The sequence below is a fragment of the Demequina sediminicola genome (assembly GCF_000975055.1).
In the GTDB taxonomy this organism is placed as follows: Bacteria; Actinomycetota; Actinomycetes; order Actinomycetales; family Demequinaceae; genus Demequina; species Demequina sediminicola.
Map to the genome: position 1 here is coordinate 57,672 of NZ_BBRB01000001.1, position 56,410 is coordinate 114,081.

The window sequence follows — 56,410 nt, forward strand, 5'->3', positions numbered from 1 at the left end:
GCATCCCTCCCCACAGGCCGGCAATGATCATGGGGATCAACGCAATGCCTCCCACCAATCCCACGGCAAACGTGGAGTTGGTGATCGCGTAGATCTGGAGGCCGACGGCAACGATAGACATTTGGGAGCCGATGCCCGCGATCGCGCCGCCAATCCACAGTCGCGCAAATGCGGGGCTGGCTTTGAGTGGTGCGAGGTCAACGAGACGACGTTGGCGAGGTGCCGCGGTGTCTGTTTCTGTCACCGCACAAGTGTACGAGGCGCGCGGCGGCACCGCCGTCGCGAGTCCCCGGCGAAGTTTCGCTCACAGCGGGATTGCTTATCGCATCGTCCCGGCTTCCGCGTGAAAGAATCACCCCATGCCAGGTACCAATCTCACCCGCGCTGAGGCAGAAGCCCGCGCCGCCATCGTCTCTACCGAGACGTACTCCGTCGAGCTTGACCTCACCACCTCTGAGGACACCTTCCGCTCGATCTCTACCGTTCGCTTCTCTGCGACGCCAGGCGAGTCGACCTTCATCGACCTGATCGCGCCAACCGTTCACCGCATCGTGCTCAACGGCACCGAGCTGGACCCCGCGACTCACTTTGTCGACAGCCGCATCTCGCTACCGGACTTGCAGGGCACGAACGAGCTCGTTGTCGACGCGACCTGTGAGTACATGAACACAGGTGAAGGCCTCCACCGTTTTGTGGATCCCGAGGATGGAGAGGTGTACCTCTACAGCCAGTTCGAGGTGGCTGACACACGCCGTGTGTTTGCCGTGTTCGAGCAGCCCGACCTCAAGGCGCAGTTCACCTTCTCCGCGGTCGCGCCACAGCACTGGCACGTCTTGAGCAACAACCCCGGCTCCGTCACTCCGGTCGATGGCACTGTCTCGATCGCCGGCAAAGACCACCAGAAGGTGCGCTGGGACTTCACGGAAACTACTCGCCTCCCCTGCTACGTCACCGCCCTCGTGGCCGGCCCGTACCACGAGGTCGAAGGCACCGTCGAGTCGCGCAAGGGCACGTTGCGTGCCAACGTGTACTGCCGCGCGGCCCTGGCGCCGTACCTCGATGCAGACGTGATTCTGGACGACACTCAGAACGGCTTCACGTTCTACGAGGACAAGTTCGAATGCGACTACCCGTTCGAGAAGTACGATCAGATCTTTGTCCCCGAGTTCAACGCGGGGGCCATGGAGAATGCTGGCTGCGTCACGTTCTTGGAGGACTACGTCTTCCGCTCCAAGCCACCTCAGGCCCGTGTGGAACGCCGCACCGTCACCGTGCTGCACGAGCTCGCGCACATGTGGTTCGGCGACCTCGTCACCATGAAGTGGTGGAACGACCTGTGGCTCAACGAATCCTTCGCTGAGTACGCCTCGACCGTCGCCACGGTGGAGACCACCAAGTGGAAGAACAACTGGGTCACCTTTAACTCGCTTGAGAAGACGTGGGCAGCACGTCAGGACCAGCTCCCCAGCACGCACCCGATCATGGCTGACATCGCCGACCTTGAAGACGTTGAAGTCAACTTTGATGGCATTACCTACGCCAAGGGCGCCTCCGTGCTACGCCAGCTCGCCGCCTGGGTGGGCGAGGACGAGTTCTTTGCTGGAGTCGCTGAGTACTTCCGCAAGCACCACCACTCCAACACCACGCTCAACGACTTGCTCGTGGAACTCGAGAAGACCTCGGGTCGCGATCTCGCTGGCTGGTCAGAAGTGTGGCTGCAGAAGGCTGGCATCACGACCCTGCGTCCGGAGATCGAGACGGACAGCCACGATGACATCGCTCAGTTTGTGGTGCGCCAGGAGGTTCCCGAGGCCTGGCCGACCCAGCGTCCACACCGCCTCGGAATCGGTGGCTACGACGTGGTCGTGAACGATGCAGGTAAGGCGACGCTGGAACGCACCCAGTACGTTGAGGTCGACATCGACGGCGAACGCACCGAGATTCCTGAACTTGCAGGCAACCACCGTTCGGCACTGTTCTTGATCAACGACGGCGACCTCGCTTATGCCAAGGTTCGCCTTGACCCGCAGTCGCTCGCTACCGCAGTGGAACATGTGGGCAGCTTTGTTGACCCGCTGGCACGTTCGATGGTGCTCACCGCTGCCTGGGACATGACGCGCGACGGCGAGATGCCGGCACGCCAGTTCATTGACCTGGTGCTGGGCAACATCGGTTCGGAGACCGAGTCCACGACAGTGATGGTGCTTCTGCGCCAGCTTGCGACGACTGTGGGCCTCTACGTGCACCCCGATCACGCTGAGGAAGCCGCGCAGAAGGTTGCCGAGGGTCTGTGGCGCCTGGCCATCGAGGCTCCGGCCGGCTCCGACTCGCAGCTGCAGTTCCTCCGCGCATTCGCATCGCACGCTTCTGATGACGTGCACCTGGACAACCTTCAGGGCCTCATCGACGGCAAGCTCTCCTTCGACGGCCTTGAGCTCGACACGGATCTCACCTGGGACCTCCTCACGGGCTTGGTGGCAGGAGGCCGATGCGGCGAAATGGCTATCGAGGTTCAGCTCACCAAGGATGCGACCGCATCGGGTCACCGGCGTGCCGCTCAGGCTCGCGCATCGATCGCGACGCCCGAGGGCAAGCGTGCGGCGTGGGATTCCCTGGTCAACGCCGAGGAAGACATGCCTAACGCATTGCAGTTCTCTGCGACAGCAGGGTTTGGCCACGTGCACGACACCGACCTGCTACTGCCGTTCGTCGACGAATACTTCGCATCCGTGCGTCGCATTTACGACACCAAGACCAACGAGATGGCCACGACCCTCATCGAAGGTCTCTACCCCGTCGAGTTGGCTGGCCGCGTGACAGACCTTCAGGACAAGGCCGATGCCTGGCTTGAGTCGAACGCCGACGCCCACTCGGCTCTGAAGCGCCTCATCATCGAGGGTCGCGACAGTGTGCGCCGCGCACTGGAGAACCAGGCGCGCGACGCCCAGTAAACCGTCGCACTTCAACGCCGCCCAGGCCCTTCACATCGAAGGGTCGGGGCGGCGTTGTTGCGTTCACTGGTGAGACACTAGGAAGCATGCTTACCCGCACCGAAGCCGCTGCACGCGCACAACTCATCACATCGGCCGCCTATCAGGTAGAGCTCGATTTCACTCCCGCAGGCGACACCTTCCGCTCGCGTACCACCGTGACCTTTGACGCCCCCGCGGGGACCGAGACGTTCCTCGATGTGGTGGGGACGATCCATCACGTTGAGGTAGACGGCACGGCCCTGGACCTCGAGCAGGTGGTCTCCGACGACCGGGTCCACGTCACGGCAGGCCCGGGCACAACCGTCGTGGTGGAAGCAGACTGCTCCTACCGTACGGACGGACAGGGAATTCACCGCTTCATCGACCCTGAGTCTGGCGACACCTACCTGTACAGCCAGTTCGCCACCGACGACGCACGTCGGGCGTTCGCGTGCTTCGACCAGCCCGACATCAAGGGCACCTTTGCCTTCACCGTCACCGCTCCTGAGGCGTGGACCGTCATCTCCAACTCCCCCACGCCCGAGCCCACCCCAGCATCCGTGGCGACCGACGATGGCGCGACCAACGACAGTGGCGCCATGCAGGGCGGCGCCTCAGCCCCGGCATCGGCCCTGCGCTGGGAGTTCTCCCCCACAGTGCCCCTCCCCTGCTATGTGGCTGCCGTAGTAGCAGGACCTTATGTGAGCGAGGGTGGAACCCTCACCTCGATCAAGGGCGAGATCCCTGCCCGCGTATATGGACGTGCAAACCTGGCCGAGCACCTTGATGCGGACGAGATGATCGCCACTGTCCAGGCGGGCCTCGAACTCTTTGAGCAGGTCTTCGGTATTGCGTACCCGTATGAGAAGTACGATCAGATTTTTGTTCCTGAGTACAACTTGGGTGCCATGGAGAACGCCGGCTGCGTGACCTTTTCCGAGGACCGCCTCGTGTTCCGCGGCCGTGTGTCCGACGCGATGCAGGAGTTCCGCGCAAACGTCACTCTTCACGAGTTAAGCCACCAATGGTTCGGCAACCTCGTGACGATGCAGTGGTGGGATGACCTGTGGCTCAACGAATCGTTCGCAGAGTTCATGGGCGCCTGGGCTACGTCCAAGGTCACACCGTGGACGGACTCATGGGTGACGTTCACCGCCGAGCGCAAGTCCATTGCGTACGTGCAGGATCAGCTTCCCACCACGCACCCGATCGTGGCTGAGATCGCCGACACCGAGGCGACGGTCTCCGCGTTCGACATGATCACGTACGCCAAAGGCGCCTCAGCTCTGAAGCAACTTGTGGCATTTGTGGGCGAAGACACGTTCTTTGCAGGAGTGCGCACCTACCTTGCCAAGTACAGCCACGGCAATGCGACGCTCGCGCACTTCCTCGTGGAACTCAGTGCAGCCGCGGATCAAGACCTCACGGAGTGGGCCGATGCGTGGCTGGAAACTCCGGGGCCGTCCACCCTGCACACCGACATTACTCTGACCGACGGCTCTGCTACTGGCAGTGGAGCCGAGGCCACGGTCGCCTCGCTGCACGTGGACCAGCAAGTACCGGCAGCCCACCCGCAGCACCGCCCACACCAGATCGTTGTGTCCGGGTTCATCGTCGACACGTCGAGTTCGGGAGAGTCGACGCTCGCCCGGGCCTGGGAGGTTGCTGCGACCGTCGCGGGGCCACGCACAGAAATTGAAGGTGCTCGCGGCCTCATCGCACCGGACTTGGTAGTGCTCAACGACCGTGACCTCACCTACGCGAAGTTGGTGCTCGATGAGCGTTCGCTCGACACGGTCCGGCGCCACATCGGCGACCTCAAAGACCCGATGGTGGTGGGTCTCGTACTCGATGCGCTGTGGCACATGGTCCGCGACGCGCTGATTCCAGCGACCCAATACATCGACGCTGTCCTTCATGCGCTGCCTCACATCACCAACTCGGAAACCGCAGCTTCCCACCTGCGCACCTTGGTCACGGCCATCGGTCGCTACGTTCCTGCCGCAGCTGCCGTGGAGGTCCGCGAGGATGCTGCCGACCGCCTATGGGCGCTACTGCCGTCATTGTCAGCGGGGAGCGACCTCCAACTCCAGGTGCTCTCCGGTGCGGCTCGCTTGTCCACCACTGAGCGCCACGCACATGCCATCGCATGCCTTCTCGATGGCGACACCACTCTCGACGGAGTCACGATCGACACTGATCTGCGTTGGGAGTTGCTGTCAGGGATGGCGGTGGCGGGTGCCGACGTGACCGACTACGTCGAACAAGCGCTCGCCGTCGACGGTGGCGCAATGGGATTGCGCAAAGCGGCTGGAGTCAAGGCATCGGTGGCCACTCGCGCCAGCAAGGAAGAGACGTGGCAAGAACTCGTTCGACCAGAAGAGCCGATTCCCAACGCTGTCCAGTATGAGATGGGGCTCGGCCTGTCCCGCACCGCCGATGCATCGCAACTCGCTCCGCTCGTCCCCACGATCCTGGGGGAACTACGTGAGTACTACGCCGCAAACGAAGGTTTCGTGGGCAAACGCGTCGCCACCTATGTGTTCCCAACGTGGGCTGTGGGGCGCGTTGAAGGACTTGACCGGATGCTCGACCAGTGGCTCGCGGACAACACCGATGCGCCCAGCGTGCTCCGCAAGGTCGTCACCGAGGCGACGGACGAGGTGCGTCGTGCTCTGCGCGCACAGGAGGCGTGGAGCTAGCCGCTCGGCTCCGCGGGACCACGAGCGGGGTGCCGCTGACGGGGTCATCGATCACGACACTGTCGAGCCCAAACACGTCCTGCACGATCTCCGCGGTCAGCACACTTGCGGGGGTTCCGGTCGCCCGAACCTCGCCGCTTTTCATGGCGATGAGGTGGTCTGCGTAACGAGCAGCCATGTTGAGGTCATGCAGCACCATCACGATGGTGGTGCCGCGAAGCGCGTTGAGTTCAGCCAAGAGGTCGAGTACCTCGATTTGATGGCTCACGTCGAGATACGTGGTGGGCTCGTCCAGGAGCAATACGTCGGTGTCCTGGGCGAGCGCCATGGCAATCCACACACGCTGACGCTGGCCTCCGGAAAGTTCGTCGACTGAGCGTTCTGCGAGTTCCGCGGTATCGGTGGCGTTGAGTGCTTCAGCAACTGCGGCATCGTCCGCTGCGGACCACCGCGCCACAATCTTCTGGTGTGGATGACGTCCACGACCCACGAGGTCCGCCACGGTGATCCCTTCGGGCGCGACAGGCGCTTGCGGGAGAACACCCATCACGCGGGCGAGTTGCTTGGGTGGGGTGCGGTGAACAGCACGTCCATCAAGCATCACTACACCGGCCCGCGGTTTCAGCAGGCGCGACACGGCTTTGAGCAACGTGGACTTGCCACACGCATTTGCACCGACGATGACCGTCACTTTGCCGGACGGGATGGCGAGGTCAACGTCATGGAGCACGTCGACGTCGTGATACCCCACCGTGAGGCCGGAGATGTGCAGTTCGTGGTCGGCACTCATAGCGATCCACCCTTTCGGTGAATGGACACAATCAGGTACAAGAGGAACGGCGCTCCCACGGCGCCGGTGACAACGCCCACCGGGTAGCGGGTGTCGAAGACCCATTGGCCCACCAGATCGGCGCTCAAGACCAGCACCGCGCCCACCAGCGCTGCTGGAATCACTGGCGATCCGTGAGCCCCGATAAGGCGTACGGCGATGGGACCTGCAAGAAACGCAACGAAGGCGATGGGTCCGGCCGCAGACGTCGCGACGGACACCAAAGCGACCGCACCCATCACCACGGCGATACGCATCAACGGGACGCGGACACCCAGTCCCACGGCTGCTTCATCACCCATTTGCGCGAGACCGAGGGCCCGCGCCTGCGTCACCACGAGCGTCCCGGCGAGCACCAGGGTGACGATGACGGGAACGGTCGCCTCCCAGGTGGCACCGCCCAAACTCCCCGAGAGCCACCGCAGGGCTTCCTGGTAGTCCCACTGGCCCGCTCGCTCGAGCAAGTAGGCCACGACCGAATTCAGCATGGCGGCGACACCGATTCCGATGAGGATCAGCCTGGTGCCCGCACCCGCGCCACCGGCAGACAGCACGTAGATGGCGAAGGCAACGATCAATCCACCGGCTACAGCGACAAGCGACACCTGGGTCCGTGAGAGGTTGGCCACCACGATCGCGAAGACCGCTGCCGCTGAGGCGCCCGAAGAGATTCCAATGATGTCCGGGCTCGCGAGAGGATTTCTCAGGAGTGTTTGGAAGGCAATGCCAGCGAGCCCAAAGGAGGCGCCCGCCACAAGAGCAAGTGCCATGCGCGGAAGTCGCAGTGTGCCCACGGTGAAAGTTGCACCGTCAACGGGCCGCCCCATGATGACGTCCCACACCTGGTCAAGGCTATAGACGGTGTGGCCCACCATCAGAGATGTCAGGCACAGTGCGAGGACGAGTACGCTCAGCGCCGCGATGACCCACCGTCTGCGGCGGCCTCTGCGGCGGCGAGCACGCGCGACTCCAGGCCCGTCGAGCCTGGAGAAGGAGTGCGGGGAAGACTCGCCTTGAGCGGCTCCGGCGGGGAGGGTTCCCATGCTTGTCGCAGAGGATGTCTCGGTCATAGTGCACGCATTTTCTGGCGCCGCGCGACCGCGATGAAGACCGGTGCGCCGATGAGCGCGGTTACGATGCCCACGGCAATTTCCTCGGGGCGCGCCACTACTCGTCCAATGATGTCCGCAGCGATGAGAAGCGCTGCGCCCATGAGCGCAGAGCACGGGATGAGCCACCGGTAGTCGGTTCCTACAAGCAGGCGGCACAGGTGGGGAATGATGAGTCCAACGAACCCGATGGGACCCGCAACAGCAGTGGCCGCACTACACAACAGCACCGCCGCGAGCGCAGCGCCACCGCGAGCCCATGCCACACGCACCCCGAGACCGGCCGCGATGTCGTCGCCCAAGGACAGCGAGTTGAGCCAACGCCCACTCACCCAGGCGAGCACTCCGCCCACCGCCAGGAATGGCACGACTGTGCCCATGGCTTCAAATGACGCTCCGCCCACACCACCGACGTGCCACGACTGGACGATGTCGGAGATGTCCGGTCGCGGCAACACCACAGCGGAGATGAGCGACGACAGCGCTGCCGCTGTGGCGGCGCCTGCGAGGGCGAGTTTCAGCGGGGTGGCGCCTCCGCGCCCGAGCGACCCCACAAAGTACACGAAGCATGCTGCGGCCCCGCCGCCGACGATCGCGGCCCAGACGTAGCTGTCGAGTTCCCACATGCCAAACCACGCGATACCGATCACGACGGCGAGCGCGGCGCCCATGTTCACACCCAAGATTCCGGGATCCGCGAGAGGGTTGCGTGTCACACCCTGCATGACTGCTCCGGAAACCGCGAGCGCGGCACCGATGACGATGGCGAGCAGCGTTCGCGGTACCCGCACGTAAACGGCGGCCTCGCCGATGGTGTCGGTGTGCCCGGCCAGTCCCCACCACAGTTCAGCTCCGGTGACGGGGCGGGAACCGATCGCGACGGACGCGGCGGCAAGCACGAGCACTAGGGCAGCACTCGCAAGACACCACGCCACACGCACGCGAGTCGAGCGCCGTCGTCCGACGGCGCTCGACTGCGTGCTGGTGTGCTGAAGTGTCACGTGGTTAGGACTTTGATGCCGCCTCAGCCAAGAGACCGACGTATTCGTCGAGTGCCCATGGCGTTGCGAGTGGCGAGGGGTTGATTGCTGCAGCAATGGGCTGCGAGCCATCGAGGAGGACGAAGGCACCGTTTTCCACGGCGGGCATCTGCGACAGAAGCGGGTCGGCCTGCAGTGCCTCGACCAACGCCTGGTCGCCGTACGCGACGATGATGTCTACGTCGTCGAGCAAGTCGATCTGCTCGGCGCTGACCGAACCGGAGAACTCGCCGGAAGCCGATGCTTCTGCAACGGTGGCGGGTTCACCCAGGCCGAGGTCACCGAAGAACGCGGTGCGAGGGTCGTTGCTGGAGTAGAAGTTCACGGTCGAGAGGTCCGTGGTATCGATGTGCGACATGAACATGGCGTTCTTGCCGTCGAGTTCGGGGTACTCGGCTACCGTCTCTGCGATCTGTGCTTCGATGTCCTCGATGAGTGCAGCACCATCGTCGGCGCGGTTCATGCCAGCGGCGTTGTAGGTAATCATGTCGCGCCAGGACGTTGCCCATGGCTCGGTCGGGTAGGCCACGACTGGTGCGATTTCGCTCAGGGTGTCGTAGTCCTCCTGTGTGAGGCCGGAGTAGGCCGCGAGGATGACGTCCGGGTTGGTGTTGGCAACAGCCTCGAAGTCGATGCCGTCTGTCTCATCGAAGAGCGCGGGCTCTCCTCCAAGGGCGTCAATCTCGTCCTGGACCCAGGGAAGGACGGCAGCTCCACCGAAGTTGGCTTCGGCCATGCCCACGGGCACAACGCCCAGTGCGAGGGGAATGTCGTGGTTCGCCCACTGAACTGTCGCGACGCGTTCGGGGGTTCCCTCAATCTCGGTGGTTCCGAATGCGTGCTCGACGGTGATGGTCGAGGCTTCAGAACCCGCGGCGGCGGTTTCGCTGGTGTCGGTGGAAGCAGAGCTGTCGGTGGCACAGCCAGCCAGAGCGGTGACCGCTACGGCAGCAGCTCCGGTAGCGAGGAATCGATGTAGCGCCATGGCGCACGTCCTTGTCGATGAGAGGGCATCGCGTGCGGGCTCGACAGCGGAGAGCTGCGGCGCTGTCGCGACGGGCTACGTCGTCTTTGCGCAAGCCGTGGCCGAGCATAGGTGCGCTTTACGCAACATGTCAATTGCGCAAATGCAACACGCCTGGATAGAGCGCTCTCACAGCCTCGGGGACTACGCTCGCGCTTCCCGCACTGCCGCAAGAAGACGCCTCAGACGTGGGTGTTCGAACAGATCATCGAGCAGCACCGGCACCCCATTGCCGTCCGCAAGGGGAACCCGCCAGTTGGGGTACTCCGTGTGCGTACCGGGATAGTTCTGGGCACGGCGCTCACCTACGGCGTCGGTCACTGCCACCGAGGTCAGGAGAGCAGGCGACGCGAGCGCTAGCCGGTGCACACCAGCCACGAGGTCTTCTTCCTCCCAATCCTCGATCATCCAGTCACGGGAGCGCAGGTACTCCACCATGAGCTCGTGTTCGCGCTCGTTGGACGACACCTCGTCGTCCTCGGAGCCCGTCAACAGGCCCATGCCGGAGCGCACTGCGATGTGTTCTCCCCCAAGGTATGCCGCGGTTGGCGGTAGGTCATGCACTGTCACCGACACCAGGGCATCGGCCCTGTACTGCTCTGGCGCCTGAGGCGAGCCGTTGCTGTTCTTCTCAAACAACGCTACGACCGTGCCCAGAATGCCGCGCTGATTGAGGTAGTCGCTCACCCATGGCTCCAGCGTGCCAAGGTCCTCACCAATCACGACCGCACCGGCGCGTTCAGCCTCCAAAGCCAAAATGCCAATCAGCGCGGTGTGGTCAAAACTCACGTATGCGCCATTGGACGGGTCGTGTCCCTGAGGAATCCACCATTGCCGGAAGAGCCCCAGGATGTGATCGATGCGTAGCGCGCCCGAGTGGCGAACAGCCGAACGCACGAGGTCGCGGAACGGCAGGTAGGCCACCGCCTCCAAGGCGCGCGGCTGCCACGGTGGCTGCGACCAGTCCTGACCGCGCTGGTTGTACATGTCCGGCGGAGCACCCACAGAGACCCCGGTGGCCATGACGTTGCCGAGCGACCAGGTGTCGGCACCAAACGGGTGTACTCCCACCGCAAGATCGGTCATCAAACCAATCGTCATGCCAGCGTCAACGCACCGGCGCTGCGCGCGCTCCAACTGCTCATCGGCGACCCACTGCAGCCACGCGTAAAACAAAATCCGGTCCGAATGCTCATCGCGCCAGGCGTCGACGGCGGCACGGTTTCCTTGCGCCAGTTCCTCGGGCCACGGCACGCCGCGGTGCGCCTCTGCGATCGAACTCCATGTAGCGAAATCCTCGAGCGCCTTACCTTCACGCAGACAAAACGCCTCAAACTGCGCTTCCCGCCCTGCGGAGCGCGGCGCACGGAACACCTGCTCCAGCGCTGAGGACTTGGCGCGCCACACCGCGTCGCGATCAATGTTCTCGCCACTGGCATTCGCGCGCTGGGGTTTCTCCGCTTCCCAGGCCAACACTGCACGTTGCTGCGACGGGAGATACGCCACCTCGTCGATGTCTTCGACGCGAATGTAGAGCGCGGACAGGAAGCGGCGCGAGGTTGGCAGGTACGGCGACGGCTCGAGTGGCGGCACCGGCTCTGTGGCGTGTAGCGGGTTGATTTGGAGGAACTGTGCGCCGGCGTGCACTGCGGCAAGCGACCCCAGGTCACCGAGGTCACCGAAGTCGCCGATGCCCCACGAACGTTCGGAACGAATCGAGTACAGCTGAGCCGCAAGACCCCAGGGCCGATGTTCGCGCACCCACGCGGGTACCTGGACCTTGGCGGGCGTGACAATCACGTAGCCGCGCCCACGACGGTCGGTACTCGTAGCCTCAACTCGGTGCCAGCCAAGCGGCAGGTCGCTAGAAATGGTGAACGTTGCGCGCCCGATCGCCTGAACTCCGTCGTCGTAGGGCTCAACGTAGACATCTGCCTGGTCAAGTTCGCGTTCGCCGCCGTCTTCAAGGGTGAGGCGGGCGCTGGCTGGCTCCCCGTTCCGGACGTGCACGGGAATCTGGGCGCCCTCACCCTCCTGCACCACAGTGACGGGAGGGACCACCCTGCGCCACTTGTGGTCCTCGATGGCAGCGAGCGCACGTTCGCAGCCCGCATCGTCGCGCGCGTCCATGCCCATGGAGATCAACACTGCACGAATGGCATCCACGGTCGACGCACAGGAGTCGCCGTTCCACGCGGTGTAGGTGAGCGCGACGCCGCATTCCCGGGCCAATGCCGCCAAGGGTTCACTGACTCGGGCCTCGTTCACGTCTTCGCCGACATCGCTCATGCCCCTATCTTGCCAGGCACTGGCCCCAACGGAGCGCGGCACCGACACGGGTTCGCCGGTAGTCGTTTCCGTTCTTGACGGGGTTGGATAGCCTGGAGGGCGTGTTCACCTACCTTGGCTCTCTCATATCCGTAGCCATCACCACCTCGGCCTCGGCGGATCCGTCGGCGTCCTCGACGCCGTCCGCGACCACCACGACGTCGACCACGGCCACCACCTCCCCTACGGAGGACTCGCTCGACGTCCCCACGACCGAGGACTTCGGCAAGTGGTTCGATGGTGTTGAAGATCGTGCTGGCGACCTTGGCGCCGTCATCATTCTGGCGCTAGTGATTTGGCTGATCTTCCACTGGATCATCAAGGGGTTCGTCCGCGGCATTGAAAAGGGCACCGCCATTGCGGACCCCAAGACGCTTGCGGCGCTGAAGAAGGCCAAGATCCGGCTCCCGCAACAGGACGAGATCGATGCGCGCCTTGAGGCGGAACGCCGGCGGCAGCGAGCGAAGACCCTGAAGCGGGTCCTCGACTCTGCGTTGTTGGTGGTCATTTTCATCATCGTGGCGATGGGTGTGCTGGGAGTCCTCGGTGTCCCGGTAGGGCCGATGCTCGCCTCCGCTGGAATTTTGGGTGTCGCCCTAGGTTTTGGTGCTCAGTCGCTGGTGAAGGACATCCTCGCGGGCATCTTCATGCTGATCGAAGACCAGTACGGCGTGGGTGACGTCGTGGACCTGGGTGCAGCCTCCGGAAGTGTGGAGGAAGTGGGCTTGCGGTGCACGCGACTCCGGGCGCTCGACGGCACCGTCTGGTACGTCCCTAACGGTGAGATCACACGAGTGGGCAACATGACGCGCCTGTGGAGCCGCGTCATGATCGAAGTGCGCTTCGCCTATGACACGGACATTGAAGCCGCACGCGACGCCATGATGGATGCGGTCAAGGACGCTGCACGCGAATCCGACATGGTGTCGACGTCGCTCCTCGGCGAGCCCGAGGTGGCCGGAATTGAATCGCTCGAATACAACGCCGTCATGCTGCGCCTCATGTGCCAGGTCAATCCTGCGATGCAATGGGACGTGCAGCGCGAGGTGCGCCGCGAGATGCGCCGCATCTTTGCTGAGCGCAACATCCGTCTCGCTGTGCCAGGTGACGCCATCATGGTCGACGAGAAGCCGTCCAAGCGTGCCCCCAAGATTCATGACACTCGCCGTGCGACAACGGAAACACCCACCGATGATGCCGGCCGCCCCCTTCCCCCTGACTCCGGAGATCTCGACGGAGACGGCGAGGCGGACTGAAAGTGACTACTCCAGGCATGAACATCGGCTCTGGGCCTACTCAGGAACCGGAGCAGAGCTTCTACGAGGCGATCGGCGGCCACGAACGGTTCGCCAGCATCGTCCACCGGTTCTATCAAGGCGTGGCGACGGATCCGATTTTGGGACCCATGTACCCGAGCCACGACATGGAGGGTGCCGAATGGCGCCTCATGGCATTCCTCGAGCAGTACTGGGGTGGGCCAACGACGTACTCCGACCAGCGCGGCCACCCGCGACTACGGATGCGACACCACGGCTTTCACGTCAACCCTGAAGCGCGCGACCATTGGGTCGCGCTCATGCGGGACGCGGTGGCGGAAGAGGGCCTGTCGCCCCTGCACGCGACTACGCTGATGGATTATCTTGAGCGCGCCGCTCACTCCATGATCAATACGTTTGAACCCACGCCAGGCTCATAGGCCCGCGCCACAACTTGAGGAGCACACATGGACCACGTTGAAGACGTGTGGGCCGACGAATCGGTCGCATCCGGAATGGCAGTACTTGATCTCCGTCAGCTTTCGGACACCACTTTTGAGGGCGACTCCTTGCCGATGCCCGGAGGGCGTGCGTACGGCGGGCAGGTCCTCGCCCAGGCCCTTTTGGCCGCGGGACACACCGTTGATGCTGAACGTCAGATGCACTCGATGCACGGGTACTTTTTGCGTCCAGGAGACGCGAGCCGCCCTATCTCCTTCGACGTCGAATTGCTCCGTGACGGACGGTCATTCTCGGCACGCCGAACCCACGCCTTCCAAGACGGCAAGCCCATCCTGTCGATGATCGCATCGTTCCAGCTAGAACAAGAAGGCCCCGAACACTCGGTGACGATGCCCGAGGTCCCTGGACCTGACTTCGTGCAGTCCGGCATTGACGTGCTGGCTCCATACGTCGGCCATGAGCCCGCGGACTACTGGCTCAAGCGAACCCCGTTCGACCTGCGCCACGTTGAGGGCAGCTTGCTCTTCAACGCTGACCCACAGCCCAAGCAGTACCAAACCACGTGGATTCGTCTGCGCAAGCCCATTGAGAGCTCAAGCGGCCTCATGCACCGCGCTCTGCTCGCCTTCGCGTGCGACCAGGTCATGCTGGAGCCTTTGCTGCGCCGACACAACGCTTCGTGGCAGACCAAGGGGCTCAACTTCGCGTCGCTCGACCACGCTATGTGGTGGCACCGTCCCGCGCGTGCCGACGAGTGGCTGCTCTACGTTCAGGATGCCCCTACGGCGCAGGGCGGACGTGGGCTCGGCGGATCGTGGGTGTTCTCAGAGGATGGACGACTCGTCGCATCAGCATCGCAGGAAGGCATGTTCCGGCTCTAGGAAGTGCCCGCCGGGCCAATGACAGTCGCTGACACTCAACATCGGCTCCCTTTTCGCCACCTTTGCCAAACCGTGACACTTTCCTGGCGATAAGTCATTTACCAGGGGCGATGGTCCGGCGATTTTCCCGTGATTGCCTAAATTCCGACCGCGCGGTTTGAGTCTGACAAGCGAGCCTTGCTACGTTGGACACAGCCGCTTTGGGGTTCGCGTCAGTCACGACCAAAGCGCCTATGACAAGCCCAGGCTTCGTGGCTGCGCCCTCCCCGGCAGCGCCCGCAAGCGAATGAGGCATCATCCCGATGGTGATGTCCGTGGGCCCGTGACTGCCGTCCGACGGCTGCGAGCCTGCCTTCGCTACGTACGGAGCCGCCAACCACGCTCTCTAACTGACGCTGAGAGCAGGCGAGGACACTAGTGAACGACATCGCTTTGAAGGCGGAAGGCCTCTACAAGGTCTTTGGCCGCAACGCACATGATGCCGTCAAGAAACTGCAAAAGGGCGCGTCCCGCGATGACCTCAACGGCGCCACCGCAGCAGTGATCGATGCATCCTTTGAAGTCAAGAAGGGTGAGATCTTTGTGGTCATGGGGCTCTCGGGCTCCGGAAAATCCACCTTGATCCGCATGCTCAACGGACTGCACCCACAAACCGCTGGCACCGTCACCATCGGCGAAGACTCCATCACCGGCGTGAGCGCGGCTGAACTGCGTGAGATCCGTCGCCACAAAATCTCGATGGTGTTCCAGCACTTCGCACTCCTCCCCCACCGCACCGTGATCGACAACGTTGCCTACGGACTCGAAATCCAGGGAATGCCCAAAGAGCAACGCATCGAGCGCGCCCTCAAGGTCACCCGCATCGTCGGACTTTCCGGATGGGAAGAGAAGTACCCCTCCGAACTGTCCGGTGGAATGCAGCAGCGCGTAGGCCTTGCCCGCGCACTCTCTGCAGACACGGAAGTGCTCCTGATGGATGAGGCGTTCTCCGCACTCGACCCACTGATCCGCCGCGAAATGCAGGACCAGTTGCTCGAGCTCCAGTCCGAGCTCGGCAAGACCATCATCTTCATCACGCACGATCTCAATGAGGCCATGTACATCGGCGACCGCATCGCGGTCATGCGCGACGGCCGTATTGTGCAGATCGACTCACCCGAGGAAGTCCTCACGAACCCAGCCAACGAATACGTTGAACAGTTCGTTCAGGACGTTGACCGCACCAAGGTCCTCACCGCGGACTCCGTCATGCGCAAGCCTTTCGCCACGGTGCATGAGAACTCGGGTCCTCGCGCTTGCCTCCAGGCGATGCGCGAGAACGGCATCTCCGCGCTGTACGTCATCAAGCGCGACCGCACGATCGTCGGCTGGGTTCGCGACCGCGACATTCTCGACCTCGTGCGCAAGGGCGAGAAGTCCATCTCCGGCGCCATTCAGCACGATCACGGCGCTGTGTCCAAGGACACACCGCTGTCAGATCTCTTCATCCCGTCGCTGGAGGCCGCGTTAGCGCTCGCCGTGACCGACGAGAAGGAACGCCTCGTGGGAGTAGTCCCCCGCGTCACACTACTGGCGGCCCTCGGTGGCGAGCCGGACGCCGCGCACTCCGCAGAACCCGTCGTTGAACCCCTACCCGAGGCCGTGGTCGATAAGATCCTCGACTCCTCAGCTGAGAAGGGCGGTCTGTAATGGACATCACTTTTAATCTCTTTGGTGGAACTGTCCACCTCTGGCCTTGGCCGCCATCAATCCCGTTCGACGTCTGGATCGAAAACTTCTTTGACTGGTTCAAAGAGACCTTTGCCGCGTTCTTCGATGCGCTGAGCGTTGTCTTCGAGACGGTATTCAATGCCATCGATTGGGTACTTTCTTACCCACCGGACTGGGCCTTCATCCTGATCGCCGCTATCGCAGCATTGTTCGCACGTGGCCGGAAGTTTGCCATTGGCACTGCAATAGCCCTGGTATTTATCGTCTCGGTAGGTCAGTGGGAGAACGCGATTGCGACGCTTGCACTGGTACTCGTCGCGACATTGGCGGCAACGCTCATTGCCATTCCCCTTGGAATTTGGGCAGCCCGCAATGACCGCGTATCAGCCTTCGTCAAGCCGCTGATGGACCTCCTGCAAACCCTGCCCGCCTTCGTGTACCTCGTGCCCGCGCTCGCCCTCTTCGGCATTGGCGTCGCACCCGGAATCCTCGCCACAGTGATCTTTGCTGTGGCGCCGGGCGTGCGTCTCACCGAGCTAGGCATCCGTGGCGTAGACAAGGAAGTCATCGAGGCTGGACAGGCCTTTGGCGCCACACCGGGGCGCATCCTGCGTCAGATCCAGATCCCCCTGGCAATGCCGTCCATCATGGCCGGTATCAACCAGGTGATCATGTTGTCGCTATCCATGGTCGTCATCGCCGGTATGGTCGGTGCGCCTGGACTGGGTGACCCGGTCACCGAAGCAGTCCTGACACTGGACGAGGGCCTCGGATTCGAAGCCGGCCTTTCTGTGGTGTTCCTGGCCATCATCCTTGACCGCTTCACCGCGTCGGTGGGCAAGGGCATGGGCCTCTACGCCCAACTCGCCAAGGCACGCAAACAACGTCGCGAGACCGCTGAACAGGCCCGTATCGATGCCGAGATCGTTGAGATGGAAGCCCACAGCGCCGAATCGACCATCGCCACACCTGCTGGCGACAACTCCAAGGTCTAACACTCCCCTCACAACCGGGGGCATCGGCCCAATGTCGATTCCCCCTGCATGACTTCGCGATCCCTCACCGGATTGCGGGCGCCTCGTCTGATCCCGACGGCGAGACGCTTCCACGGCACCCGGAAATCCCTGTGCCGAGAAAGGAAGAAATATGTTCAAGCGCACCGGAACCGCACTCGCGGTGACTGCTGCTGCGGGCCTCGTGCTCGCTGGTTGCTCGTCCTCCGACGACACCGACGCCGAGGCCACCGCAAGCGGAGAAGCCGCTGCGGGAGGCGACATCACCCTCGCCGCATTCAACGGCTGGGACGAGTCCATCGCCACGTCACTGCTGTGGCAGAACATCCTCAACGACAAGGGCTACAACGCCTCGGTCGACTACGCGGATGCAGCCGTGGGATTCCAGGGAATCGCTGACGGCGACTACGACATCCTCACCGATGTCTGGCTGCCCCTGACCCACGCTGCCTACCTCGAAGAGTTCGGCGACGACATGGAAGAGGTCGGTGCATGGTTCGACAGCGCTGCCCTCACCGTGGCAGTGAACGCTGACGCTCCCATCGACTCGCTTGACGAACTCGCGGCTAACGCTGACGAATTCGACAACCGCATCGTCGGCATCGAGGCAGGCGCCGGCCTGACCGCGACCGTCAAGGACGCGACCATTCCGGGCTACGGCCTTGAGGAGCTGGACTTCGTCACGTCGTCGACCCCCGCGATGCTCTCGGAGCTCGACAAGGCCACCACGGACGGCGAGAACATCGTCGTCACGCTGTGGGAGCCCCACTGGGCCTACGGCGCCTACGACCTCAAGAACCTTGAGGACCCTGAGGGCACGCTCGGCGAGGCTGAGAACATCGTGACCTACTCGCGCACCGGATTCGGTGAAGAGTTCCCCGAGGTCACCGGCTGGCTCGCTGACTTCACGATGGAAGCCGACCTCCTGTACGACCTGGAGAACGAGCTCAACGGCGCCGACTCGGCAGACCGCGAGCAGATCGTGGCCGACTGGGTGGCAGCTAACCAGGAGTGGGTTGACTCCCTCACCGCATAAGTAGTTTCTGCTTTACTCAAAGCGCCGGTCACCACAAGGTGGCCGGCGCTTTGCGCATCCCAGACCACAGCGCATCCCATCCCGCCGCCCCGCCCCGCCTGCCGCCCTGCCCCGCCAAGTGGCTCCATTTCGCTGTTTTGAGGCGCCAAAACAGCGAGATGGAGCCACTTGGCTAGGTGTGTGGTGTGTGGGGTGAGGGGGTGTGGGGTGGGTTAGCGAGAGCGGAACGCTATCGGTTCCTCGAGATACTCAGTCCAGGTGGAGCGCTCCGCGTCCGTCAGCCTGCGGGGACTGTTGGTCGCCACGTCGAACAGCACCAACGTGGTCGATGCCCGTGCATAAACCTCCTGCTCGGCATCATCGACGACTGGCGAACGCACTTCATAGCAAATCTCGATGCTCGCTCCCCCAAGTCGCCCGATCCACAACTGCACGTCGAGCGGGCGGCGTCCGTAGGGTGCCGGCGCGAGATACTCGATCTGTTGTCCGGCAATCAGTGTGATGGTGTCTGCACCCGGGCCGCCCGCAATCACTGCCGTCGCGGGCGCGTCCGCATCGGCGCCCAGGCTGTCGTCGGCCCAGAAAGCCCTAATGCGTGCTTCCTCAAGGAGCCGGAGCATCTCGGCGTTGTTGACGTGCCCGTAGGCGTCGATGTCGGACCAGCGGAGCGATACGGGGACATGGATGCGTGTCATGTCATCACCGTAACTGTTCGTGGATGCGCTGCGCCTCAGCGCTAGACCAAGGTGGTCTAGACCTGTACGATGGGCGTGAACATTCACACCTCAGGAGGACCCCATGGAGCGCACTGTCACCATTGCCATCGAAGAAGGCCTGCACGCACGCCCTGCAGCACTGTTTGTGGCTGCCGCACAAGCCGCCCCGGCGAAGGTCACTATCAGCAAGGGTGACGCCCCTGTGCCCGCGGACTCCATCCTGTCGATCATGACGCTCGGCGCCAAGGCCGGCGACACGGTCACGCTGACCACAGAAGGCGACAGCGCGGACGACGCCGCAGCCCTGGACTCCCTCGAAAACTTCCTGCTCCAGACTGAAGTCAGCTAACGGCGCTCCAGAGACGATTCAGGGCGGCGACATCATGCGATGTCGCCGCCCTGATCTGTGTTCACTCCGTATCGAGAACTACAGCGCCCACTCTTCAAGCGCCGGGATGCGGTCACGCACTGCCGCCCGTGCTTCATCCGCAGACGAAGCGTCACGTGCAACCTCAGCGAGTGCCCGGCATTCGTCGAGTTCCACGGTGGCGAGGATCGCCCCCACCGCTGGAAGTGAACGTGGCGTCATCGATAGCGACGCCACACCTAGCCCCACGAGCACGGCAGCGAGCGCGGGATCTGCCGCGGCCTCCCCGCAGACGCCTACCGGCCGCCCATGACGCGCCGCCCCGTCGCAAGCGGCGGCGATGAGGTCAAGCACGGCGGGTTGCCACGGCGTTGACAGCGATGCCAAGGAAGCGAGTTCGCGGTCCGAGGCCATCGCGTACTGCGTGAGGTCGTTCGTTCCGATCGACGCAAAGGATGCGACCTTGAGGAGGTCTCGCGCACGTAGGGCCGATGCGGGAATCTCGATCATGATTCCCGCCTGGCCGATGCCGTGACGAGCACAGGCGTCCACGAACGTCTCCGTCTCCGCGACAGTGGCGACCATGGGTGCCATGACGTGGACGTCCGCCTCCGCAGCTTTCGCTGCCTGTGCGATGGCCTGGAGCTGATCTTCGAGGACATCAGGACGGTCCCACGATGTCCTGAGCCCGCGGACACCGAGTGCAGGATTGGGCTCGTCGTCGGCGGTCACGAACGGCAGTGGCTTATCTGCACCCGCGTCGAGCGTACGAATCACCACTTTCTTGCCAGGGAACGCTTCAAGAACTTTGCCGTACTGGGCGACCTGCTCCTCAACTGAGGGCGCCGTCTCCCGTCCGAGGAAGCAGAACTCGGTGCGGAACAACCCCACGCCCTCGGCGCCGGCCTGTGCCGCAGCATCGGCTCCATCGGGATTCCCGATGTTGGCCAGCAGCGCGACGGCATGGCCGTCCTTGGTGCGGCCAGGCTCGGTCAGCGCTTCGGGAAGCGAAATCTCCAGCGAGAAGCGCTCAATCAGTTCAGCATCCGGTTCAACGTGAACCTCGCCGCTTCCACCATCGACAGCAATCACCTGGCCGTCAACGAGGTCGTCAGCACCGATGGTTGCCACAATGCACGGGATACCCAGTGAACGCGCCAGGATCGACGTGTGCGAGGTAGGGCCACCGCCGCTGGTGACAATGGCAAGGACCGATGCTGGATCGAGCGTCGCTGTGTCCGCGGGAGCCAAGTCCTCGGCAACCAGCACGAACGGCTCGTCCCGCCTCGGGACTCCAGGGCCTGGCACCCCCGTCAGGTGAGCGACGATGCGGCTACGCACATCGCGCACATCCGTGGCTCTCTCTGCGAGATTTCCACCCAACGCCGCAAGTTGCTCAGCCAACGCATCGGCGGCGAGCCACACTGCACGCTCGGGGCTCTCCCCATCGTCGGTGACCTTGGTTGTTGCGGATGACACCAGAGCAGGGTCCGTTGCCATCGTCGACGTGACAGTGAGTATCTCTGCTGCGGTACCGGACACAGATGCCGCCGCGGCCAACAGATCCTGTTGGACCTGTTGGCTCGCGGCGACGATGGCCGCTGCCGCTGCCTCCCGCTTCGACTCATCCAGAGCCGGAGCAGGTGCAGGTTCGGCAACCGCAGCAGCCATCCGTGCGACCGGTGCCGCGCAGCGTCCAGCGCTGACCGCTACGCCACGCAGCACCTGTGTCACTTGGTGTCACCTCCAGAACTGTCGGCCCGCGCTCCGTCCGCGGCATTCAACCGTGCCTGAGCAGCATCGGCCTCCAACTCGGAGGGCGACTCGTCGACCTTCGTCAGCGTCTCGTCAACCGAGGCCTCAGTGCCGGGTTCATCGTCTTCACGACCCGGGGTCTTGAGGTTCCACTTCCTAATCACCCAACGGAACAGGAAGTAGTAGATCACCGCGTAGCCCAAACCGATCGGGATCAGCAGCAGCGGCATTTCAGCGATACGGAAGTTCAACAGGTAGTCGATGGCGCCGGCAGAGAAGCCAAACCCGTCACGAATTCCGATGGCGTTGGTGAGCGCCAATGACGTACCGGTGAGCACTGCGTGCACGAGGTACAGCGGGTATGCGACATAGACGAATGCGAACTCGAGAGGCTCGGTGACACCGGTCACGAAGGCCACGAGCGCCGCAGATCCCATGATTCCTGCTGTCATCTTGCGCTTGGCAGGCTTGGCTGTGTGAACGATCGCCAGAGCGGCTGCGGGGAGCGCGAACATCATGATCGGGAAGAATCCGGTGGTGAACAGACCGGCTGTGGGGTCGCCTGCGAGGAAGCGTGGGATGTCACCGTTGACGATCTCCCCTGCCGAGTTCTCGAACTCTCCGAACTGGAACCACGGGAAGGCGTTCAGCAGGTGGTGCAGACCGAAGGGCAGCAGGAGTCGGTTCAGCGTTCCGTAGACGAAGCCACCGATGATCGGCAGGCCAGTGACCCAGGTACCGACGGCAGTGAAGCCGGTGTCGAACCAGGGGTAGATCAGCGACAGTGCCACGGCAATGAGCACGGAGGCACCCGCAGTGACGATCGGCACAAAGCGGCGGCCACCGAAGAAGGCCAACCACGCCGGGAGTTTGATCCTTGAGTATTTTTGGAACAGCAACGCTGCAGTCATACCGATGACGATGCCGCCGAGGACGCCGTAGTTAATGAGCTCCTGGTCAGCGCCTTCTTCAGCGGGCAGCACCATGGGCGACATGGCGTCCGTTACGGCCGTGAAGACCAGATAGCCGATGACGGCGGCAAGTCCCGTAGAACCGTCCGACTTTCGCGCGTATCCGACGGCAACACCGACGGCGAAGAGCAGTGCCAGGTTGGCGAACAGGGCGTTACCGGCAGCGCCGATGACGTCTGCCACTGGCTGCATCCAGGGCCAGAACCCTGCGACGCCGTCGGCACCGAGCATGTCGGGCTGGCCGAGGCGCAACAGCAGTGCTGCAGCGGGAAGGGATGCGATGGGCAGCATGAGCGAACGGCCCATGCGTTGAAGCTGCGCGAGGCCTGGGAAGCCTCGTCGCGGGGTATCTACTGCGGTGGTCATGAAACACTCCTCGTTGCGTATTTCACCGTTATTTGGCACGGGCAAGAACTGGTAGCCCTGCCGCCTTGGACGACTCCGTTCAAGGCCGTGTGGTCTGGACCAGTTGCCAACAGAGTGGTCTATACCTCATGATGTTGTCAAGCACTCCGCAAGTCACCGATCGACTAATGTGGACTGGACCACACCGAACCACAGGGGGCACCGATGCCAACCGAGACTGGCTCACAACCAACCTCACACAAGTACCTCAAGGTGCGCGACTACCTCGTCGCCCTCGCCGCCGAGGAACTCGCTGTGGGCGATCCAGTCCCCTCTGAACGCGCCCTCACCCAACGGTTCGGCGTCTCACGCATGACAGTCCGCCACGCCATCGACGCGCTCGTATCAGAAGGCGTCTTGGAGAAGGTCCAAGGGCGTGGAACATTCGTCAGCGCCCCCCGCATGGACTTCGAAGTCCGCCTCTCCACCTTTGGAGAGCAAATGCAGCGCCTTGGCCTCAGCGCCTCCACCACTGTCCTGGATTCCGGAGCTGTCGCAGCACCCGCCGAAGTCGCCGCCGTCCTCGGGGTGTCACCAGGCGCCCAAGTCCACCATCTGCGCCGCCAGCGCCGCGCAGACGGCAAACCCATGGCCATCGAAGAAGCCTGGATTCCCGTCGCTCTCGCACCCCGCCTCTTCGACGACGGCCCACCCCCGAGCCTCTACGACGCCCTGCGCACCCACGGCCAGGACCCCCAATGGGGTGAAGAGACTCTCGCAGCAGACATCGCCACCCGCGAAGAGTGCGAGTTGCTCGACATGAGCGAGAACTCCGCAGTGCTACGCGCGACGCGGCGCACCCACGGCGACGATGGTGCCGTGATGTTCTCCCGCTCCTGCTTTCGCGGCGATCGCTACCAAGTGTGGGTGCCTCTGGCTCCCCCACATGTGCCAGAAAAGCCCAGCCGTCCCTCTCCCGCGCCAACGACGTCCAAGGAGGACTCATGACAACACCAGAACCGCGCGCCGCCTTGTATCTTCAGGCGCTGGGCGGTGCATCGAACATCGAAGAGATAGAGCCATGCACCACGCGGCTCAGGTCCTTGGTTCATGACCCGGCTCAAGTCGATTCAGCCGCATTGCGCAAGCTCGGGGCCTTCGGCGTCATGATCAATGGCCGCGTCGTTCAAGTTGTGGTGGGACCCGAGGTAGACGTGGTCGCCTCGGAGATCGACGACCTCCTCTAAACCCCCTTCAACGCACATTCGCACTACAGATTTTTCCCCACGTCTGCACAGCAAAGAAAAGGAAACCATCATGGCTGACCCACAAAAGATTCTCGATGGCCTCGGCGGAGATGCAAACATCATCGACCTCGAGCCCTGCATCACACGCCTCCGCGTGGAAGTCGAAGATGCCAGCGCCGTCAGCGAGCCCACCCTCAAGGCTGCAGGAGCCATCGCCGTGATGCAGCAAGGCACCGTAGTCCAGGTGATTGTGGGCCCGCAGGCCGACACGATCGCGGCTGACATTGAGGACCTGCGTTGACCGCAGCGCTGCGCGTCTTGTCCCCAGTGACAGGCACCGTTGTCGCGATGGCCGATGTCCCTGACCCGGTTTTTGCCGCGTCGCTCGTTGGCCCTGGGGTCGCTATTGAGCCCGACACGGAGCAGGGCACTGAGGTCAGGGCGCCCATCGATGGCACCGTGGTGAAACTTCACCCCCACGCCTTCGTGGTGCAAGCGGCCGACGGTCGCGGCGTGCTGGTTCACTTAGGCATCAACACCGTACAACTCGACGGCGAGGGCTTCACCTTGCACGTTGCGGAAGGCGACGCCGTCAGCGCGGAGCAGGTTCTCATCTCATGGGATATTGCCGCGATCGCAGAGACAGGCCGCTCGACGGTCTGTCCCGTCGTGGCACTCGATGCCCGGACCGATGCAGTGGGTGACCTCGCGGAGGTCGACGCGCTCGCTGGCGCACAGACCGCGCTCTATACCTGGTCCTAAGAACGCCGAATGGCTCCATTTGACTGTTTGAGCACCTCAAAACAGGCAAATGGAGCCATTTCGCGTGGGCTTGGTGAGCCGCACGTGGGCCGAGTTAGTCGCGCGTGAGCTTGCGGTAAGTCACGCGGTGAGGACGAGCGGCATCGGCACCCAAGCGCTCGACCTTGTTGGCCTCGTAGGACTCGAAGTTACCTTCAAACCAGTACCAGTTGGCAGGGTTCTCCTCGGTGCCTTCGTAGGCCAGGATGTGAGTCGCAACGCGGTCCAGGAACCAGCGGTCGTGCGAGACCACCACAGCGCAACCGGGGAACTCGAGGAGGGCGTTCTCTAGGGATCCCAGGGTCTCAACGTCAAGGTCGTTAGTCGGCTCATCGAGCAGCAGGACGTTTCCACCCTCCTTGAGCGTCAGCGCCAGGTTGAGGCGGTTGCGCTCACCACCGGACAGTACTCCAGCGGCTTTCTGCTGGTCCGGCCCCTTGAAACCGAATGCGGAGATGTACGCACGCGAGGGCATTTCCACGTTGCCTACATTGATGTAGTCCAGACCGTCGGAAACGACCTCCCACAGCGACTGCTTGGGGTCGATGCCGCCACGTGACTGGTCAACATAGGAGACCTTGACTGTCTCGCCAATCTTGAGGTCACCGTCGTCGAGGTCTTCGAGACCCACGATCGTCTTGAACAGCGTGGTCTTACCCACACCGTTGGGACCAATCACACCCACGATGCCGTTACGCGGCAGCGTGAACGACAAGCCATCGATGAGCACGCGCTCGCCAAAGCCCTTCTTCAGGTCCTTGGCTTCGATCACCACGTTGCCCAGACGCGGGCCCGGTGGGATCTGAATCTCTTCAAAGTCAAGCTTCTTGGTCTTCTCCGCCTCGGCGGCCATCTCCTCATAGCGAGCAAGACGCGCCTTCGACTTCACCTGACGGCCCTTGGCGTTCGAGCGCACCCACTCCAGTTCCTCCTTGAGGCGCTTGGAGAGCTTGGCGTCCTTCTTGCCCTGGACCTGCAGGCGCTCCTGCTTCTTCTCAAGGTAGGTCGAGTAGTTGCCCTCGTAGGGGTACAGGCGGCCGCGGTCGACCTCACAGATCCACTCGGCCACGTGGTCCAGGAAGTACCGGTCGTGTGTGACGGCCATGACGGCGCCGGGGTACTTCGATAGGTGCTGCTCGAGCCACAACACCGATTCAGCGTCGAGGTGGTTAGTCGGCTCGTCAAGGAGCAGCAGGTCAGGCTTCTCAAGTAGCAGCTTGCACAGTGCCACACGGCGACGTTCACCACCGGACAGCACGGAGACGTCAGCGTCCGGCGGCGGGCACTGGAGCGCGTCCATGGCCTGCTCGAGCTGAGCATCGAGATCCCAGGCGTCCGCGTGGTCCAGTTCTTCCTGGAGGGTGCCCATCTCAGTCAGCAGAGCGTCATAGTCTGCGTCGGGGTTGGCCATTTCCTCGGAGATGGCGTTGAAGCGGTCGAGCTTGCCCTTGATCTCGGCGACGCCCTCTTCGACGTTGCCGAGCACAGTCTTTTCTTCGTTCAGCGGCGGCTCCTGCAACAGGATGCCCACGGTGTATCCGGGGCTGAGGCGCGCTTCACCGTTGGAAGGCTCTTCGAGCCCCGCCATGATCTTGAGGATGGTCGACTTACCCGCGCCGTTGGGGCCAACGACACCGATCTTTGCGCCTGGATAGAACGCCATCGTGACGTCATCGAGGATGACCTTGTCGCCGTGCGCCTTGCGCGCCTTTTGCATCGTGTAGATGAACTCTGCCACTGCTACTCCGTCAACGTGTTCTGAAGGCGCTCCTGCGAGCGCCGGGGAATTGAGCCGCCCACCAGCCTACGCGCTTCGCGCACGCACGGCGGGGTCCACTCGCTATTGTCCCAGGCCAGTGGACCCCTCGTGCGCCATTACACGGACAGCGGCTCGCGCTCGACGCTGTCCTCGGGTGCTGGTGAAGTCTCTTCGTCGACGGATGGCTCGGCCGAATCCGACGTGCTGGAAGCGGTATCGGCATGATCGCTGTCCGCGGGGCGACCCTCGGCGGCGTCACCGGCCGCAACGGTAGCCCGCGAGAACTCGGCCACACCGCGTGTCAGGTCGTGGCCAACAGCGCTGGCTTCAAGTTCGAGGCTACGGCGGGCCTCCCCTGCGCTGGTCTGCCAGTCGTGAGTGCGGAGCTTGCCCGCGACCACGACGGGCTGGCCCTTCTTGATCGACCGCTTGACGCTGAGGGCCGCATCGCCAAAGACTTTGACGTCGAACCACTCGGTCTTGCGGTCAGCCCATCTGCCCTCGGCGGAGTTGTAGTACCGCGGAGTGTGCCCAACCCGGAAGGTGCACAGGTCAACGCCGTGTTCGTCTCGGCTGAGGACCAACTGCGCGTCGGCAGCGGCCCATCCGGTGACGGTCATGGTCATGTCGTTCATGAATCTCCTTTGTGGCCGCACTTTGCGGCCTCCACTTCACAGTGGCGGGAGAATCATGTCGGCACCAGGCATAGCGCCGATGCGTGGAGAAGAGCCGTCTGCCAGTCAGGCTGGGGACAACGTGCCAGGGTTCGGACGGCAGTTGACGTCCGCCGAACTACGCGCCGAGCTCCACGTTCCGTACACGCGCCGCTTCCAGCGCGTCGGCAATGAGTCCAGTGAGGTTGCGCTCGTCGAAGGTGCGAATCCCTTCCGCGGTGGAGCCACCCGGGCTCGTCACTTGGCGCCGCATCTCCGTGGGCTCTTCGCCGGAATCTTCCAGAAGCGATAGGGAGCCTGCGAGCATCGCGGGAACCGTGCGAGCCGCCACGTCCGCGGGAAGACCCACTCGCTCGGCTCCTGCGCGCAGCGCCTCGACCAGGTAGTAGGCATAGGCCGGGCCGGAACCGCACACTGCAGAAAACGCATCAATCTGCGCTTCGGGCAGAGCCTCGACCAGTCCCGTCGGGGCAAGTAACTCCACCGCACGCTCCTGAATCGCCGGGTCCGCGTCCTCCTCAATGGCGACTGCGGTGACACCCTGGCCAATCGCGGTCGGAGTGTTGGGCATCGTACGCACCAGGCCGGCGTGAGCAGGGAGGGCGGCGCGCATGGGCGCAAGGCGCACGCCCGCAGCGACCGAGATGACCACAGCGCCGTCTTTTAACGTGGGGCCAATCTCGGTGAGCAGGTCGATCACGCCGACAGGCTTGACGCCAATAATGACAAAGTCGGCACCGTCGAGCGCCCATGCAGTCGCATTCGGGTCGTTCTCGAGCGCACGATGCTCGACGTGCTCACGTCCCTCGGCCCACGCCGGGACGCGCGTGCGGGTGGTGAGACGAAGGTTCAATTCGGGGTCGGCATCGGCCAATCGCCGCGCCACTGCGCCCGCCATGTTCCCTGTCCCCAGTACCGCTACCGTCGTCACTATTACTGCTCCGTTCCTGTTGCTGCAGGCTTCCCTACATCGAGTTGCGTCAATTCATCCATGGCGCGATACGCCTGGTGGATGGTCTCCGTGGGCTCAACCACCTCCGGCACCAGTACGGCACGGACGGCGGACCTGCCCACCTCAAGGGTCTTCTTCTTTGCTCGCGAAGCGGCCCCCGCACGTGCAAACAGCGCCTTGATTCCGGAGGGGCGGTCAATCGCGGGCCACGGGGCTTCGGCAAGCGCTATCTCCAAGTCCTGCTTCAGCGTCTCACCATTCGCGATCGCATCGGCTACGACCTGCCGCCAGGTGGGCGGCAACCCCGCAGTGGCGGCGTCGACCCAATCGAGCCGTTCTCTCTCTGCAGCGGCAATGGTCAGTCGGAGGGGACTCGATAAATCAGTGGAGGCACCACGCGCGCGAGCGGCAGCGGCATCGGCCCTGGCGTCTACACCGGCGGCACGCGCCAGCACGTCAACGAGCCCGTCGACGTCGGGCAACACTGGTTCAGTTCCGCGCGCAAGTGCACCAGAGAGTTGCCGTCCGGCATCCACGAGTTCAGCCCGCACGGCCTCGGCGGCAACTGAGCGCGCGGCGACCGCACCGCCCAGTTCAGCGCGCAGCACATCAAGGCCCTGCCCGGTTCGTGCGCTCACTGGCATCACTGGCACTTGGGTCATGCCGTCGACGGCCAAGAGGCGTTGCAGGTCGCGTGAGACAGCCCACGCATCTTCGGTGGAGAGCCGGTCAACCTGATTCAGCACCACGAGCGATGGCCGCTGCTGTCGTGAGGCTGCTTCCAGATAGGCGGAGTGCAGGGCATGGTCGGCATACTTTTGGGGGTCAACGACCCACAGCAGCAAGTCGGCCATCGGCACCACGCGGTCGACAGTCTCGCGGTTGTCGGCGTTCACGGAGTCGTGGTCCGGAAGGTCCAGCAGCACCATGCCGGCCAAGTTGATCTCGTCCTCGTCGTCGAGCTCGTCAATCACCCGTTCAAAACGCCGGACAGGAGATACATCGAGCCAGTCCAGCAGTTCGGTTGCTTCAGTACCCCAGGAGGCAGCGGTCACGTGCGCGGTGGTGGGACGGGCAACACCGGGAACCGCAAACTCGCGGCCCACGAGTGCGTTGAACAGCGTCGATTTTCCGGAGCCTGTGCCGCCTGCCAGAGCCACGATGGTGTGGTCGACGCCGAGCGCGAGCCGCTCTTCACAGCGGTCGATGGTGGTGAACACGTGGTCTCGCACGTGCGGCGGGATTGCTTCGGAAGCCCATTCCATCGCGGCTCGCAAACGCGCGACGCGTTCGCCGAGCACGACCGTCTCAGATCGCGGTGACAGCGGCACGAATTGGACGCTCACATCAGCCCCCGTAGCTCGGCGCGGCGCAAACGAACTGTGGAGGACACTTCCGGAAGGAGCGACGGCACGTCGGTGGGCTTCATCATGTCGAGCGCCTCACGGTTGATGCAATAGCGCCTCGAGCCAGTAAGTTCGGCGCGAGCCAGGTGCACCACATCTCCCACGTTGGGGGTCACCAGAACCCCGAGGACGCTCCGCGCACCGCTAATGCCGAGTGCGGCGGACGCGAGCGCCACGGAGAGCCCCTCTTCCCCGATGATCTCGGCGCCACGTTGCGCGCCGGGGAGAGCCATGACGTGCTCGGAGCACTTCGACATCCACGTCCGCGCGGCATCGGCAGCACGGCGCTCGCGAACAATCCGTGCGTCTCGTGGGTCACGCTGGGCGGCTAGCCACGTTCCGGGGGAATCGTGGCCGTCCGTGAGTGCCTCGACCATCGTGTCGGAGGCGTCGCCGGCAGCTGCGGCGAGGGTCGCCTCGACTGACGCGAGTATGTCCTTATGGATGACGTGCACGATCTCGTCGCGTTGTTCACGCGCGGAACGGCGTTTGGTCCACATGCTGTGACGCAACTTGTAGAGCGGACCGCCCTCTGCGCAGGCACCCTCCCACCGCGCGTCAAGCACTCCGGTGGAAATCTCTTCGTACCACTGGGCGCCACCCTTGGCCTCTGCCTGAGCGGCGCAGCGACGCACTTCGGCGCGCACTTCCTTGGCCGCGGCAACCTGATCGTCCATACGCTCCGCAAGCGTCTCCAGCCACTCCTTCAGTGACTCGGTGGCACCGTGCATCGTCCGTTCCACGATGGTTCCAGCGGAGGCTGCGGCTACTGACTCGAGCCAGCGTCCCAGACCGCCCACGACATCGGCCGGGAGGTCCTTCCCTCCCCGAATGTCTTCAGGAATGACAAAGAGCGGAAGCGAGTCCAGGTGCTCCTGTTCGAGGCGCTGCACGAGTTCGCGGCGTACCTGCGCGGCGACGTCGGTCGTCACCCGGTTGAGCACCATCGCAATCGAAGCGCCGCGCTCTGCGCCACGCCGCAACGCATCCCATGGAACAGCGTCGCCGTAGCGGGCCGCGGTGGTCACAAAAATCCAGAGGTCGGCGGCTTCAAGGAGGTTCTCGGCGACGTCCCGGTTCTCAGCACTCACAGAGTCGAGGTCAGGGGAATCCACTAACGCGAGGCCACGCGGGACTGCGTCAGTGGCCATCACCTTGGCGTCGTCGGCAACGGAGGTCAGTACTTCCGCGTCGAGCGGGTGGTGGAAGACGTGCGGGATGCGTGTGGTGGGACGCAGGACGCCCGATGCGGTGAGCTGCTCACCGAGCAGCGCGTTGACGACGGTCGACTTTCCCGCACCAGTGGAACCTGCCACCACCACCACTGCCGGAGACGCCTCTTCCCGTACGCGCGGGATGAGGTGATGGTCAAGTTGGTCGAGCAAATGAGCGCGCAGTTCGCGGGTTTCTTCAGCGTTGCCAAGCGGGATGGGCAACTCCAAATCCACCACCACACGGCGCGTGTCCACGAGTGCGTCGAGGAGCGCGCCAGGGTACGACCACGTCTTGATCGGCCGAATCGTCATTTCTTGTGCGGTTCCTCCCACTTGCGCTGGGTTCAGGCTACCGGCCATCATCCCTGATGTGTACTTGGCACACGGACACCGAACCCATGCTTGCGCAGGTAAGCGCCGATGCTCATGCAGGTAGGTGCGGCACCCCACCCCTACGTGCGTACTACCCTAGGCAGGTACGCCGCCGCCATCGTCGCCTCGACCTCGTGGTGTAGATAGCGCGCGAGCTGTGCACTGGCCCCCGTAGCTCAATGGATAGAGCAACGGCCTTCTAATCCGTAGGTTGCAGGTTCGAGTCCTGTCGGGGGCGCCACGATCACCACTCGTCGGGAATGACCACGCACCTCCACAGCGTTGTGATGACACATCCCCCGAGAGGACCCCATGACTTCTTCTGCCCTGTTCGCCCCCATGACAGTGGGTTCCACGACCTTCCGCAACCGCCTGTGGGTGGCGCCCATGTGTCAGTACTCGTGCGAGGAACGCGATGGTGTCCCCACCGACTGGCACCTTGTGCATCTGGGCGGCATGGCTCGCGGAGGCGCAGGCTTGGTGCTTGCGGAGGCCACAGCAGTGGTCCCCGAAGGTCGCATCTCTCCGTGGGACACGGGGATCTGGAATGACGAACAGGCCGATGCTTGGACGAAGATCGTTTCCTTCCTTCACTCTCAAGGGGCGACGGCTGGCATTCAGTTGGCACATGCGGGACGCAAAGCCTCGACGTACCGCTCGTGGTCAGGGCGAGGCGTGGTTCCGCACGACGACGGCGGATGGACTCCGGTGGGTCCATCGGAGTTGGCGTTCCGCGGACTCGCAGACCCCCAACCCCTCACTCATCAACAGATTGCGGACATCGTCGAGGCATTCGCTGAGGCCGCACACAGGTCCGTGGAAGCCGGCTTTGACGTGCTCGAAGTCCACGCAGCACACGGCTATCTCCTGCACGAGTTCCTCTCCCCTGCGTCGAACGATCGCACCGATGAGTACGGCGGCTCCCTCGAGAATCGCGCGCGCCTCATGCTCGACGTCATCCGCGCTGTCCGCGAAGCAGCACCGGAGGCCGTCGTGTTCGTGCGCCTGTCAGCAACGGACTGGATCGAACCCGAGGGTTGGACGCTTGAGCAGACGGTGGAGGTCTCCCGTTGGGCTCGCGATGCTGGTGCCGACCTGATTGACATCTCCTCCGGTGGCAACCTGCCCGATGCGCGCATCACGGTAGGCCCCGGATATCAGGTGCCTTTCGCGGCGGCCGTTCGCGAGGGTGCTGAAGTTCCCGTGGCGGCAGTGGGGCTCATCACGGATCCGCACCAGGCAGAGGCCATCGTGGCGAGGGGCGAGGCCGACGCGGTGATGGCGGGACGCGAATTCTTGCGTGATCCACACTTCCCGTTGCGTGCAGCGCACGAATTGGGTGTCGACGTGAACTACTGGCCGGCTCAGTACGATCGCGGGACTTTCGCTGACCGACCGTAAGCCGCGTGCGCTCTCCACAGACGCGAAGGCACGGGAACAGTCGCAGAACGCCGCACGTTTGCCAGGCAACGCCTAGTCGTCGAGGAGGATGCATGCGTGCCACACCTTTACCCGCAGAGTTGCGCACCGCTTTTCAACCCAGCGGGGATGCAGAGAGTGCTTGGGGAGGCTCTACGGAGCGTGCAGCGGACCCGATGGGTGACTATGCGTCGTCATTCTTGACCTCTGCCTCCGATGTTCCGAGCGACTGGCCAGAGTCTGTCCCAGTTCCTGAATGGGGCCACACCACAGCCGATGCCACATCGGAGGGATGGCAAGCGGCCGTCACCGGCCCTGCTCTGAGTTTCGATGACTACGTGGGCGCTCTCGAGGACGCAGGCTTCACTCCTGAAGGCACCACGCGCTCAGACGATGCGGGCCGGACTCGCCACTTCGACGATGGCGCGCTGTCAGTCACGGTGACGTGGTCGAAACAGCCCGGCCAGGGCGCCGGTCTGCTCACTGTTGAAGTGGCTTCACCTGACGTAGAGCACGGGTAGCGCGTCCACTAGCGCGACGTCGCACGGCGGATGAGTGTGTAGCCCACGAGCGCGACGATGCCGGTGAAGGGTAGCGACCACAGTGCGAGGGCTTCGATGGACGTGCTGGTGAAGAACTCACCGACCTTTGCCCAGGAGTTGGTTGACGTGATGAGCCATCCCGCTCCGACCACGATGATCGCAAGCGCGGAGAAGAACACGTACATGCCGATGGCACGCCACCGGACCCATACGGCAGAGGTCGCGGCGCCTACAAAGAACGCTCCCAGCAGCGACGTTGCATAGAGCAGCCACACGGTACTGAGCGGGTTCTCCATGAGACCCCAGGGCTGGAAGAACGCCATGTCGATTCCCCAGCCGTCGGTGGCTCGCTCGAGCCATGACAACAGCGTCAAGCCCGTCGCGTAGAGCACTGAGAGTCCCACGAAGTAGAGCGTCGATCCCCAGTAAAAGTCCTTGCGAGTCACGCCGAATCCCAAGGCGAACGGGAACGTCAAACTCATAGCCTGCACGCCCACCACCAGCATGAAGACCACGATCCACGTGATGCCGCCGTTGTACTGGAATGCGTCAGCGTCCAGGTTGCTTGTGCCGCCTGCCGCGGACACCACCATCTGTGCGATGGCGATGTTGAGCCCAAAGATCACGGCGGTAATCGCCCAGGGGACTACCAGGGTGGGGTAAGGGTTGGCGACGTGGAGTCGCGAGACGTTGAACAGTCGTTGAGCTGGCGAGGGCACGTGGATGGGAGCGACCTGCTCCGTGTGGGCGACGGGATTCATGCTGCTTCCTCCGCGGGGTTGGCACCGGTGCGGCGCACGATGAGTTCTTGGAGAGACACTGTGGAGACTTCAAGCCCGGCCGATGCGGCAAGGGCTTTGTCAGCATCGTTGAGTCCAGCGATGGTGACGGAGGCGATACCGCCGATGTGGCTGCGGTCCAGGACGTCACGGCCGGTCGCGAAGAGGTCAACGTCAGAGGCGCGGCCCACGAGGGTCGCCGCGGATCCGCGCAGGTCATCCACGTTGGCATCAATCACGAGTGATCCTTCGTGCACCACGAGGACCTGTTCCAAGAGGTGCGACGCCTCATCGATGAGGTGCGTCGACAGCACCACAGTGCGAGGAGATTCGGAGTACTGCTCGAGGAGAACGTCGTAGAAACGTTTGCGTGCCACTGCATCGAGGCCGGCGTAGGGCTCGTCGAAGAATGTCACATCGGCACGCGAGGCAAAGCCGATCACCACTCCGAGCATGCTTCGTTGTCCTCGGGACATTTTTTTGACGGGCCGGTTGGTGGGCACGCCGAAGAGGTCGACGAGCTCTTGTGCCAGCTCGACGTCCCAGCGTGGAAAGAACCACTGGGCGGAGCGAAGCACGTGCGATCCCTTGAAGGAATCGGGGTAGACCTGCGACTCCTTGATGAAGCACATGCGGCTGAGCACGGCAGCGTTCTCGACGGGGTCCTCACCCCACACACGAATGGTTCCCTGGGTGGCGAATTCCTGTGCCGTCAGCAAGGACATCAGCGTGGTCTTGCCGGCTCCGTTACGGCCGAGCAGTCCCGTGATTTTTCCTTCAGGGATGGCGAAGGACACATCGTCGACAGCGGTGACCTGGCCATAGTGTTTGGTGAGGCCAGCGACCTCGATGGCGGTGGACATTACGACATCTCCTTGTCAATCATGATGTGGACTTGTGCGGCGCTCAGTCCGAGTGCGCGAGCGTGCACCACGAGGGGCCGGACGTACTCGGCCGAAAACTCCTCGCTGCGCTGCGCACGAAGGCGCTCCCGGGCGCCTGGAGCGACAAACATGCCCACTCCCCGGCGCTTGTAAAGGACTCCGGCGTCAACCAGTTGAGTGACGCCTTTGAGTGCGGTTGCCGGATTAATCCGGTGGAAGGCGGCGAGGGCGTTGATGGACGGCACCGCGGACTCCTCGGCAAGGCTGCCGTCAAGAATCTGCGCTTCGAGTTGTTCCGCGATCTGCTGAAACAACGGCCGGCTGTCGTCCACGCTCGCACCACCCTCCCTGTCGGTTAGTTACTTCACCAACTAACCAACCATGTCGCGTGCGATTCGTCAACCCCTAGGACGATGCGCCTGCACAACGGAGGCCTGGCGCGCCGTACAGTGGAGGTATGCCTGACTCTCCCCTGGTGTGGATCGACTGTGAAATGACCGGCCTCGACACCGAGCGTGACGCGCTCATCGAGGTGGCGTGCCTCGTCACCGACGCGGATCTCAACGTCCTAGGGGATGGGGTGCAAGTCGTCATCAAGCCCGAGCCGGAAGCGCTCGAAGGCATGAACGACTTCGTCACCAAAATGCACGTCGACTCCGGCCTCCTCCCCGAACTCGAGCACGGCACCACCATGGCCGATGCCGAGGAACAGGTTCTCGCCTACGTCAAAGAGCACGTCCCCAACCCAGGCAAGGCACCCCTCGCCGGCAACACGGTAGGCATGGACCGCATTTTCTTGTCACGCGATATGCCAGCACTGACCGAGTATCTGCACTACCGCGTCGTCGATGTGAGCTCACTCAAAGAACTCGTACGGCGCTGGTACCCGCGAGTCTTCTTCAACGCTCCCCCCAAAACTGGCAACCACCGAGCTCTAGGGGACATCCGCGACTCCATCACAGAACTGCGCTACTACCGTGAGACCGTGCTGGTCGAGTTGCCCGGCCCCGATACCGACACCGCCACTGCCGCCGCAAAGAAGGTAGGCGCAGAACACGAAGGTGGCGCACTTCCCTAAAGGAAACTTCGCCTCGGTGTCACACACACCACTGCAAGCACGGTATGATTTTTCCGGTCTTGCCATGCAGGATCAATGGTGGCTATAGCTCAGTTGGTAGAGCACCTCGTTGTGGTCGAGGGGGCCGCGGGTTCAAGTCCCGTTAGCCACCCCATTCGTAAGAGGCCCTCGGCAATGTGCCGGGGGCTTCTTGCATGAGGGCCGGAAGAGGCCTCGGCGGGTACTCTTGACCAGTTGGACTAGCCCATTGACGGAGGACACACATGCTGGCAGCGCTGACCGGAGCAGGACTCTCCGCCGCCGCGGGACTGAACGCGTTCATTCCCCTACTCATGGTGGGACTGTTCGCACGCTTCACAGACTTCATCGTTCTGCCAGAGCAACTCCTGTGGCTCGAATCCTGGCCACTCATCATCGGCGCAGCCGTCCTGCTCGTGCTCGAGATGATCCTCGACAAGATCCCCGGCGTTGATCACATCAACGATCTCCTGCAAACCATCGTCCGCCCCATCGTGGGCGGCATCCTGTTTGCCGCTGCAGCCGCATCCGAAGTCATCGACGCTTCGAGCTTCTGGCAAGAGAACCCCGTCGTCGCCGGCATCGTTGGCGCTCTGATTACCCTGGCAGTTCACCTCGGCAAGGCCAGTTCACGACCTGCAGTTAACGCCACCACCGGCGGCACCGGCGCACCCTTGGCTTCCTTTGCAGAGGACGCCATCTCCGTCTTGCTGTGCATCGTCGCACTCTTCACACCAGTACTCGTCATCGTCGTGTTCATCCTCATGGGCGCTGCGGTGTACCGCATCGTCACCACCGGACGCCGACGCCGCCGTCACCGCGAAATGCGCCAGACCGAGGAGCGCCGCGAACGCGATGCCGTCGAGGCCGAGGGCGGAATGGTCGCCTGGTGGCGCTCGAAGTGGCGCGAGCCACGCGCAGCATCGGAAACCGACAAGGCTGGAAGTTCCGGCTGGACCGCACTCGTGACCGGTCGTTCCGCGGGTTCATCCAAGAGCGCCTCGTCGTCAACGCCCACGACGCCCCCGTCAAGGACCTCCGTTGCGACACCGCCGCGTCACGCCTCAGCACGGACCGCATCGTCCGTCGTGTCAGCGCCCTCGACGCACTCCGCGCCGCGAGCCGACTAAACAACAGACGCTACGAAAAGTCGGAGACAAAGTCCGCGACGAACTCATTCGCGGGCGACTCACTCACTTCCTCCGCGGAACCCAGCTGTTCGAGGACTCCTCCCGTGGAGAACACCGCCACACGGTCAGCCATCAGCGCCGCTTCGCGCATGTCGTGAGTCACCATCACCACAGTCAAACCCAGTTGGCGCTGCAGTTGCATGAACTCCTGCTGCAACCGCCTACGGCCCTGCGGGTCAACAGCACCAAAAGGCTCATCCATCAACATCACGGGCGGCTCTGCCGCGAGCGCACGAGCCACGCCCACACGCTGACGCTGGCCACCAGAGAGTTCATGCGGGTAGCGCACACCATGCACGTCGGGCTCCAAGCCCACCAACGACAGCAACTCATCGACTCGAGCCGCGGTGCGCTCCTTGGGCCACTTCATCAGTGAGGGCACCGTCGCCACATTGTCTGCCACACGCCGGTGCGGCAAAAGCCCCACATGCTGGATCACGTAGCCAATAGAGCGACGCAGTTCGACGGCCGGCTGCGACATCACATCGGCACCGTCAACCGTGATAGTGCCGCTCGTGGGTTCCACCAGCCGGTTGACCATACGAAGCGTGGTCGACTTGCCACAGCCAGAGGGCCCTACCAGGCACATGATCTCTCCAGGCCTCACCTCAAGGGTGAGATCCTCTACCGCGACCGTGCCGTCGGGGTACTCCTTGCGCACATGAGAAAACGTGATGCCGCCGTGGTCCATTTGGCCACCGTAGCGTGCCGCTTCTCGCCTGTGGTGCGCAACGCCCTGTAGCGTCTGGGTATGGACTCGGTGCCCAATCCCTGGTTTTCGTGGGATTACATCGCCAATAACTGGGGAGAAGTCTCCGAACAACTGGTGATTCACACCACGCTGACTGTTCAGGCCGTCCTCATCGCGGTCCTCATCGCGGCGCCCTTGGGCGTACTGGCGCGCCGCGTGAAGTGGCTGACCGGACCCATCGTGGGCACGGCTGGCGTCCTGTACACGATCCCCTCCTTCGCTCTTTTTGCGCTCTTGGCTCCGTTCACAGGCATTGGCCGCACCACCGTCCTCATTGGCTTGGTGGCGTACGCGCTCCTGGTGCTGGTGCGCAACCTTGTGGTCGGACTCCAGGGTGTTGACCGCGATGTCGTTGACGCAGCGCGCGGCCAAGGCCTCACAGAGCGGCAGCTCCTGTGGCGCGTCGAACTGCCGCTGGCACTGCCCTCAATCGTCGCGGGACTTCGTATCGCGACCGTGACCACTGTTGCTCTCGTCACTGTGGGCGTGGTCGTCGGCTACGGCGGCCTGGGGCAGTTGATGTTCCGGGGCCTGGGTTCCAACTATCGCGCCCAAATCATGACGGCTACACTGCTGTGCCTTGCGCTCGCACTGATCTTTGACCTGCTCCTGATGCTCATCGGCCGCGCGCTCACTCCTTGGACACAAAGGAGGCCCACATGAGCACCGTGTCCGACGCGTGGGACTACCTCACCACCCCCGAGAACTGGACCGGGGCGAACGGACTTACCTCCCCCACCTTTGACGGCGGCTGGACCTTCGCCCGCGACTCCATCCTGGCGCTCGGCCTCGAGCACCTCTGGCTGTCCTTCGCCTCCGTCACGCTCGCCATCATCGTCGCTCTACCCCTAGGGATCTTCCTCGGGCACGTCCGCAAAGGTGGCACCGCCACCGTCGTAGTCTCCAACGTGACCCGAGCCATGCCGACCCTCGCGCTCCTGACACTCTTCGCGGCATCGGCCATCGGCATCGGCAATATGGCCGTCATCCTGGCCGCCGCCATCTTCGCGTTCCCACCCGTGCTCACCAACGCCTTCACCGGAATGTCAAACGTTGACGCCGACGTACGCGACGCAGCACTCGGCCAAGGGATGACCCGCCGGCAGGTCGCACTGAAGGTCGAACTTCCCCTCGCCATCCCACTCATTGCCGCAGGGCTTCGCACCGCCACCGTGCAAACTGTTGCCACCGTCCCCCTCGCGGCGCTCGTTGCCGGCGGCGGGCTCGGAGTCATCATCAATACCGGTGTCGCGACGCAAAACTATGGGCAGGTCCTCGCCGGCGCCGTCATCATCGCCGTGCTGTCCCTCATGATCGACGGAGTCATGTCGATCCTGCAACGTTCCGCGACCCCGCGGCCCCTCCGTGAAAGCGCCAAAGCCCACTAATTCCCGTACCGCGTGCGCAACACCCCACAGCGGCCTAGCCTGAAGATGTCGCTGTGGGAACATTTGCGCCGTACCTGCGGTTACCCTCCATGACCGTCCCTCACACAAGGAGTTCAGATGCACACCCGTACTCTCCCCCTTGCTGCGCTCGCAGCCGCCAGCCTGGTGCTGGCCGGCTGTTCCTCGGATAGCACCACCGAGTCATCCGAGTCCGCCTCAAGCGACGACACCACCATGGCTGCAGGAGCAGTGGAGTGTCTTCCCGTTCCAGGCGAACAGCTGGTAGTCCTCGACGACGACATGATGCTGCAAAACAGCGACAACATCATTCCGGCACTCAACGCGGACTCCGCCACCGACCCCATCTTGGAAGCTCTCGACGCCGTGTCTGCCGCTCTGGACACCCCGACGCTGATTGAGCTCAACAAGGCCGTCGACATCGACCGCCAAACCTCAGAAGAAGTAGCGGAAAACTGGGTTGAAGAGTCAGGCCTCTCCATCGCAGAGACCGGCGACGGCTCATCACTGACCATCGGCGCCGCCAACTTCTCCGAGAACATCACTCTCGCCGAGATTTACAGCGAAGTCCTCGACGACGCCGGATACGACACTGAAGTCCGTGAAATCGGCACCCGCGAAACGTACCTCCCTGCACTGCTCAACGGCGAGATCGACATCGTCCCCGAGTACGCAGCCACGTTCACCGAGTACCTCAACCTGAGCGCCAACGGCTCCGACGCCGAGCCCGTCGCGAGCGGCGACATCTCCGCCACCGTAGCCGCGCTGGAACCGCTCGCAGCGGACCAGGGCATCGTCATCGGTAGCCCAGCCGATGCTCAGGACCAGAACGCGTTCGCCGTCACCTCCGCTTTTGCACAGGAATACGAGGTCTCAACCCTCACGGACCTCGCAGAAACCTGCGGTGGAATCGCGCTGGGTGGACCTCCCGAGTGCCCCGAGCGCACCTTCTGCCAGATCGGTCTAGAAGAGACCTACGGCGTAGAAGTTGACCAGTTCCTGTCGCTCGACGCTGGTGGCCCGCTGACCAAGAACGCCATCCTCAATGGAGACGTGGCCGTTGGCCTCGTGTTCTCCTCGGACGGCCAGCTCGCAGTCACTGGCTAACAACATTGCACAAGCCCCGCCCTCGCGCCAGACATGGCGCTGAGGGCGGGGCTTTCTTTTTGCAGAGCAGTGTGAGCAAGTGCGCACAACTCGGCAGCGTCGCCACCACCATCCAGCCCTAGTTCAGCGGGGTGAACGCAAACGGCTCTCCCCCTTCGCGAGAGAGTTCAGTCGGCGCGAGCCCCGAAGCAGCACCGTCTGACGCCACTACATTGGCGCGATCATCGTTCAACACAACGCGAGAGCCTTCCGCGCCTTCCCCCTGGTCTACGCCCAGATCCGAGACGATCACATCGGCTGGCAGCAAGTACACCTCGGCTGCCACACCGTCTTCGGCGCGCAGTCCAACGGCTAGCCCGCGTGCGGCAAAATCCTCTGGCGCATTGCACGACGACGCGACTGCACCCTCATCGTCGTCATCTCTCTCAACACTGACCAGCAGACAGACGAGGTCTCCCTGTCGCGCGACCCAGTACTGCATGCTCGAATCCTGCCCGGCCCAGCGCACAGACTCAGAGTCGAGGGTGTCAAAGGCTTCGGAGTTAATGTCCGCGAGGTCAAGGTCCTGATGGGTCTGCGGCAAAGCAAACGCCGGCACCAACTCATTCACGTCCGTTGAACCCTGGCCGCGAGCGACAATCACACCACCGACCGCAACGATTCCGACTACCGCACCAGCCCCCAACGCGGCGTACTTGTACTTGCGCTTCATTGCTTGCCCCTCCCACACTTCTAGGCCCCTGAGAGCGCCCGTCGATGGTCTAGAAAGCACAAAAGCCGCTCCGTAGAGCGGCTTTCATGACCGTCGTACACCCCCTGGGACTTGAACCCAGAACCCACTGATTAAGAGTCAGTTGCTCTGCCAATTGAGCTAGAGGTGCTTGGCACGCGACTGCGCGTTGCGAAAGACAACTTTAGCAGGAACTCGCGCGCGTGTGAAATCCGTGGATGTCCACCTCCGTCAGCGTAGTTTGCGCAGCTTCTCCCAGGTGGCAGCGAGGGCAATGAGGAGGATTCCCACAAGCCCAAAGGCGACCCACCGTGTCACCAGCGAGTCACTTGCACCGGCCTGGGTCAGCGCGAGCACTACCGCCGCAATCGCAGCCGCGCCCACGGGTGCAATCCAACGCTGCAGGACACCAACGACCGCGAGTGCCACCACGCCAGCGGTCAGTGCCATCACGCGGATCAGACTGTCGGGTTCAACCACCAGCATGACGAGCGAGGGCGTGAGCGTGAGCACCAACCCCGGCCACAATGCGCGAACGGAGCGCTGTTGTGTGTCACGCACCAGTGAGCGAATACCGTACGTCAGTGCAACGACCGCCGGGACTGCAAGGTACGCCTCCACGACGCCTACTCCGCCAGCTCCCAGCCACACACCGATTCCGAGCGACAACGAGGCATACGCGCACCACACAAGCCGGCGATCCGACTTGAGCGCCACCAGCCACCACCCGCCAGCCATGACGACCAACACGGTTCCAGCTCCGGCGAGCGACCCAGCGGCGACGGGCATCAACACGGTCAGAATCACCGCCGTTGTCACCAAGGACACTCGTCGCGAGTCGACGGCAAGCATCCGCGGAGCCAGCGCCATGCTGAGACCCACGATGACAGCCACCAGCGCAGCAAACTCGCGCGGAGCCCCGGCAACACTCAGGAGCGTCCATACCGCTGCCGCTGACGACAGCACCGCCACACTGAGCAGCACCACTCGATACCGGTGGCGGCTCGTCAGCGCAATGCGTTCGGATACGAGCGCAACAGCGAGTAGCACCAAGCCCCATGCCCACCCGTCGCCTCCTGCCCACACCGCGCCAGAGGCCGCGAGGGCGAGTGCGGTTCGCCGCGACCACGGCAACCTCCAACCGAGCGCGTCTGCGCCCACGACGCCGATGCCGGCCACCACCAGCGAGGCCCAGGTCCACGGAGCATCGAAGCTCACTGTGGCCATCACCAGCAGCGCCGCACACACGGGGGCGTAGATCTGGCGCCACTCACGCACGCTCACCACGCCGATGCCTACCACTCCGGCCGTCGCGGCAACCCACCAGGTGCCATCGCTCGCGTTGGCGATCGAGCCTGAGCCCCATCGTTCGATCGCTTCAAACGTCGCCCATACCACCAGACCAGCCGTCGCGGCCAAGCCAGGAATCAAGCCAAAGCCAGCCGCAAGGCGGTCAATACGCGGGAAGATCCGCAGTACCCATGCCGCGACTGCTGTGGCGGCCGCAGTAGCCAGCAAGGCCCATTCGGCGGACGCGCCCAGATTGAACATCAGCGCCGCTGGCACAAGCGTTGCTATCGCAACAATGGGAGCAGTCACGATCAGAGGTCGCCAGAGCCCGGCAATCACAAGGGCGGCAAGCCCCAGGATCACCACCGCAAGTCCGAGCACTGCCGACACGTCTCCCAGTGCGAGCGCCGCCACCACATTGAGCGAGGCGAGCGAGACAAGCACCGCACCCGTGATCCACACCACGGTGCGAGCCACGGGCGTGGGGGCCACGGCAAGTGCCCACCATGACGCTACCGCGAACACCACGGGAAACACCAGCAAGCTCGTATCCGTGCTGGGCTCGAGGAGGCTCTGAACTGCACTGGTGGCGGGCACGACAGCGAGTGCCGCGAGCGCAGCGCTTGCGGCCAACAGACCCTCACGTCCAGCGGAGGTAATTCTTGTCGCGGACCTGAGCGCCCACGCCAACGCGATGAGGCACACGACACCAGTGGGCGCCCACCAGTTGTCCGCTGCGAAGGCACGGGCAGACGCCGCTGTCGCCGCACCATTGGGCACAAAACTCAGCAGCCCGAGAGCGAAAGCAGTGACGGCAATAGTCGCTCCACCCAAGAGCGCTGGTACCGCACCGAACGCGCACGCCACGCGAGACGCGCCACCCCAGGCCTCACGCACGATGCCAGCGGCCCACACCGCGAGCGCCGCCACGACCGCCGCGGCGGCAACGCCCCACAGCTCTGCTTCGGTCAGGGCAACCACGGTGGCACCGATTGCGAAAGACAACACAAAGACGATCGGGCCAGCGACGGCGGTCTGCGACCAACGACTGCCGGTCGCCAACAAAACGAGCGCCACGACGACGGCACCAACGGCAGGCCACTGCACCCCGGAGGCCAGCGCCAGCGACCCGGCCAAGCCGAGCGCGGTCACCACAACAATGGCGCCGATGCCGGCGGTCCATCGGGAGCCGTGCGTCGGCCAATAGCGCACAGTCAGTGCCGTGACGATGGCTCCCGCTGCGACCGCTCCATACACAAACCATGCCTCTGACGCGCCTGTTGCCGAGCTCGCTCCACCGGCTCCAACATCGAGGTATCCACGCAGCCCAGTGAGCGTTGCCACAGGACCCACCGTTGCTGCGACCGAGCCCGCAATCGCGGCAACCGATGCGGCATCGGCGCTTGAGACGGAACGTGCGACAGCCCACAGCACAATGGCGACGAGGCACCACGTCACCCCCGTGACAGGAACCTCGGCGGGAACGGACTCAGCGAAAATCAAAGCCGGGATAGACGGTCCAGCCAGGCCCAGCATCGTCAGGGATACCGGGATCGTCCAGACCGCAGCGCCACTCCACAGTGCCGCTTTGCGAGCACCATCCAGCACAGAACCTGTGACGACAACGGCCGCCCAGACTGCGGTCACCGACATCGCCCACGGCGCCACGAGCGCCTCAGTGCTAGTGAGCGCAATGGCACCTGCCCACAGGGGTGCAGTGAGTGCGAAAGCGACCAGCGGCGTGCGCTTCCAGTGCCAACCAAGCCACGCCAACACCAGAAGAGCCGGCACAGCTCCCACGAGAGTCAGCCCATCAGGGGAAGCGTCCAGTGCCGCGATCACACTTGCGACGGCCACAGCCACCGCGGCCGCGCCGCTCGCACCAATACGAACCCAGCGACGAGTCCACACCGTGGGCCACCAGCGATGAGTAACAGCGACAGTGAGCGCACCAGCAGCACCCACAAGGCCCACCAGCCAAGCAGCCTCGGGCGCCCAGTCCAAAGTCGAAAGAACCAGCGTGATGGCAGCGGGTCCGCACAGGAACGATGCCACGGACGTCACACCAGAAACGCCGAGCTTCCCTAGACCCACCCCCATCAGCACTGACAGCACAAGCCCTACGCTCACGACCAGAAGGACCCCATCAGGTGGTTGAAGAGCAGTGACGGCCACAAACGTGAACCCCATCGCCACCACGCCAGCGGCACCTGACGTCGCGGGCAGGCTCTTGCGTCCCAACCACACGGCCAGAGCACCGACTCCCGCAGCCAACGTTCCCACCATGAGCGCGACGGCCCACGGGGACAACGTCTGCCAACTGAACGCTACAAACACCAGCGCAGAAACGATCAAGAGCGCGGCGCCGCCGATGCCGAGAAGGACCGGAGCTGCGACGTGACGCTGTGGCGTTGTCTCCGGCACTGGAAAAGGGGCCGACGCTCCAGACGGGGCCGATGCCGGCGCAGGGGGCGTGGCGTGCGGCACAATCTGAGAAGCGGGACCCATCGACGCAGAACGCGTGGTGGCAGACGGTGCAGTCGCAGCAGGTACGGCGGTTGACGGCGCAGCGGAACGAGCCGGCGTTGCCATTAGCTGCGCAATGTGAGCGCGCCATTGGCGGTCAGCAACGACCCACTCCTGCCGACGAGCCGCGATGCGCTGCGTCTTCTCGTCACATTCGGCAATCGCAGCGCGAGCATCGACCAGGACCCGATACTCCTGACTTGCCTGGTCAACTCCACACCACTGGCACCACTGACTCGAAGCCCCATTGCTCGGCTCAGCCAACCGCGAATACTGACTAGCACCGCAATATGCGCACGTTTCCATGACTCTCCCCCTATGCCAGAAACCCCGGTGTGGAAGCCCCTGCCCGCTGTGGTGGAGGCGACGCTACCAAGCCGTGGGCGCCCACCGCATCGGCCCTGTGGAGAACACGTTACCGTTGGATCATGAGCGAAAACCGTCTTGAAGTGGGCGACACCGCCCCCGATTTCACCGCATCCACCGACACCGGCACATTTGCGCTGGCAGATCAGCGCGGCAAGCACGTCATCCTGTACTTCTACCCTGCCGCAATGACGCCCGGCTGCACCACTCAGGCATGCGACTTCCGCGACTCACTCGACGCACTCCAGGCCGCCGGATATGTCGTCGTCGGCGTGTCCAAGGACAACCCAGAGAAGCTCGCAAAGTTCCGCGAAAAAGAAGGCCTGACCTTCACCCTGGTCTCCGACGAGGACAAGTCCATCCAAGAGGCTTACGCCGCATGGGGTGAGAAGCAGAACTACGGCAAGACCGTCGTCGGCTCGATCCGCTCCACCGTCGTCGTAGACCCTGACGGCAAGATCGAACTTGCCCAATACAACGTCAAGGCCACCGGCCACGTCGCACGCCTACGCAAGGCGCTCGACGTCTAAAACGGTCACCGGGCCACCAGCGACTCCCGTATCCTGGTGCCCTCGCGCGAGTGGCGGAATTGGCAGACGCGCTGGATTTAGGTTCCAGTGTCCTAGGACGTGGGGGTTCAAGTCCCCCCTCGCGCACGAGATCACAACACAGCAAAGGGCTCCCGTTCCAATCCTGGAACGGGAGCCCTTTGAACGTGTGTGAGGCTTTAGCCCTGCTGCTCAGCGAGCTTCGAGCGGACCTCGTCCATGTCGAGTTCCTCGACTGCGTCGACAACCTGCTGCAGCGACGGCGCGGGGAGCGCGCCTGCCTGCTGGAACACCATGATGCCGTCACGGAAAGCCATGAGGGTCGGGATCGAGGTCACACCGAACTGCTGACCAAGCTCAGGCTGGTCTTCGGTGTCGATCTTGGCGTGCACAACCTCGGGGTTGGTCTCTGAAGATGCTTCAAAGACAGGTCCGAAGCGCTTGCACGGGCCGCACCATTCAGCCCAGAAGTCCACCAGAACGATGCCGTCCTTGGTGACTGTCTGCTCAAACGTTTCCTTGGTCAAGTCCACAGTTGCCATGTGGGTATTTCCTTCCTAGTTGCGTCCCTGGATGCAGCCTTAACACTTCCTCAGGGCCGAGTATTCCGCTCTACCCTTTCAGAGGTTCGGCGCGCGCGGTTCCGTTGGCACGCCGTGGCAGACACAATGGAACTATGACGGATATGGCAGAACTGCCCTCGGAACCTTCTGGATGGCTCAGCAAGAACGAACTTGAGCATGTGCGCGAGCATTTGCCGGTGCTGTACGTGAACGTTGTTCCGGTGCGAGTCGACAGTGCTGGGCAGGTCACGGAAGTGGGCCTGCTGCTGCGTGCTGACGACAACTCGATCCACCGGGCGCTGATTGCAGGCCGAGTGTTGTACCACGAGCGCATTCGCGACGCGCTGATCCGCCACATTGAGAAAGACCTGGGCAGTGTCGCATTGCCGCGCATTCCGGCGTCGCCAAACCCGTTCACCGTTGCCGAGTACTTCCCCACCGCTGGCGTCACGCCGTTCTTTGACTCGCGTCAGCACGCCGTGGCCTTGGCGTATGTGGTGCCGGTCGACGGCGACTGCGAGCCCAGCCAGAATGCCCTCGACATCGTGTGGATTACACCTGAAGAGGCAGCGAGCGAAGAGGTGCTCGCAGACATGACTGGTGGGCAGGACACGTTGCTGCGGCGCGCGTTGGCGCACTGCGGCATGCTCCCTTAAACCCACTGGCGGGCAGACACCACCAGCGCTCCACCAACCAGCGCTCCACCACCTGCGAAGTGGCTGTTTTTCGCTGTCTAGACGCCTCAAAACAGCGAAATGGAGCCATTTGGCGGGGAAAAGGCGGGGGTGGGGATTAGGGGGACGTGAGGGCTTGCGCCACGTAGGGAGCTAGCGAGCGGAACGCCGTTCCCCTGTGAGACAGCGCGTTCTTGGTGTCTGCATCGAGTTCGGCATTCGACAGGGTCTGCCCGGCGCCCAAGAAAATCGGGTCGTAACCGAACCCATGGCTACCCCGGCGTTCGCGTAGGAGCACACCGGGCATGCGTCCCACAACCACGTGCTCTTCCCCGCTGGGCAGCACCAGCGCAGCGGCACACACAAAGGCCGCACCGCGTTCCTCGTCGGGAACATCGGCAAGCTGGTCAAGCAGCAGCTGCAGATTCGCGCCGTCGTCGCCGTGGCGTCCAGCCCAGCGTGCGGAAAAGATTCCCGGCGCGCCACCCAACACATCCACCGCGATCCCCGAGTCGTCAGCAATGGCCGGCAGCCCTGTGGAGGCGGCGAGCGAACGCGCCTTGATCAGCGCGTTCGCCTCGAAGGTGACGCCGTCTTCCACCGGGGCCTGGGCACCGAGGTCCGCAGATGATCCGACCTCCTCGCGAGTCACGCCCGGCACCAGGGGTTCCAGGATTGCCCAGATCTCCCCGACTTTGTGCGCGTTGTGGGTCGCGATCGCGAGGCGGAACATCAGCGCACCGGGCCGTCGGTGGCGTCCAGCGCCGCGATCTGCATGGCATGGAGGTCGGCGTTGCCGGAGGTAGCGAGTGCGAGGAGTTCGTCGAGCTCGGCCTTGCTGAAGGGTGCACCCTCCGCGGTGCCCTGGACTTCGACAAAGCCGCCGTCGCCGGTCATCACGACGTTCATGTCAGTCTGGGCGCGTACGTCTTCTTCGTAGGGCAGGTCCAGCATCGGGACGCCGTCGATGATGCCCACGGAGATGGCGGACACGGAACCGGTCAGCGGTGCAGCGCCGGGCTTGATGAAGCCTTGTGCGCGGCCGTAAGCGACAGCATCGGCGAGCGCCACGTAGGCACCAGTGATGGCTGCGGTACGGGTGCCACCGTCAGCATCCAGCACGTCGCAGTCCACCACGATGGTGTTCTCTCCTAGGCCCTTCACGTCAACGACGGCACGCAGTGAGCGGCCGATCAGTCGCGAGATTTCCATGGTGCGGCCACCGATCTTGCCCTTGACGGACTCGCGGGAGTTACGGGTGTCGGTAGCGCGGGGAAGCATGGCGTATTCGGCGGTGACCCATCCTTCGCCGGAACCCTTCTTCCAGCGTGGGACACCCTCGGTGAGCGATGCGGAGCACAGCACGCGCGTGTTGCCGAACGTGACGAGGCAGGAGCCTTCCGCGTTGCGCTGGAAGCCGCGTTCAAAGGTGACGGGACGGAGTTGGTCGGTCTTGCGCCCATCGGCGCGGGTGATGTCGCTCATGCTTAGAGCCTAACGGCCCTTGTCAGACCTCGAAGTGTTGCCCTGGATGCGCGAGGGTGGTCTTGCCTGCATAGGTGCCTACGGCTTCGGCGAGCACGTTGGCGCAGTCGGTCCACGGTGGGATGTGGGTGAGGAGTAGGTGCTCCACTCCGGCACTCTCTGCGGTGGCTCCCGCATCGGCGCCCGTCAGGTGCACGCCACGGTCGTGGTCATCGGTGCTGAGGTATGTCGCTTCGCAGACAAAGAGGTCCGCGCCGGCGGCAGCGACCTCGAGTCCGTCGCACACGTCTGTGTCACCGGAGTAGGCGATCACGGCCGATGCTCGTGTGGGCTTCGAACTTGGCCCCTCGATCCGCAGGGCGTAGGCGGGAACGGGGTGGGTGACGGCTTCACAGGTCAACAGCACAGGGCCGATGCGGGCCTCGCCTGACGCCTGCCACACGATGGGGGTGAGGACGTCGGAGTGGCTGCTGGCGCCACGGAGTTGATCGATGCGTCCGCTTGCTCCGAAGGGCGCATACACGGGCACGGTGGTGGGGCCGTCGGGGTGGTGCTTGAGGTAGACGTGCAATGCGGCGAGGTCAGCGCAGTGGTCGGGGTGCAAGTGAGTGATGGCGACGGCATCGAGTTGGCGCGGATCGCAGTAGCGCTGCAGTGCTCCTAGTGATCCGGAGCCCATGTCGAGCGCGATGCGCCACGTCTTGCCGGCATCGTCTGTGGCCTCGATGAGGTAACACGACGCCGGGGACGCAGGTCCCGGGACGGAACCTGAGCATCCCACCACGGTGAGGCGCATCAGCTGAGGCGCTCCACTGACGTCACGACGGGCCCTAAGAAACGTTGCGCATGCTGTTCGAAGCGCGCTGTCTCCCCCGTTGCGGAGAAGCGATGGTCTGCGAGCCCGCGCGGTTCATGTTCGAGGCCGTGTGCGGTGAGTGCGCGGTAGACGTCGATTGCCGTCTCGGTAGCGGAGTCCACGAGCGTCACGTCGGGGCCCATGACGTAGCCGATGGCTCCGAGAAGCATCGGATAGTGAGTGCAGCCAAGAATGAGCGTGTCGACATCGGCCTGCTGCAATGGCGCCAAGTATTCACGCGCCACGTCAATGACCTCTGGCCCTGACGTAATGCCGGCCTCCACGAACTCCACAAACTTGGGGCAGGCCTGAGAGAACACGTTGACGTCGGGCGCAGCGGCGAGTGCATCGTCATAGGCGCCTGAGGTGATGGTCGCAGTGGTGCCAATCACGCCCACGCGGCCGGACTTGGTCAGCGACACGGCACGCCGGACGGCGGGCACGATGACCTCGACCACGGGGACGCCGCGCTCGCGGGAGAAGCGTTCGCGGGCGTCACGGAGAACGGCGGCGGATGCGGTGTTGCATGCAATCACCAGCATTTTGACGCCGTCGTCGACGAGGGTGTCCATGATGTCGAGCGCGTGTTTGCGTACGTCAGAGATAGGCAGGGGCCCGTATGGTCCGAACTTGGTGTCGCCCACGTAGTGGAGGGACTCGTGGGGCAATTGGTCCATGATGGCGCGCGCCACCGTCAGACCACCTACGCCTGAGTCGAAGACTCCAATGGGTGCATCAGACAACGTCGCCGCCTTCCTGGGGGTTCTCTGGTGGGATGCGTTCGCCGGTCAAGCAATCCATGAGTGATTGTTGGAGCCATCCAAGGGACTCAAACACCATGCCCATCCAGATGCGCTCGGCACCGGGCTGGTCATCGACGTGCCCGTCGCTGCCCATGGATTCGAGGATTTCGCTGCGCAGCACCTCGGTGTCGTCGTCGCTGCGGATGTGAAGACGGCTGGCGAGCACTAGGCGCACGTCGGTGAGGGCCGATGCCGTGGCGAGCCCGTCTTCGAATGGCACCATCCAACTGGTGGAGTCGCCGCTGAGGCCTTCCCACATGGTGTGGAGGCGGGCGATCTTGAGGTTGCGGACGTCGTTCTCGGTCAGACGGCGGAACTCTTCTGCGATTTCACGGTCGTCAAGGGACGCGGTGGGCAGTAGCGCAAGGAGTGCGGGGTCGGCGGGCTCCTGAGCGCTTTCGGTGATGTTGGCAAGGGGCGCCAAGAGGTCCTCAGCGGCGCTCGATGCCTCCCGGTCCACGGGTGGTTGCATGCCGAACTGGTCGGAGCCAAGGAGTAGTGCAACATCCGCGATCAGTCGGGCTACGACGGCACGCTCTTCCTCGTCGAGTTCCGCGACAAGGCCGTCTCCGGTGGCCGTGAATCCCTTCACTCGCCGCTCCGTTGGTAGGTCGCGTGGAGTCCGTAGCCGTGCATCGCTTGCACGTCGACTTCCATCTTCTCGCGAGGGCCGGAGCTGACCACGGAACGTCCGCGCTCGTGCACTTCCCACATGCGCGCTTCTGCTTCCTCGGCGGTGAACTCAAAATAGGTCTGGAAGACGTATGAGACGTAACTCATGAGGTTGACTGGATCGTTCCAGACGATGGTGACCCAGGTGTCATCGACTCGGGTCGCGACTGCGCCCTCGTGGTGGAGTTCTTCCTGGGTTGACACGTTTCCTACCCTAGAGCGCTTGTGCTCATCTGTGGGGGAACCTGGTTAGTCGTCGTCGCCTTCGGAACCGAATGCGCCGTCAATGATTTCCTTGCATGCGGGGCATACCGGGAACTTCTGAGGATCGCGGCCAGGAACCCAGACCTTGCCGCACAGAGCAATCACGGGGTCGCCGGACATTGCCGACTCCATGATCTTCTCCTTGCGCACATAGTGGGCAAAGCGTTCCGCGTCACCGGGCTCCGCCATCTCCCGGGTGTCGACCCGTTCGATCGTGGTGGTGCCACCCTGGGGGGAGGACTGTGGCTGCGCGTTGTCGGTCTCGCTCATGGGGAACAGTCTACGACGCTCGCGCGCGTGCGTCCCTAAGACACTGCCCCGATCAGGGCGCCCGTGCGGCGGTTGTAAAGCGACCCCGCGGCGGAGGCCCCTCCCCACAGTCCCGCGACACCCATGGCTACGCCCGTCACGAGCGCCATCCACCCCCAGCCGGCGTGCACCGTCAGGGACAAAATGAAGGGCACGGTGACGAGCGGCAACACCATCAGCGTGGCGATGGAGGACACCAACTGGGCGGCCACGGACGCACCAAGTGACCCCACTTCAGCACCGAACGGGCTCTCCCCTGGCGCCGCTGCACGGTATGGCAACGCCACGGAACTGAGCGCGGAGATCCCGAGCGTGACTCCTAGTGTGCCGAGGGTTGCGCCCACCAGACCTGGGGCATCGGCCCACCTGCCGGTCCATGCGAGCACCCCGATGGCTGCCAGCAGCACTGCCGGGACCGCCCAGACGGCGACTGCTTGCAGGCGTCCGTGCATGACGGCGCGGCCGTGCTTCCCAGAGACGATGTCCATCCACAGTGCGGTGGAGTCGAGGGCGACGTCGTTGTGCCGGCCCCAGCCGATCGACGATGCCAGCAGCACTGGGGCAGCAAATCCCCACCTGGGGTCAAGTTCCAGAATCGGCATCACGAGAACAAAGAACACTACCGGCAACGCGGCCACGCCCACGGCATTGACGATGTAGCGGGCATCTGTGGCCCACGAGATCAAGAGGCGTGCGCGGACGGCACGAGTGGGGGCATCAGCCCTCCACCATGCAGGCTCGGCGTCGCTCGCCCGGGTGAGGACAGCATCGGTCCTACGCCGCCGGCCCCCTCCCCGGTAAACCGGGTGCGTAAGCGTGTAAGCGATGGCTCTCTTCCACGCCCACATCAGTAGCACCAGGGTTGCGGCCATCAGCACCAGCCGCCACACAGCACCCGTGATGTCCCCCGCTACCCATGCGCCGGGTGCCGCAACACCGGCACCAATCGGGGTGCGGGCGAGCCATTCCCCAGCGACGGGAACAGTGGTTTCCAGTCCAGCTTCAAGTCCGTCGCGCAGAAACGCCCAGCCCGCGACGCCCACCATCACCACAGCCAGGCCGATGCTCAAGAACAGCAGAGTGCGGCTGCGACGGTTGTTGACGGCTCGCGTGCTCCACGCCACACAGACCCGTGCGCCCACCACCATGACCGCGACTGTCAGCACCGCACCGATCACGGCCACGACCTGCGCGGCCGGCTCGTCGTAGCGCCAGCCTCGGGACAACACGAGGAAAACAATCATGAAGAACAGTGCTGGCACGGTGAGGAATGCGGAGGCGGTGAGTCCCGGCAGCAAGGTGCGGGCCTTCACACCCCAGGTCGCAAACTTCCCCGGGTCCAGAGTGTCTTCGAGGCCGGTGACCATGAGGGGCACCACCCACCACCCCACCACACACACCGTGGCGAGGATGACGACGATGGTGGTGCGGACATCGGCCGGTTGAAACCCCAGCCATGTTTGCGCCCACCACACGAGCGGAATCAGGGTCAGCGACCACACCGCGCCACCGATGAGAAGAAGTGCCCGCCACCATTCGCGCTGCAATTGGTGGGCGACCACGGTGTACTTCAGTCTGAGGAGTGTCGCAACCATGACAAGTCCCGCTGATCTGAGGTGTCTCCCACGAGGCCCACGAACCGGTCTTCGAGGTCTTGGCCTGCGCGCACGTCGTCCAAGGTCCCGGCCGCGAGGATGCGGCCGCCTCCCACGACGGCGACGTGGTCACAGAGGCGTTCGACGAGCGCCATGACGTGACTGGACATGATGACCGTTCCACCGGATGCGACGAACGCCTGCAGGATGCGGCGAATCGCGCCCGCCGAGACGGGGTCCACCGCTTCGAAAGGTTCGTCCAACACCAGGACTCGCGGGGCGTGCACGAGGGCACATGCGAGCGCGATCTTTTTGGTCATGCCCGCGGAGAAGTCCGTGACTAACGTGCTGCCCGCGGAATCCAAATCGAGGGCTGCCAGGAGGTCATCGCGCCGCTCGCGCACCGTCTCTTTGGCCATGCCCCGCATCAGTCCGGCATAGCTAATCAGTTCGCTGCCGGTGAGCCGGTCAAAGGTATGCAGTCCGTCCGGTAGCACTCCCACTAGCGGCTTGGCACGTGCGGGCTCGGCCCACAGATCGATGCCGTGCACGAGGGCCTGGCCGGAATCAGGGGTGAGGAGGCCGGTGGCCATCGACAACGTGGTGGTCTTCCCGGCACCGTTGGGTCCCACTACGCCGTAAAACGAGTGAGTGGGGATCGTCAGGTCGATGCCGGCGACGGCCTCGGTGGCTCCGAACCTTTTGCGTAGCCCACGGAGTTCAAGTGCGGGTGTCGGGGTGGACATTGGCCAGTTATCCCGCAGTCGCGACGAGGAACACGGTGTACCCGAGCCACAGTGCGAGCAGAACAGAGCCCTCAAGCCGGTTGATTCGTCCGTCGGACTTCCAACGGAAGCCAAAGATGACCACCAAGAGGGTCAACCCCATGAGGAACGGGAAGTCGCGATTCAGCAGGTCGGGCGTGACGACAGCGGGGTGGATCAGGCCGGCGATGCCCACCACACCGAGGGTGTTGAAGAGGTTGGAGCCGATGACGTTGCCGAGCGCGAGGTCGTTCTCGCCCTTGCGGGCGGCCGCGAGAGCCGCGGCGAGTTCCGGTGCGGAGGTACCGATCGCGACGACGGTCAGGCCGATGACCAGGTCAGACCAGCCCAGCGATTCCGCGATTTCGACGGCTCCCCACACCAGTACGCGCGAGGACACGACCAGGAGCACAAGGCCCACGACCAACCATGTCCACGCGGCCCTTTTGCTGATGTTCTGGCTGGTGGCCTGCTGCTCCACGTCGTGCGCGAGGCCATCTCCTTGATGTTGCTTCGCTGACAGAATTTGCCACGTAATCAGCACTGCAAGCAGCAGTGCGAGCGCGCCAGCGTCGCCGCGGGACAGCTCGCCGTCGCTCATCAGCAGCCATGCGATGGCGGTGACGACAATCAACAGCGGCAGTTCCTTGCGCAGGATTCCGCGCTTCACCGCAATGGGGAGCACGATGGCCGCGGTGCCGAGGATCAGGCCGATGTTTGCGATGTTGGAGCCCAGGGCGTTACCGAGCGCGAGCTCTGGGTCGCCGTCGGCGGCCGCGAACGCTGAGACCACCATTTCTGGTGCTGACGTGCCGAAGCCGATGACGAGCATGCCGATCAGCAGTGGAGCCATTCCCAGGAAACGGGCCACGGCGGCGGCGCCGAGAACGAACTTGTCGGCGCTCCAGGCGAGGACGCCGAGGCCAACGAGAGTGGCGATGATGGGGACAAGCATGGGACGAGCGTAGTCGGCTCGTAGCCACTGAGCGTGACTGCATCAGGCGCGTGTGCTTGAGCGCAGTGCACCAAGTGAAAAAGTCCACACAAAACTAGATTGCATACGCTGACGCATGTAATGTACGGGAGCGTGAGAACTCTGGGAGGGGAACCCATGCTTGTAGGTCAACGAGGACTGTCCGTTGCAGTACTGATCGCGCTATTCAGCGCGGTGCTCGTCAGCGTCGCGCCAGCGGCACGCGCGGCAGAGATCGGCGGGGGGCTTTCCGGACAGTGCTTCGAGGACCCTACGTCCGGAGACATCGACGGCTACATTCAGGGCTCCGCGGACGTCACAGGGAGTGAAGACACGTCCGTCAGCGTTCCGGCCAGTTTCAACGACGGCGTGCGCACCTGCGATACCTACTGGGTCGAGCCCTATGCCCTTCGGGACAAAGGCATCACCGATCTGACGGTGGCGGCAGGTGACATCCAGTTCGCGTCCGGCGCCGCCTCAGGCAATCCGCTCGAGACGTTCACCATTGGCACCGGGGCCAAAGTTACAGCCAGTGCCGTCGCACCCTATCGCTATGGATGGGATTTCAACGGGTGGACGTCCACACCGGGCGGCACCACGCCGACGGCCTGGGCTTCTCCAGCGGCGGAGACCAAGACGTATTACGCCATGTGGTCAAGGACGCAGTTCACCATGAGGTTCGACTTCCGCGACGGTGGCGTCACCCCCACCCAGAGTGCGCAATACGCGTACGAGACTTCGTACCTTGACATCTCCTTCCCTGCTATTCCGGCTCGCGAACACTTCACGTCGCAGGGCTGGTACACCACGACTAACCCGTCCTTTCCGGCACAGTCCGGTGGCAAGGTTTATGGAAATGCAGATTTCCACGTCAAATGGGACGCTGCGGAATACACCACCACGTTTGATTCCAACGGTGGCTCTGCCGTGGCACCGCAAACACTTGACTACCCAGGAGTCTTGACGGAGCCTGCGCCCACGCGCGAGCACTACACCTTGATGGGGTGGAAAACCACCGGAGGCGACTGGTGGGACTTCGCCGATGCACCCGAGTCCGACATGACGCTGACGGCCCAGTGGGAGGTCAACCAGTATCCGGTGACGTTTGACTCCAACGGAGGCTCCGCAGTGTCACCGCAGTCCGTCACGTATTTGGACACTGCCACGGAGCCCAGCGATCCGGCCCGCGAGCACTATGCGTTCACCGGCTGGTACGACGGCGCTTCCCTGTGGGACTTTGACACGCAGATCACCGGACCGGTGGGCCTCACTGCTCACTGGGATCCCAACGTCTATGCGGTCACTTTTGATTCTGCTGGCGGCAGCGCTGTAGCAAGCGAGGACGTCACGTACCCCGGAACGGCGAGCGAGCCCACCGCGCCCACGCGCAGCGAGTACGTGTTCGCAGGGTGGGAGGACCCGTCCGGTGATCCGTGGTCGTTTGGCACCACGGTCACAGAGGACGTCGAGCTCACGGCCACATGGGAGTCAGCCCACGTCAATGATACGTACTTCACCTACACCGTTGACCCGCTCACGGACTCGTTTACGGTGACGGGCCTGACCCCTGCAGGTGAGACACAGTCGCACCTCTCGCTTCCATGGAAGGTGGAAGTCGCGGGCCATACCTTTACCCTGCGAAGCATTGCCGACGGCATCTTTGAAAACTCCGATGCCATAGAGGACGTCGCGCTCCCGCAAGGTGCGTCGATCGTCATCTCAGATCTGGACCTCGGCACTCCCGTCCGCATGCATTACACGTTTGACGACTGGGCTGTCACGCTTGGCGGCGTCCGCACCCGGGACCTGAGCACCCTTCACGGCGGCGGCGTGGTGTGGCACGACGTCTACGGCACCAACGAATCTCTGGTCCCGTA

At 63.6% G+C, this 56,410-nt stretch carries 54 protein-coding genes and 4 tRNA genes (2 of these 58 only partly in view); 26 read left to right on the top strand and 32 right to left on the bottom strand.

Translation table 11 applies throughout. The annotated features are described in order from the left end of the window. A protein-coding gene (locus tag AOP79_RS00260; RefSeq protein WP_082093231.1) for an MFS transporter crosses the window boundary here: on the bottom strand, positions 1-244 show its 5' portion. Its footprint begins 1,115 nt before the window's first position; only the first 244 of its 1,359 coding nucleotides appear in the window; its start codon is at positions 242-244; its stop codon lies off the left edge, out of view. A gap of 115 nt (positions 245-359) precedes the next feature. On the opposite strand from AOP79_RS00260, the gene pepN (AOP79_RS00265) reads away from it, so the two are divergent. Continuing rightward, complete coding sequence (pepN, locus tag AOP79_RS00265) at positions 360-2,951, top strand: aminopeptidase N (RefSeq protein WP_062069210.1); 2,592 nt, start codon at positions 360-362, stop codon at positions 2,949-2,951. An 86-nt stretch (positions 2,952-3,037) separates the two neighbouring features. Further along, a complete protein-coding gene (gene pepN, locus AOP79_RS00270; protein WP_062069213.1) occupies positions 3,038-5,674 on the top strand; it encodes an aminopeptidase N in 2,637 nt (878 codons plus the stop codon). Here the strand turns inward: pepN (AOP79_RS00270) and AOP79_RS00275 are convergent. The 5 genes from AOP79_RS00275 to malQ form a co-directional block, all read right to left on the bottom strand. After that, complete coding sequence (locus AOP79_RS00275; RefSeq protein ID WP_082093232.1) at positions 5,616-6,464, bottom strand: ABC transporter ATP-binding protein; 849 nt, start codon at positions 6,462-6,464, stop codon at positions 5,616-5,618. The two genes, pepN (AOP79_RS00270) and AOP79_RS00275, sit on opposite strands and share 59 nt — an antisense overlap. Beyond that, positions 6,461-7,573 (bottom strand): FecCD family ABC transporter permease, encoded by a 1,113-nt coding sequence (locus tag AOP79_RS00280; protein ID WP_082093233.1) that lies wholly within the window; start codon positions 7,571-7,573, stop codon positions 6,461-6,463. The genes AOP79_RS00275 and AOP79_RS00280 overlap by 4 nt, the downstream gene beginning before the upstream one ends. Next, positions 7,570-8,613, bottom strand: a complete 1,044-nt coding sequence (locus AOP79_RS00285; protein WP_062069216.1) for a FecCD family ABC transporter permease — start codon at positions 8,611-8,613, stop codon at positions 7,570-7,572. The genes AOP79_RS00280 and AOP79_RS00285 overlap by 4 nt, the downstream gene beginning before the upstream one ends. A 4-nt stretch (positions 8,614-8,617) precedes the next feature. Next, positions 8,618-9,637 carry an iron-siderophore ABC transporter substrate-binding protein gene (locus tag AOP79_RS00290; protein ID WP_062069219.1) on the bottom strand — a complete coding sequence of 340 codons (1,020 nt, stop codon included), beginning with the start codon at positions 9,635-9,637 and terminating at the stop codon, positions 8,618-8,620. Between the two features lie 183 nt (positions 9,638-9,820). Beyond that, entirely contained in the window at positions 9,821-11,965 is a 2,145-nt protein-coding gene (gene malQ / locus AOP79_RS00295; protein WP_062069222.1) for a 4-alpha-glucanotransferase, read from the bottom strand. A gap of 101 nt (positions 11,966-12,066) precedes the next feature. Here malQ and AOP79_RS00300 point away from each other — a divergent pair, with 101 nt between their 5' ends. The 6 genes from AOP79_RS00300 (at position 12,067) to AOP79_RS00325 (ending at position 18,362) form a co-directional block, all read left to right on the top strand. Beyond that, positions 12,067-13,260, top strand: coding sequence for a mechanosensitive ion channel family protein (locus tag AOP79_RS00300; RefSeq protein WP_062069224.1), 1,194 nt, complete (start codon positions 12,067-12,069; stop codon positions 13,258-13,260). Positions 13,261-13,277: 17 nt separating this feature from the next. Beyond that, positions 13,278-13,700, top strand: a complete 423-nt coding sequence (locus AOP79_RS00305; RefSeq protein ID WP_062069226.1) for a globin — start codon at positions 13,278-13,280, stop codon at positions 13,698-13,700. A gap of 27 nt (positions 13,701-13,727) precedes the next feature. Then, entirely contained in the window at positions 13,728-14,603 is an 876-nt protein-coding gene (locus tag AOP79_RS00310) for an acyl-CoA thioesterase (protein WP_062069228.1), read from the top strand. 417 nt (positions 14,604-15,020) lie between these two features. Then, positions 15,021-16,292: a quaternary amine ABC transporter ATP-binding protein gene (locus AOP79_RS00315; RefSeq protein WP_062069230.1), complete on the top strand. Its 1,272-nt coding sequence runs from the start codon at positions 15,021-15,023 to the stop codon at positions 16,290-16,292. After that, positions 16,292-17,308 carry an ABC transporter permease gene (locus AOP79_RS00320; RefSeq protein WP_082093235.1) on the top strand — a complete coding sequence of 339 codons (1,017 nt, stop codon included), beginning with the start codon at positions 16,292-16,294 and terminating at the stop codon, positions 17,306-17,308. Before AOP79_RS00315 ends, AOP79_RS00320 begins: the two co-directional genes overlap by 1 nt. A 151-nt stretch (positions 17,309-17,459) precedes the next feature. Next, entirely contained in the window at positions 17,460-18,362 is a 903-nt protein-coding gene (locus AOP79_RS00325) for a glycine betaine ABC transporter substrate-binding protein (RefSeq protein ID WP_062069232.1), read from the top strand. A 212-nt stretch (positions 18,363-18,574) separates the two neighbouring features. On the opposite strand, the gene AOP79_RS00330 is transcribed toward AOP79_RS00325, so the two are convergent. Next, positions 18,575-19,057, bottom strand: coding sequence for an acyl-CoA thioesterase (locus AOP79_RS00330; protein WP_062069235.1), 483 nt, complete (start codon positions 19,055-19,057; stop codon positions 18,575-18,577). Between the two features lie 103 nt (positions 19,058-19,160). Here AOP79_RS00330 and AOP79_RS00335 point away from each other — a divergent pair, with 103 nt between their 5' ends. Beyond that, the gene (locus tag AOP79_RS00335; RefSeq protein ID WP_062069238.1) at positions 19,161-19,427 is read left to right on the top strand and encodes an HPr family phosphocarrier protein; all 267 of its coding nucleotides are present in this window, start codon (positions 19,161-19,163) and stop codon (positions 19,425-19,427) included. 78 nt (positions 19,428-19,505) lie between these two features. Here AOP79_RS00335 and ptsP read toward each other — a convergent pair whose 3' ends face one another. Next, complete coding sequence (gene ptsP / locus AOP79_RS00340) at positions 19,506-21,179, bottom strand: phosphoenolpyruvate--protein phosphotransferase (protein WP_082093236.1); 1,674 nt, start codon at positions 21,177-21,179, stop codon at positions 19,506-19,508. Next, positions 21,176-22,537: a PTS transporter subunit EIIC gene (locus AOP79_RS00345; RefSeq protein ID WP_082093237.1), complete on the bottom strand. Its 1,362-nt coding sequence runs from the start codon at positions 22,535-22,537 to the stop codon at positions 21,176-21,178. The genes ptsP and AOP79_RS00345 overlap by 4 nt, the downstream gene beginning before the upstream one ends. 204 nt (positions 22,538-22,741) lie before the next feature. On the opposite strand from AOP79_RS00345, the gene AOP79_RS00350 reads away from it, so the two are divergent. The 4 genes from AOP79_RS00350 (at position 22,742) to AOP79_RS00365 (ending at position 24,525) form a co-directional block, all read left to right on the top strand. Further along, positions 22,742-23,524: a GntR family transcriptional regulator gene (locus AOP79_RS00350; RefSeq protein WP_062069240.1), complete on the top strand. Its 783-nt coding sequence runs from the start codon at positions 22,742-22,744 to the stop codon at positions 23,522-23,524. Further along, a complete protein-coding gene (locus AOP79_RS00355; protein ID WP_062069242.1) occupies positions 23,521-23,763 on the top strand; it encodes a PTS sugar transporter subunit IIB in 243 nt (80 codons plus the stop codon). Before AOP79_RS00350 ends, AOP79_RS00355 begins: the two co-directional genes overlap by 4 nt. A gap of 70 nt (positions 23,764-23,833) precedes the next feature. Next, a complete protein-coding gene (locus AOP79_RS00360; protein WP_062069244.1) occupies positions 23,834-24,064 on the top strand; it encodes a PTS sugar transporter subunit IIB in 231 nt (76 codons plus the stop codon). Further along, positions 24,061-24,525 (top strand): PTS sugar transporter subunit IIA, encoded by a 465-nt coding sequence (locus AOP79_RS00365; protein WP_269078437.1) that lies wholly within the window; start codon positions 24,061-24,063, stop codon positions 24,523-24,525. Before AOP79_RS00360 ends, AOP79_RS00365 begins: the two co-directional genes overlap by 4 nt. A 94-nt stretch (positions 24,526-24,619) precedes the next feature. On the opposite strand, the gene ettA is transcribed toward AOP79_RS00365, so the two are convergent. From ettA to AOP79_RS00390, 5 genes are all read right to left on the bottom strand, one after another. After that, positions 24,620-26,302, bottom strand: a complete 1,683-nt coding sequence (gene ettA, locus AOP79_RS00370; protein WP_062069246.1) for an energy-dependent translational throttle protein EttA — start codon at positions 26,300-26,302, stop codon at positions 24,620-24,622. Between the two features lie 137 nt (positions 26,303-26,439). Further along, the gene (locus AOP79_RS00375) at positions 26,440-26,958 is read right to left on the bottom strand and encodes a single-stranded DNA-binding protein (RefSeq protein ID WP_062069248.1); all 519 of its coding nucleotides are present in this window, start codon (positions 26,956-26,958) and stop codon (positions 26,440-26,442) included. Between the two features lie 157 nt (positions 26,959-27,115). After that, positions 27,116-27,928, bottom strand: coding sequence for a pyrroline-5-carboxylate reductase (proC, locus tag AOP79_RS00380; protein WP_152647935.1), 813 nt, complete (start codon positions 27,926-27,928; stop codon positions 27,116-27,118). Between the two features lie 2 nt (positions 27,929-27,930). Further along, positions 27,931-29,295 (bottom strand): GTPase, encoded by a 1,365-nt coding sequence (locus AOP79_RS00385; protein WP_152647936.1) that lies wholly within the window; start codon positions 29,293-29,295, stop codon positions 27,931-27,933. Then, positions 29,292-30,881: a dynamin family protein gene (locus AOP79_RS00390; protein WP_062069256.1), complete on the bottom strand. Its 1,590-nt coding sequence runs from the start codon at positions 30,879-30,881 to the stop codon at positions 29,292-29,294. The genes AOP79_RS00385 and AOP79_RS00390 overlap by 4 nt, the downstream gene beginning before the upstream one ends. A gap of 225 nt (positions 30,882-31,106) precedes the next feature. Here AOP79_RS00390 and AOP79_RS00395 point away from each other — a divergent pair. From AOP79_RS00395 to AOP79_RS00405, 3 genes are all read left to right on the top strand, one after another. After that, a tRNA-Arg gene (locus tag AOP79_RS00395) sits at positions 31,107-31,182 on the top strand. A gap of 71 nt (positions 31,183-31,253) precedes the next feature. After that, positions 31,254-32,342, top strand: coding sequence for an NADH:flavin oxidoreductase/NADH oxidase (locus AOP79_RS00400; protein ID WP_062069259.1), 1,089 nt, complete (start codon positions 31,254-31,256; stop codon positions 32,340-32,342). A 92-nt stretch (positions 32,343-32,434) separates the two neighbouring features. Next, positions 32,435-32,881, top strand: coding sequence for a hypothetical protein (locus AOP79_RS00405; protein WP_062069262.1), 447 nt, complete (start codon positions 32,435-32,437; stop codon positions 32,879-32,881). Between the two features lie 8 nt (positions 32,882-32,889). Here the strand turns inward: AOP79_RS00405 and AOP79_RS00410 are convergent, their stop codons facing one another. Genes AOP79_RS00410 through AOP79_RS00420 form a run of 3 tightly spaced genes read right to left on the bottom strand, consistent with a single transcriptional unit; the run spans position 32,890 to position 34,897 of the window. Then, positions 32,890-33,663 (bottom strand): hypothetical protein, encoded by a 774-nt coding sequence (locus tag AOP79_RS00410; protein WP_062069265.1) that lies wholly within the window; start codon positions 33,661-33,663, stop codon positions 32,890-32,892. Beyond that, positions 33,660-34,544, bottom strand: a complete 885-nt coding sequence (locus tag AOP79_RS00415) for an ABC transporter ATP-binding protein (protein ID WP_062069268.1) — start codon at positions 34,542-34,544, stop codon at positions 33,660-33,662. Before AOP79_RS00415 ends, AOP79_RS00410 begins: the two co-directional genes overlap by 4 nt. Next, positions 34,544-34,897 carry a GntR family transcriptional regulator gene (locus AOP79_RS00420; protein WP_062069271.1) on the bottom strand — a complete coding sequence of 118 codons (354 nt, stop codon included), beginning with the start codon at positions 34,895-34,897 and terminating at the stop codon, positions 34,544-34,546. Before AOP79_RS00420 ends, AOP79_RS00415 begins: the two co-directional genes overlap by 1 nt. 125 nt (positions 34,898-35,022) lie before the next feature. Here AOP79_RS00420 and orn point away from each other — a divergent pair, with 125 nt between their 5' ends. The 3 genes from orn (at position 35,023) to AOP79_RS11485 (ending at position 36,791) form a co-directional block, all read left to right on the top strand. Then, positions 35,023-35,643 carry an oligoribonuclease gene (gene orn, locus AOP79_RS00425; protein ID WP_062069274.1) on the top strand — a complete coding sequence of 207 codons (621 nt, stop codon included), beginning with the start codon at positions 35,023-35,025 and terminating at the stop codon, positions 35,641-35,643. Between the two features lie 78 nt (positions 35,644-35,721). Further along, a tRNA-His gene (locus AOP79_RS00430) sits at positions 35,722-35,797 on the top strand. 109 nt (positions 35,798-35,906) lie between these two features. Then, complete coding sequence (locus AOP79_RS11485) at positions 35,907-36,791, top strand: DUF4126 domain-containing protein (RefSeq protein ID WP_082093239.1); 885 nt, start codon at positions 35,907-35,909, stop codon at positions 36,789-36,791. A 10-nt stretch (positions 36,792-36,801) separates the two neighbouring features. Here the strand turns inward: AOP79_RS11485 and AOP79_RS00440 are convergent, their stop codons facing one another. Next, on the bottom strand, positions 36,802-37,542 hold the full coding sequence (locus tag AOP79_RS00440) for an ABC transporter ATP-binding protein (protein ID WP_062069277.1): 741 nt from the start codon (positions 37,540-37,542) through the stop codon (positions 36,802-36,804). A 60-nt stretch (positions 37,543-37,602) separates the two neighbouring features. Here AOP79_RS00440 and AOP79_RS00445 point away from each other — a divergent pair, with 60 nt between their 5' ends. The 3 genes from AOP79_RS00445 to AOP79_RS00455 all read left to right on the top strand — a co-directional run bounded on the left by AOP79_RS00445 (position 37,603) and on the right by AOP79_RS00455 (position 40,115). Continuing rightward, a complete protein-coding gene (locus AOP79_RS00445) occupies positions 37,603-38,265 on the top strand; it encodes an ABC transporter permease (protein ID WP_062069280.1) in 663 nt (220 codons plus the stop codon). Then, positions 38,262-38,990 (top strand): ABC transporter permease, encoded by a 729-nt coding sequence (locus AOP79_RS00450; protein ID WP_062069283.1) that lies wholly within the window; start codon positions 38,262-38,264, stop codon positions 38,988-38,990. Before AOP79_RS00445 ends, AOP79_RS00450 begins: the two co-directional genes overlap by 4 nt. Positions 38,991-39,107: 117 nt before the next feature. Beyond that, complete coding sequence (locus AOP79_RS00455) at positions 39,108-40,115, top strand: glycine betaine ABC transporter substrate-binding protein (protein ID WP_062069286.1); 1,008 nt, start codon at positions 39,108-39,110, stop codon at positions 40,113-40,115. A 118-nt stretch (positions 40,116-40,233) separates the two neighbouring features. Here the strand turns inward: AOP79_RS00455 and AOP79_RS00460 are convergent, their stop codons facing one another. The 3 genes from AOP79_RS00460 to AOP79_RS00470 all read right to left on the bottom strand — a co-directional run bounded on the left by AOP79_RS00460 (position 40,234) and on the right by AOP79_RS00470 (position 44,925). After that, positions 40,234-40,827 (bottom strand): hypothetical protein, encoded by a 594-nt coding sequence (locus AOP79_RS00460; RefSeq protein WP_062069290.1) that lies wholly within the window; start codon positions 40,825-40,827, stop codon positions 40,234-40,236. Positions 40,828-40,923: 96 nt separating this feature from the next. Further along, positions 40,924-40,996: transfer RNA gene (locus AOP79_RS00465), tRNA-Lys, on the bottom strand. An 80-nt stretch (positions 40,997-41,076) separates the two neighbouring features. Beyond that, on the bottom strand, positions 41,077-44,925 hold the full coding sequence (locus AOP79_RS00470; protein ID WP_152647937.1) for an SCO7613 C-terminal domain-containing membrane protein: 3,849 nt from the start codon (positions 44,923-44,925) through the stop codon (positions 41,077-41,079). A gap of 164 nt (positions 44,926-45,089) precedes the next feature. Between AOP79_RS00470 and bcp the strand changes: the two genes are divergently transcribed. Together bcp and AOP79_RS00480 are read left to right on the top strand one after the other, a co-directional pair. Further along, the gene (bcp, locus tag AOP79_RS00475; protein ID WP_201774420.1) at positions 45,090-45,557 is read left to right on the top strand and encodes a thioredoxin-dependent thiol peroxidase; all 468 of its coding nucleotides are present in this window, start codon (positions 45,090-45,092) and stop codon (positions 45,555-45,557) included. Between the two features lie 44 nt (positions 45,558-45,601). Continuing rightward, a tRNA-Leu gene (locus AOP79_RS00480) sits at positions 45,602-45,683 on the top strand. A 71-nt stretch (positions 45,684-45,754) separates the two neighbouring features. On the opposite strand, the gene trxA is transcribed toward AOP79_RS00480, so the two are convergent. Then, positions 45,755-46,117 (bottom strand): thioredoxin, encoded by a 363-nt coding sequence (gene trxA / locus AOP79_RS00485; RefSeq protein WP_062069310.1) that lies wholly within the window; start codon positions 46,115-46,117, stop codon positions 45,755-45,757. A gap of 134 nt (positions 46,118-46,251) precedes the next feature. Here trxA and AOP79_RS00490 point away from each other — a divergent pair, with 134 nt between their 5' ends. After that, complete coding sequence (locus AOP79_RS00490; protein ID WP_152647938.1) at positions 46,252-46,794, top strand: NUDIX hydrolase family protein; 543 nt, start codon at positions 46,252-46,254, stop codon at positions 46,792-46,794. Between the two features lie 136 nt (positions 46,795-46,930). Here the strand turns inward: AOP79_RS00490 and rdgB are convergent, their stop codons facing one another. Genes rdgB through AOP79_RS00540 form a run of 10 tightly spaced genes read right to left on the bottom strand, consistent with a single transcriptional unit; the run spans position 46,931 to position 54,515 of the window. After that, positions 46,931-47,545, bottom strand: coding sequence for an RdgB/HAM1 family non-canonical purine NTP pyrophosphatase (rdgB, locus tag AOP79_RS00495; protein ID WP_062069316.1), 615 nt, complete (start codon positions 47,543-47,545; stop codon positions 46,931-46,933). Then, positions 47,545-48,297 carry a ribonuclease PH gene (rph, locus tag AOP79_RS00500; RefSeq protein ID WP_201774421.1) on the bottom strand — a complete coding sequence of 251 codons (753 nt, stop codon included), beginning with the start codon at positions 48,295-48,297 and terminating at the stop codon, positions 47,545-47,547. Before rph ends, rdgB begins: the two co-directional genes overlap by 1 nt. A 22-nt stretch (positions 48,298-48,319) precedes the next feature. Beyond that, complete coding sequence (locus AOP79_RS00505) at positions 48,320-49,093, bottom strand: MBL fold metallo-hydrolase (protein WP_062069319.1); 774 nt, start codon at positions 49,091-49,093, stop codon at positions 48,320-48,322. Beyond that, positions 49,093-49,896 carry a glutamate racemase gene (gene murI, locus AOP79_RS00510; RefSeq protein ID WP_062069322.1) on the bottom strand — a complete coding sequence of 268 codons (804 nt, stop codon included), beginning with the start codon at positions 49,894-49,896 and terminating at the stop codon, positions 49,093-49,095. Before murI ends, AOP79_RS00505 begins: the two co-directional genes overlap by 1 nt. After that, positions 49,889-50,548 carry a DUF2017 family protein gene (locus AOP79_RS00515; RefSeq protein WP_062069325.1) on the bottom strand — a complete coding sequence of 220 codons (660 nt, stop codon included), beginning with the start codon at positions 50,546-50,548 and terminating at the stop codon, positions 49,889-49,891. Before AOP79_RS00515 ends, murI begins: the two co-directional genes overlap by 8 nt. After that, on the bottom strand, positions 50,545-50,832 hold the full coding sequence (clpS, locus tag AOP79_RS00520; protein WP_062069328.1) for an ATP-dependent Clp protease adapter ClpS: 288 nt from the start codon (positions 50,830-50,832) through the stop codon (positions 50,545-50,547). The genes AOP79_RS00515 and clpS overlap by 4 nt, the downstream gene beginning before the upstream one ends. A gap of 45 nt (positions 50,833-50,877) precedes the next feature. Continuing rightward, complete coding sequence (locus AOP79_RS00525; RefSeq protein ID WP_062069331.1) at positions 50,878-51,162, bottom strand: DUF3039 domain-containing protein; 285 nt, start codon at positions 51,160-51,162, stop codon at positions 50,878-50,880. Positions 51,163-51,197: 35 nt separating this feature from the next. Next, complete coding sequence (locus AOP79_RS00530; RefSeq protein ID WP_062069334.1) at positions 51,198-52,796, bottom strand: hypothetical protein; 1,599 nt, start codon at positions 52,794-52,796, stop codon at positions 51,198-51,200. Then, entirely contained in the window at positions 52,772-53,542 is a 771-nt protein-coding gene (locus AOP79_RS00535; RefSeq protein WP_062069338.1) for an ABC transporter ATP-binding protein, read from the bottom strand. Before AOP79_RS00535 ends, AOP79_RS00530 begins: the two co-directional genes overlap by 25 nt. Before the next feature lie 7 nt (positions 53,543-53,549). After that, on the bottom strand, positions 53,550-54,515 hold the full coding sequence (locus AOP79_RS00540) for a calcium/sodium antiporter (RefSeq protein WP_062069341.1): 966 nt from the start codon (positions 54,513-54,515) through the stop codon (positions 53,550-53,552). A 156-nt stretch (positions 54,516-54,671) separates the two neighbouring features. Between AOP79_RS00540 and AOP79_RS00545 the strand changes: the two genes are divergently transcribed. Then, positions 54,672-56,410, top strand: partial view of an InlB B-repeat-containing protein gene (locus tag AOP79_RS00545; protein ID WP_062069344.1) — the 5' portion only. 817 nt of this gene lie beyond the right edge of the window; the window shows 1,739 of its 2,556 coding nt (coding positions 1-1,739); it begins with the start codon at positions 54,672-54,674; the stop codon falls past the right edge of the window.

What these genes read in the sequence shown, in the direction of transcription:
- AOP79_RS00320 (WP_082093235.1), top strand. Translation starts at nt 16,292, where the DNA reads ATGGACATCACTTTTAATCTCTTTGGTGGAACTGTCCACCTCTGGCCT.
- AOP79_RS00275 (WP_082093232.1), bottom strand. Translation starts at nt 6,464, where the DNA reads ATGAGTGCCGACCACGAACTGCACATCTCCGGCCTCACGGTGGGGTAT.
- bcp (WP_201774420.1), top strand. Translation starts at nt 45,090, where the DNA reads ATGAGCGAAAACCGTCTTGAAGTGGGCGACACCGCCCCCGATTTCACC.
- AOP79_RS00350 (WP_062069240.1), top strand. Translation starts at nt 22,742, where the DNA reads ATGCCAACCGAGACTGGCTCACAACCAACCTCACACAAGTACCTCAAG.
- AOP79_RS00305 (WP_062069226.1), top strand. Translation starts at nt 13,278, where the DNA reads ATGAACATCGGCTCTGGGCCTACTCAGGAACCGGAGCAGAGCTTCTAC.
- AOP79_RS00290 (WP_062069219.1), bottom strand. Translation starts at nt 9,637, where the DNA reads ATGGCGCTACATCGATTCCTCGCTACCGGAGCTGCTGCCGTAGCGGTC.
- AOP79_RS00490 (WP_152647938.1), top strand. Translation starts at nt 46,252, where the DNA reads ATGACGGATATGGCAGAACTGCCCTCGGAACCTTCTGGATGGCTCAGC.
- AOP79_RS00455 (WP_062069286.1), top strand. Translation starts at nt 39,108, where the DNA reads ATGCACACCCGTACTCTCCCCCTTGCTGCGCTCGCAGCCGCCAGCCTG.
- trxA (WP_062069310.1), bottom strand. Translation starts at nt 46,117, where the DNA reads ATGGCAACTGTGGACTTGACCAAGGAAACGTTTGAGCAGACAGTCACC.
- AOP79_RS00440 (WP_062069277.1), bottom strand. Translation starts at nt 37,542, where the DNA reads ATGGACCACGGCGGCATCACGTTTTCTCATGTGCGCAAGGAGTACCCC.
- AOP79_RS00405 (WP_062069262.1), top strand. Translation starts at nt 32,435, where the DNA reads ATGCGTGCCACACCTTTACCCGCAGAGTTGCGCACCGCTTTTCAACCC.
- AOP79_RS00390 (WP_062069256.1), bottom strand. Translation starts at nt 30,881, where the DNA reads ATGACGATTCGGCCGATCAAGACGTGGTCGTACCCTGGCGCGCTCCTC.
- AOP79_RS00330 (WP_062069235.1), bottom strand. Translation starts at nt 19,057, where the DNA reads ATGACACGCATCCATGTCCCCGTATCGCTCCGCTGGTCCGACATCGAC.
- AOP79_RS00540 (WP_062069341.1), bottom strand. Translation starts at nt 54,515, where the DNA reads ATGCTTGTCCCCATCATCGCCACTCTCGTTGGCCTCGGCGTCCTCGCC.
- rdgB (WP_062069316.1), bottom strand. Translation starts at nt 47,545, where the DNA reads ATGTTCCGCCTCGCGATCGCGACCCACAACGCGCACAAAGTCGGGGAG.
- malQ (WP_062069222.1), bottom strand. Translation starts at nt 11,965, where the DNA reads ATGAGCGATGTCGGCGAAGACGTGAACGAGGCCCGAGTCAGTGAACCC.
- AOP79_RS00505 (WP_062069319.1), bottom strand. Translation starts at nt 49,093, where the DNA reads ATGCGCCTCACCGTGGTGGGATGCTCAGGTTCCGTCCCGGGACCTGCG.
- AOP79_RS00415 (WP_062069268.1), bottom strand. Translation starts at nt 34,544, where the DNA reads ATGTCCACCGCCATCGAGGTCGCTGGCCTCACCAAACACTATGGCCAG.
- AOP79_RS00325 (WP_062069232.1), top strand. Translation starts at nt 17,460, where the DNA reads ATGTTCAAGCGCACCGGAACCGCACTCGCGGTGACTGCTGCTGCGGGC.
- pepN (WP_062069210.1), top strand. Translation starts at nt 360, where the DNA reads ATGCCAGGTACCAATCTCACCCGCGCTGAGGCAGAAGCCCGCGCCGCC.
- rph (WP_201774421.1), bottom strand. Translation starts at nt 48,297, where the DNA reads ATGAGCGACATCACCCGCGCCGATGGGCGCAAGACCGACCAACTCCGT.
- AOP79_RS00345 (WP_082093237.1), bottom strand. Translation starts at nt 22,537, where the DNA reads ATGACCACCGCAGTAGATACCCCGCGACGAGGCTTCCCAGGCCTCGCG.
- AOP79_RS00530 (WP_062069334.1), bottom strand. Translation starts at nt 52,796, where the DNA reads ATGGTTGCGACACTCCTCAGACTGAAGTACACCGTGGTCGCCCACCAA.
- AOP79_RS00360 (WP_062069244.1), top strand. Translation starts at nt 23,834, where the DNA reads ATGGCTGACCCACAAAAGATTCTCGATGGCCTCGGCGGAGATGCAAAC.
- AOP79_RS00450 (WP_062069283.1), top strand. Translation starts at nt 38,262, where the DNA reads ATGAGCACCGTGTCCGACGCGTGGGACTACCTCACCACCCCCGAGAAC.
- AOP79_RS00280 (WP_082093233.1), bottom strand. Translation starts at nt 7,573, where the DNA reads ATGACCGAGACATCCTCTGCGACAAGCATGGGAACCCTCCCCGCCGGA.
- AOP79_RS00525 (WP_062069331.1), bottom strand. Translation starts at nt 51,162, where the DNA reads ATGAGCGAGACCGACAACGCGCAGCCACAGTCCTCCCCCCAGGGTGGC.
- AOP79_RS00400 (WP_062069259.1), top strand. Translation starts at nt 31,254, where the DNA reads ATGACTTCTTCTGCCCTGTTCGCCCCCATGACAGTGGGTTCCACGACC.
- AOP79_RS00445 (WP_062069280.1), top strand. Translation starts at nt 37,603, where the DNA reads ATGGACTCGGTGCCCAATCCCTGGTTTTCGTGGGATTACATCGCCAAT.
- AOP79_RS00460 (WP_062069290.1), bottom strand. Translation starts at nt 40,827, where the DNA reads ATGAAGCGCAAGTACAAGTACGCCGCGTTGGGGGCTGGTGCGGTAGTC.
- AOP79_RS00535 (WP_062069338.1), bottom strand. Translation starts at nt 53,542, where the DNA reads ATGTCCACCCCGACACCCGCACTTGAACTCCGTGGGCTACGCAAAAGG.
- AOP79_RS00335 (WP_062069238.1), top strand. Translation starts at nt 19,161, where the DNA reads ATGGAGCGCACTGTCACCATTGCCATCGAAGAAGGCCTGCACGCACGC.
- AOP79_RS00375 (WP_062069248.1), bottom strand. Translation starts at nt 26,958, where the DNA reads ATGAACGACATGACCATGACCGTCACCGGATGGGCCGCTGCCGACGCG.
- AOP79_RS11485 (WP_082093239.1), top strand. Translation starts at nt 35,907, where the DNA reads ATGCTGGCAGCGCTGACCGGAGCAGGACTCTCCGCCGCCGCGGGACTG.
- pepN (WP_062069213.1), top strand. Translation starts at nt 3,038, where the DNA reads ATGCTTACCCGCACCGAAGCCGCTGCACGCGCACAACTCATCACATCG.
- AOP79_RS00410 (WP_062069265.1), bottom strand. Translation starts at nt 33,663, where the DNA reads ATGAATCCCGTCGCCCACACGGAGCAGGTCGCTCCCATCCACGTGCCC.
- AOP79_RS00310 (WP_062069228.1), top strand. Translation starts at nt 13,728, where the DNA reads ATGGACCACGTTGAAGACGTGTGGGCCGACGAATCGGTCGCATCCGGA.
- AOP79_RS00355 (WP_062069242.1), top strand. Translation starts at nt 23,521, where the DNA reads ATGACAACACCAGAACCGCGCGCCGCCTTGTATCTTCAGGCGCTGGGC.
- orn (WP_062069274.1), top strand. Translation starts at nt 35,023, where the DNA reads ATGCCTGACTCTCCCCTGGTGTGGATCGACTGTGAAATGACCGGCCTC.